This is a genomic window from Fodinicurvata sediminis DSM 21159, assembly GCF_000420625.1.
GTDB classification, from domain to species: domain Bacteria; phylum Pseudomonadota; class Alphaproteobacteria; order Kiloniellales; family DSM-21159; genus Fodinicurvata; species Fodinicurvata sediminis.
This window is the reverse complement of the sequence record NZ_ATVH01000019.1, coordinates 112,204-169,874: the sequence shown is the minus strand read 5'-3', so window position 1 is coordinate 169,874 and position 57,671 is coordinate 112,204. Positions and strand designations below refer to the sequence as shown.

General features: G+C 55.1%; 53 protein-coding genes (2 of these 53 only partly in view). 11 read left to right on the top strand and 42 right to left on the bottom strand.

Features of this window, described 5'->3' with window-relative positions; translation table 11 throughout:
* Window positions 1–1,010, bottom strand: partial view of a TRAP transporter large permease gene (locus G502_RS0116980; RefSeq protein WP_026989617.1) — the 5' portion only. The gene continues 316 nt to the left of window position 1, outside the view; only the first 1,010 of its 1,326 coding nucleotides appear in the window; the start codon lies at window positions 1,008–1,010; its stop codon lies off the left edge, out of view.
* A gap of 4 nt (window positions 1,011–1,014) precedes the next feature.
* Window positions 1,015–1,431, bottom strand: coding sequence for a TRAP transporter small permease subunit (locus G502_RS22900; RefSeq protein WP_367401678.1), 417 nt, complete (start codon window positions 1,429–1,431; stop codon window positions 1,015–1,017).
* Between the two features lie 307 nt (window positions 1,432–1,738).
* Here G502_RS22900 and panB point away from each other — a divergent pair, with 307 nt between their 5' ends.
* On the top strand, window positions 1,739–2,560 hold the full coding sequence (panB, locus tag G502_RS0116970; RefSeq protein WP_022729881.1) for a 3-methyl-2-oxobutanoate hydroxymethyltransferase: 822 nt from the start codon (window positions 1,739–1,741) through the stop codon (window positions 2,558–2,560).
* Window positions 2,561–2,732: 172 nt separating this feature from the next.
* Here panB and G502_RS21705 read toward each other — a convergent pair whose 3' ends face one another.
* Both G502_RS21705 and G502_RS20955 read right to left on the bottom strand, forming a co-directional pair.
* On the bottom strand, window positions 2,733–3,269 hold the full coding sequence (locus tag G502_RS21705; RefSeq protein WP_022729880.1) for an RES domain-containing protein: 537 nt from the start codon (window positions 3,267–3,269) through the stop codon (window positions 2,733–2,735).
* Window positions 3,266–3,967: a hypothetical protein gene (locus tag G502_RS20955; protein ID WP_022729879.1), complete on the bottom strand. Its 702-nt coding sequence runs from the start codon at window positions 3,965–3,967 to the stop codon at window positions 3,266–3,268. Before G502_RS20955 ends, G502_RS21705 begins: the two co-directional genes overlap by 4 nt.
* A gap of 555 nt (window positions 3,968–4,522) precedes the next feature.
* Here G502_RS20955 and soxC point away from each other — a divergent pair.
* Together soxC and G502_RS0116945 are read left to right on the top strand one after the other, a co-directional pair.
* Window positions 4,523–5,905: a sulfite dehydrogenase gene (gene soxC, locus G502_RS0116950; RefSeq protein WP_022729877.1), complete on the top strand. Its 1,383-nt coding sequence runs from the start codon at window positions 4,523–4,525 to the stop codon at window positions 5,903–5,905.
* Window positions 5,892–6,581, top strand: a complete 690-nt coding sequence (locus G502_RS0116945) for a c-type cytochrome (protein ID WP_022729876.1) — start codon at window positions 5,892–5,894, stop codon at window positions 6,579–6,581. The genes soxC and G502_RS0116945 overlap by 14 nt, the downstream gene beginning before the upstream one ends.
* A gap of 247 nt (window positions 6,582–6,828) precedes the next feature.
* On the opposite strand, the gene G502_RS0116940 is transcribed toward G502_RS0116945, so the two are convergent.
* From G502_RS0116940 to G502_RS0116900, 9 genes are all read right to left on the bottom strand, one after another.
* The gene (locus G502_RS0116940) at window positions 6,829–7,764 is read right to left on the bottom strand and encodes a choline kinase family protein (RefSeq protein WP_022729875.1); all 936 of its coding nucleotides are present in this window, start codon (window positions 7,762–7,764) and stop codon (window positions 6,829–6,831) included.
* Between the two features lie 32 nt (window positions 7,765–7,796).
* Entirely contained in the window at window positions 7,797–8,756 is a 960-nt protein-coding gene (locus G502_RS0116935) for a phosphotransferase (RefSeq protein ID WP_022729874.1), read from the bottom strand.
* A gap of 45 nt (window positions 8,757–8,801) precedes the next feature.
* A complete protein-coding gene (locus G502_RS20945; RefSeq protein ID WP_022729873.1) occupies window positions 8,802–10,058 on the bottom strand; it encodes a Zn-dependent hydrolase in 1,257 nt (418 codons plus the stop codon).
* Entirely contained in the window at window positions 10,051–10,809 is a 759-nt protein-coding gene (locus tag G502_RS0116925; RefSeq protein ID WP_022729872.1) for a DeoR/GlpR family DNA-binding transcription regulator, read from the bottom strand. The genes G502_RS20945 and G502_RS0116925 overlap by 8 nt, the downstream gene beginning before the upstream one ends.
* A gap of 29 nt (window positions 10,810–10,838) precedes the next feature.
* Complete coding sequence (locus G502_RS0116920) at window positions 10,839–12,659, bottom strand: dipeptide ABC transporter ATP-binding protein (protein WP_026989614.1); 1,821 nt, start codon at window positions 12,657–12,659, stop codon at window positions 10,839–10,841.
* Between the two features lie 17 nt (window positions 12,660–12,676).
* Entirely contained in the window at window positions 12,677–13,597 is a 921-nt protein-coding gene (locus tag G502_RS0116915) for an ABC transporter permease (RefSeq protein WP_022729870.1), read from the bottom strand.
* Between the two features lies 1 nt (window position 13,598).
* Window positions 13,599–14,579 carry an ABC transporter permease gene (locus G502_RS22140; protein ID WP_081649866.1) on the bottom strand — a complete coding sequence of 327 codons (981 nt, stop codon included), beginning with the start codon at window positions 14,577–14,579 and terminating at the stop codon, window positions 13,599–13,601.
* 76 nt (window positions 14,580–14,655) lie between these two features.
* Entirely contained in the window at window positions 14,656–16,218 is a 1,563-nt protein-coding gene (locus G502_RS0116905; RefSeq protein ID WP_022729868.1) for an ABC transporter substrate-binding protein, read from the bottom strand.
* Between the two features lie 60 nt (window positions 16,219–16,278).
* Window positions 16,279–17,781: an amidase gene (locus tag G502_RS0116900; RefSeq protein ID WP_211217855.1), complete on the bottom strand. Its 1,503-nt coding sequence runs from the start codon at window positions 17,779–17,781 to the stop codon at window positions 16,279–16,281.
* An 85-nt stretch (window positions 17,782–17,866) separates the two neighbouring features.
* On the opposite strand from G502_RS0116900, the gene hisN reads away from it, so the two are divergent.
* Window positions 17,867–18,706: a histidinol-phosphatase gene (gene hisN / locus G502_RS22135; RefSeq protein WP_322098927.1), complete on the top strand. Its 840-nt coding sequence runs from the start codon at window positions 17,867–17,869 to the stop codon at window positions 18,704–18,706.
* Window positions 18,707–18,742: 36 nt separating this feature from the next.
* Here hisN and G502_RS0116895 read toward each other — a convergent pair whose 3' ends face one another.
* The 12 genes from G502_RS0116895 to G502_RS0116835 all read right to left on the bottom strand — a co-directional run bounded on the left by G502_RS0116895 (window position 18,743) and on the right by G502_RS0116835 (window position 31,968).
* On the bottom strand, window positions 18,743–19,552 hold the full coding sequence (locus tag G502_RS0116895; RefSeq protein WP_022729866.1) for an IclR family transcriptional regulator: 810 nt from the start codon (window positions 19,550–19,552) through the stop codon (window positions 18,743–18,745).
* Window positions 19,553–19,585: 33 nt separating this feature from the next.
* Window positions 19,586–20,923: an NAD(P)/FAD-dependent oxidoreductase gene (locus tag G502_RS0116890; RefSeq protein WP_022729865.1), complete on the bottom strand. Its 1,338-nt coding sequence runs from the start codon at window positions 20,921–20,923 to the stop codon at window positions 19,586–19,588.
* A gap of 3 nt (window positions 20,924–20,926) precedes the next feature.
* The gene (locus G502_RS20940; protein WP_022729864.1) at window positions 20,927–21,928 is read right to left on the bottom strand and encodes an ABC transporter ATP-binding protein; all 1,002 of its coding nucleotides are present in this window, start codon (window positions 21,926–21,928) and stop codon (window positions 20,927–20,929) included.
* A complete protein-coding gene (locus tag G502_RS0116880; protein WP_155957890.1) occupies window positions 21,928–22,938 on the bottom strand; it encodes an ABC transporter ATP-binding protein in 1,011 nt (336 codons plus the stop codon). Before G502_RS0116880 ends, G502_RS20940 begins: the two co-directional genes overlap by 1 nt.
* A complete protein-coding gene (locus tag G502_RS0116875; protein WP_081649865.1) occupies window positions 22,938–23,831 on the bottom strand; it encodes an ABC transporter permease in 894 nt (297 codons plus the stop codon). Before G502_RS0116875 ends, G502_RS0116880 begins: the two co-directional genes overlap by 1 nt.
* Window positions 23,828–24,769, bottom strand: coding sequence for an ABC transporter permease (locus G502_RS0116870; RefSeq protein WP_022729861.1), 942 nt, complete (start codon window positions 24,767–24,769; stop codon window positions 23,828–23,830). Before G502_RS0116870 ends, G502_RS0116875 begins: the two co-directional genes overlap by 4 nt.
* Before the next feature lie 76 nt (window positions 24,770–24,845).
* Window positions 24,846–26,420 carry an ABC transporter substrate-binding protein gene (locus G502_RS0116865; RefSeq protein WP_026989609.1) on the bottom strand — a complete coding sequence of 525 codons (1,575 nt, stop codon included), beginning with the start codon at window positions 26,418–26,420 and terminating at the stop codon, window positions 24,846–24,848.
* 3 nt (window positions 26,421–26,423) lie between these two features.
* Window positions 26,424–27,608, bottom strand: coding sequence for an NAD(P)/FAD-dependent oxidoreductase (locus G502_RS20935; protein WP_051152346.1), 1,185 nt, complete (start codon window positions 27,606–27,608; stop codon window positions 26,424–26,426).
* Window positions 27,609–27,613: 5 nt separating this feature from the next.
* Window positions 27,614–29,035 carry an FAD/NAD(P)-dependent oxidoreductase gene (locus tag G502_RS20930; protein ID WP_022729858.1) on the bottom strand — a complete coding sequence of 474 codons (1,422 nt, stop codon included), beginning with the start codon at window positions 29,033–29,035 and terminating at the stop codon, window positions 27,614–27,616.
* A complete protein-coding gene (locus tag G502_RS0116850; RefSeq protein WP_022729857.1) occupies window positions 29,032–29,325 on the bottom strand; it encodes a (2Fe-2S)-binding protein in 294 nt (97 codons plus the stop codon). Before G502_RS0116850 ends, G502_RS20930 begins: the two co-directional genes overlap by 4 nt.
* A complete protein-coding gene (locus G502_RS0116845) occupies window positions 29,325–30,032 on the bottom strand; it encodes an SDR family NAD(P)-dependent oxidoreductase (RefSeq protein WP_022729856.1) in 708 nt (235 codons plus the stop codon). Before G502_RS0116845 ends, G502_RS0116850 begins: the two co-directional genes overlap by 1 nt.
* A gap of 508 nt (window positions 30,033–30,540) precedes the next feature.
* Window positions 30,541–31,968, bottom strand: a complete 1,428-nt coding sequence (locus G502_RS0116835; RefSeq protein WP_155957889.1) for a hypothetical protein — start codon at window positions 31,966–31,968, stop codon at window positions 30,541–30,543.
* 338 nt (window positions 31,969–32,306) lie between these two features.
* Here G502_RS0116835 and G502_RS0116830 point away from each other — a divergent pair, with 338 nt between their 5' ends.
* Window positions 32,307–33,137, top strand: a complete 831-nt coding sequence (locus G502_RS0116830) for a Fic family protein (RefSeq protein WP_022729854.1) — start codon at window positions 32,307–32,309, stop codon at window positions 33,135–33,137.
* Window positions 33,138–33,467: 330 nt separating this feature from the next.
* Here G502_RS0116830 and G502_RS0116825 read toward each other — a convergent pair whose 3' ends face one another.
* The 13 genes from G502_RS0116825 to G502_RS22120 all read right to left on the bottom strand — a co-directional run bounded on the left by G502_RS0116825 (window position 33,468) and on the right by G502_RS22120 (window position 48,681).
* Window positions 33,468–34,406, bottom strand: a complete 939-nt coding sequence (locus tag G502_RS0116825; RefSeq protein ID WP_022729853.1) for a LysR family transcriptional regulator — start codon at window positions 34,404–34,406, stop codon at window positions 33,468–33,470.
* Between the two features lie 24 nt (window positions 34,407–34,430).
* Window positions 34,431–35,324: an HpcH/HpaI aldolase/citrate lyase family protein gene (locus G502_RS0116820; RefSeq protein ID WP_022729852.1), complete on the bottom strand. Its 894-nt coding sequence runs from the start codon at window positions 35,322–35,324 to the stop codon at window positions 34,431–34,433.
* Complete coding sequence (locus tag G502_RS20925) at window positions 35,321–36,520, bottom strand: CaiB/BaiF CoA transferase family protein (RefSeq protein ID WP_022729851.1); 1,200 nt, start codon at window positions 36,518–36,520, stop codon at window positions 35,321–35,323. Before G502_RS20925 ends, G502_RS0116820 begins: the two co-directional genes overlap by 4 nt.
* Window positions 36,521–36,537: 17 nt before the next feature.
* Window positions 36,538–37,650: a zinc-binding dehydrogenase gene (locus G502_RS0116810; RefSeq protein WP_022729850.1), complete on the bottom strand. Its 1,113-nt coding sequence runs from the start codon at window positions 37,648–37,650 to the stop codon at window positions 36,538–36,540.
* Window positions 37,651–37,664: 14 nt separating this feature from the next.
* Window positions 37,665–38,942 (bottom strand): TRAP transporter large permease, encoded by a 1,278-nt coding sequence (locus tag G502_RS0116805; RefSeq protein ID WP_022729849.1) that lies wholly within the window; start codon window positions 38,940–38,942, stop codon window positions 37,665–37,667.
* Entirely contained in the window at window positions 38,939–39,493 is a 555-nt protein-coding gene (locus G502_RS0116800; protein ID WP_022729848.1) for a TRAP transporter small permease, read from the bottom strand. The genes G502_RS0116805 and G502_RS0116800 overlap by 4 nt, the downstream gene beginning before the upstream one ends.
* Window positions 39,486–40,496 carry a TRAP transporter substrate-binding protein gene (locus G502_RS0116795; RefSeq protein WP_022729847.1) on the bottom strand — a complete coding sequence of 337 codons (1,011 nt, stop codon included), beginning with the start codon at window positions 40,494–40,496 and terminating at the stop codon, window positions 39,486–39,488. Before G502_RS0116795 ends, G502_RS0116800 begins: the two co-directional genes overlap by 8 nt.
* A gap of 45 nt (window positions 40,497–40,541) precedes the next feature.
* On the bottom strand, window positions 40,542–41,981 hold the full coding sequence (locus G502_RS0116790) for an aldehyde dehydrogenase family protein (protein WP_022729846.1): 1,440 nt from the start codon (window positions 41,979–41,981) through the stop codon (window positions 40,542–40,544).
* A 789-nt stretch (window positions 41,982–42,770) separates the two neighbouring features.
* Entirely contained in the window at window positions 42,771–44,150 is a 1,380-nt protein-coding gene (locus tag G502_RS0116785) for an aspartate aminotransferase family protein (protein ID WP_022729845.1), read from the bottom strand.
* Between the two features lie 29 nt (window positions 44,151–44,179).
* Window positions 44,180–45,457 carry a TRAP transporter large permease gene (locus G502_RS0116780; protein ID WP_022729844.1) on the bottom strand — a complete coding sequence of 426 codons (1,278 nt, stop codon included), beginning with the start codon at window positions 45,455–45,457 and terminating at the stop codon, window positions 44,180–44,182.
* Entirely contained in the window at window positions 45,457–45,999 is a 543-nt protein-coding gene (locus tag G502_RS0116775) for a TRAP transporter small permease (protein WP_022729843.1), read from the bottom strand. The genes G502_RS0116780 and G502_RS0116775 overlap by 1 nt, the downstream gene beginning before the upstream one ends.
* Before the next feature lie 123 nt (window positions 46,000–46,122).
* Window positions 46,123–47,199 (bottom strand): TRAP transporter substrate-binding protein DctP, encoded by a 1,077-nt coding sequence (gene dctP, locus G502_RS0116770; RefSeq protein ID WP_022729842.1) that lies wholly within the window; start codon window positions 47,197–47,199, stop codon window positions 46,123–46,125.
* A gap of 264 nt (window positions 47,200–47,463) precedes the next feature.
* The gene (locus G502_RS22120) at window positions 47,464–48,681 is read right to left on the bottom strand and encodes a DSD1 family PLP-dependent enzyme (protein WP_162141002.1); all 1,218 of its coding nucleotides are present in this window, start codon (window positions 48,679–48,681) and stop codon (window positions 47,464–47,466) included.
* 231 nt (window positions 48,682–48,912) lie between these two features.
* Between G502_RS22120 and G502_RS0116760 the strand changes: the two genes are divergently transcribed.
* Entirely contained in the window at window positions 48,913–49,761 is an 849-nt protein-coding gene (locus G502_RS0116760) for an aldo/keto reductase (protein ID WP_022729840.1), read from the top strand.
* Window positions 49,762–49,797: 36 nt separating this feature from the next.
* On the opposite strand, the gene G502_RS0116755 is transcribed toward G502_RS0116760, so the two are convergent.
* The 3 genes from G502_RS0116755 to G502_RS0116745 all read right to left on the bottom strand — a co-directional run bounded on the left by G502_RS0116755 (window position 49,798) and on the right by G502_RS0116745 (window position 52,685).
* Window positions 49,798–51,072 (bottom strand): TRAP transporter large permease, encoded by a 1,275-nt coding sequence (locus tag G502_RS0116755; RefSeq protein WP_022729839.1) that lies wholly within the window; start codon window positions 51,070–51,072, stop codon window positions 49,798–49,800.
* The gene (locus G502_RS20915) at window positions 51,069–51,617 is read right to left on the bottom strand and encodes a TRAP transporter small permease (protein ID WP_022729838.1); all 549 of its coding nucleotides are present in this window, start codon (window positions 51,615–51,617) and stop codon (window positions 51,069–51,071) included. The genes G502_RS0116755 and G502_RS20915 overlap by 4 nt, the downstream gene beginning before the upstream one ends.
* Before the next feature lie 66 nt (window positions 51,618–51,683).
* Entirely contained in the window at window positions 51,684–52,685 is a 1,002-nt protein-coding gene (locus tag G502_RS0116745; RefSeq protein WP_026989605.1) for a TRAP transporter substrate-binding protein, read from the bottom strand.
* A 246-nt stretch (window positions 52,686–52,931) separates the two neighbouring features.
* Between G502_RS0116745 and G502_RS0116740 the strand changes: the two genes are divergently transcribed.
* Window positions 52,932–53,423 carry a methyltransferase family protein gene (locus G502_RS0116740; RefSeq protein ID WP_022729836.1) on the top strand — a complete coding sequence of 164 codons (492 nt, stop codon included), beginning with the start codon at window positions 52,932–52,934 and terminating at the stop codon, window positions 53,421–53,423.
* A gap of 105 nt (window positions 53,424–53,528) precedes the next feature.
* On the opposite strand, the gene G502_RS20910 is transcribed toward G502_RS0116740, so the two are convergent.
* The gene (locus tag G502_RS20910) at window positions 53,529–54,023 is read right to left on the bottom strand and encodes a MarR family winged helix-turn-helix transcriptional regulator (protein ID WP_022729835.1); all 495 of its coding nucleotides are present in this window, start codon (window positions 54,021–54,023) and stop codon (window positions 53,529–53,531) included.
* A gap of 267 nt (window positions 54,024–54,290) precedes the next feature.
* Here G502_RS20910 and ectA point away from each other — a divergent pair, with 267 nt between their 5' ends.
* The 4 genes from ectA to G502_RS0116715 form a co-directional block, all read left to right on the top strand.
* Window positions 54,291–54,821, top strand: coding sequence for a diaminobutyrate acetyltransferase (gene ectA / locus G502_RS0116730; protein ID WP_022729834.1), 531 nt, complete (start codon window positions 54,291–54,293; stop codon window positions 54,819–54,821).
* Between the two features lie 61 nt (window positions 54,822–54,882).
* Window positions 54,883–56,172: a diaminobutyrate--2-oxoglutarate transaminase gene (gene ectB / locus G502_RS0116725; RefSeq protein ID WP_022729833.1), complete on the top strand. Its 1,290-nt coding sequence runs from the start codon at window positions 54,883–54,885 to the stop codon at window positions 56,170–56,172.
* 8 nt (window positions 56,173–56,180) lie between these two features.
* Window positions 56,181–56,567, top strand: a complete 387-nt coding sequence (locus G502_RS0116720) for an ectoine synthase (RefSeq protein WP_022729832.1) — start codon at window positions 56,181–56,183, stop codon at window positions 56,565–56,567.
* Window positions 56,568–56,599: 32 nt separating this feature from the next.
* A protein-coding gene (locus G502_RS0116715; RefSeq protein WP_022729831.1) for an aspartate kinase crosses the window boundary here: on the top strand, window positions 56,600–57,671 show its 5' portion. The gene runs 392 nt beyond the window's last position; only the first 1,072 of its 1,464 coding nucleotides appear in the window; its start codon is at window positions 56,600–56,602; its stop codon lies off the right edge, out of view.

The window sequence follows — 57,671 nt, the reverse complement described above, 5'->3', positions numbered from 1 at the left end:
AACATGATTACTAACATGACGACAATAATTGCCCACACCGGCAGTTCGTTACCAAGCAACATCTCGCGAACAACATCCAAGCCGCCTCCAGCAGTAAAGACACCTGTAAAGGCAGTGGCGCCAACAACAACAAAAAGCACCATCGAGGTAACCTTGCCAGTGTCACGAAGGCATGCAAAGAAGTCTGCGCGGTCAAAAGACCCATAAATGATCATGAAACAGAACGCCAGGAATGCACCAATGGCTGCTGCCTCCGTAGCGGTGGCTATGCCCCCGAAGATTGAACCTAATACGCCGAGAATTAGCACCAGGGGCGGAACCACATCTTTCAGCAGGTCCAGTAAAAGTTTACGCGGCTCAATAAGAGCACGCTGTTCAGCCGTGAGTGGCGGTCCTAGTGACGGAAATAGGTAGCTCGCACCAAGCACATATGTACCGTACAGCACAGCTAAGACGAGGCCAGGGATAAGCGCCCCGGCAAAGAGTTCACCGACCGAGACTGGCGCATAACTAGCCATAATGATCAGCATAATGCTGGGGGGGATAAGCACACCTAGGCTTCCGCCGGCAGCAATCGCACCACAACAGATGTCCTTACGGTAACCATTCTCCAGCATCGGGCGTAACGCAAGCATGCCCATGACTGTGATAGAAGCACCGATAATCCCAGTTGTAGCAGCAAGTAGAACCGAAATGATTATCACGCTAAGCGTCAAACCGCCACGTAGGCCACCCATGAGTTGGCGCAATGTCTCGAACATTCGGTCAGTAACGCCAGAACTGCTAAGGAAGCGAGCCATCAGAATAAAAAGAGGGACTGCGACAAGGATATAGCTATCCATCACGCCGCCATATATTCGGCTAATAATAAGCCCAAATACTTGAGACCCCGGACCCATGAATGCAGCCAAAACGGCTACACCACCAAGTACAAATGCTAATGGATGCCCAAGAAACAAGCCAAGCAGCAAACCACCGAACATGAATAGCGTTAAAGCTTCCGCGCCCATATTTTTATTTCCCTCTGAGCGCACGCAGCGTCCGGGTGAATTGGACTATTCCTTGAAGGAAGAGTAAGCATCCAGTAACGAATATTACCGATTTAATTGGATAAACGGGGATAGCGACGACCCCCCATGTCGTTTCTCCGGATGCCCAGGAACGGTGGGCAAATCTGTACCCAAAATAAATAAGCACGGAAACGAATGGGAAGAAAAATACGAGATAAGTAATGGTATCAATTAACGCCCGGGTGCGCCCCGATAATTTTGCGACTAGTATATCAACGTTGACGTGAGCATTATGTAATAAGGTGTAGGCGCCCAATATCATGAAAAGGAGCGCGTAAAGCTGGGTTGAAACCGCAAAAGCCCAGTCTATTGGCCGCTCAAAAAAGGCCCGCGCAGAAACATCACATATCACTATTATCATTATAATAAATGTACATACGGAGAATATCCTCCCTATGTATTCATTCATGACATCAATTTGCTTACCCATTAATGCAGACGCCCCCATCTTATTTATTATTCATAAAATATATTTTTTTATTATATCTTGCCTTTGAACTCTATACTTATAGAGCGAACAAAAGAATCCTTTTTTCGTCACTAATAGGCTAAATTCAAGGCTTTATCATTTTTCCTTAGTGTGCGAATTGTATGGTACGTGCCAGAATGATGCAACCCTATCAGGCAAGCCTTGGCCCTCGCTATCGAATCAACTACGGAGAAACAGCATGAGCGTTCATGGACGCAACAAGCGTATGACCACCCAAACTATTCGGGACTGCAAGTCGGCAACTCCCTTGGTTGGCCTGACTGCTTACACAGCTCCGATCGCGAAGATAATGGACGAGCATGTCGACCTCATTCTTGTTGGCGACTCGCTTGCCATGACCATATATGGGCTCGACAGTACCCTGGGAATATCTCTGGATACCATGATCCAGCATGGTCGTGCAGTTGCGCACAGCTGTTCACACGCCTGTGTTGTCGTGGATCTTCCGTTTGGGAGCTATCAGGAGTCGCCAGAGCAGGCCTTCCGTAGCGCGTCACGTGTACTGCAAGAAACTGGCTGCCAAGCGATTAAGCTTGAAGGTGGACAGGAAATGGCAGAAACGGTGGCCTTTTTAGCTGCACGCGGTGTCCCTGTGCTTGGTCACATCGGCTTGACACCGCAGTCCATGAATACGCTCGGAGGGTTCAAGACCCAAGGACGAGATGAAGAGAGTGCAAAGAAGCTTCTGGCGGATGGCAAGGCGATGGATGAAGCTGGCGCATTCGCGACGGTAATCGAGGGGGTTGTCGAACCCATTGCACGATCGGTTACGGAGAGTATTTCCATTCCCACAATCGGCATAGGAGCATCGCAGGCTTGCGATGGCCAAATTCTGGTTGTTGACGATGTTTTGGGTGTATTCAACGAATTCCAGCCCAAGTTTGTGAAACGCTATGCCAACCTTCGTGCGGACATGGAAAACGCAATCAAGACATTTGCGGGTGAGGTTCGTACTGGAGCCTTTCCTAGCGAAGACCATGTTTTTAAGCCCAAGGCGTAATACTGAGCAGTTCTATATAAACGCTTTGAGGGGGCCGGGGTTTGATGGTGCAGCTTTAAATTGAATCGTTCGTGCCCTGCCCCCAAAGCTTTATCCATTTGGGCTGGAAGCGATGGTTGATGATTGCGCTTGTGCGCAGACGGGGCAAGGGTCATCTCCGCCGAGCCTTCGGCTAAACGCCGCGGTGATGACCCTTGCCGGTTCCAATTGGCTGCAGCGGCAGCCGGTGATTGGTAGTTGAGGGCCGAGTGCGAGCGTACCGTGTTGTAGTCTTTTCCACCCACTTCACAATGATCGCGCGGGCACGAGGCACTAGTGAAAGCGCTTGGGTGCGCGCCTGGAGCTGCTGCTGGCCGAAAGCCTGCCGGTGTCCAAGCCGTTCGAAGCCAAGCCCGACGAGAAGAACAAGGCGCAAGGGTTTACGTGTAATGAGACGCACATAGGCCTTGCTTCGCAGCAAAGTCTCATCGATCAATGTTCGACCGGGCTTGCGCAGAAAGGTCTCGGCAAAGACGCCGGCGACGTTCTGCGCAGTGTAGAGGACACCGTAGGAGGAATCCGGAGCGTTGAAACGGCCGAGATCCGAGGCATCAAAATAGATCGGATCGCGGTGTGCCGGATAGAAACGATGGAAGATCGTTCCTATCGGGATGTCCTCCAGATCCGGCTTGCGCTCATGCAGATCCGGCGGCGGGAGCGGTACACTCACACCCCCTGCTCACCATGTCGTCTGGCGGCTTCGACAACCAGATCCACGTGACCGTTTCTCAGAAGATCGATGGGCTTCTTGCCATTCAACCGGTCATCGGGGTGAATCAGGAAGTTGAGAACCATCCATGGATTCGTCATCTGCAGCGCCTGCTGCACAGACTTGAGTCCGGGGACGACGCTTCCGTCTCGCATGAACTGCACGGTTGGATAGCTGCGGCGGTTGCTCGGACCCGGGACAGCCAGCAACGAGCCCTCCTTCACGCGCTTGTCGATCGCCTGCCTTGATATACCGCGCATCAACGTGCGGACCTCTTCGAGGTCATAGGCCCCTCCTGCTTCACGCAGGTCCTCTTGCGCGATCCGCACGCCTTCGAGCAGTGCCTGACTGCGCGCATCAGGCTCGAACGCTGTCTTGTCGACGGCAGGCATTTTTGTCTTTGCCTGTCCAGAAGCCGAACTCCGCTCCACCACCTCGGCGACACGTGCGGCCCGGCTGCCGAAGGTCTTCTTGAGCTGGCGCACAGACTCCGGCTTCGACGAAACGATGGCCACTTCGCTATCGTCCGGCAGGGTGAAACCCGCAAGAGCCTTGCTCGGGTCGCCCTTCATCGTAAACAGGGTCACGACATCCTTTGACGCGCTGCGGCGTGTCTTTGACGACCCTGTAGACTGCTTGCGCTGTTCGTTGTTGGGCATTTCGGCACCTCCGGCTCATTCCAATATATTGTGAAACGCAACTTTGTCAACTAACGCAACTTAAACAACCAGCGGAATGGCGCAATCAGCGCTTCAAAGACACTCCTGCATAAGGCAGATCGTGGTTCCCAGTTCCTTACGCGCAATATGGGTGAACAGTCATAGTCTTGCCCAGTGACTTCCAGCTTCGGGAGCCCTGTTGCATCCTGGAATGAGCACATTTGGATAGGTCTTGTTGGGATATCCTGACGCTATATCAGTGTATCACCCGAAAAGTTGATTGAAGCTTGTCCCACCATGGGATCGAGAGGATTCCCCCCCTTCCACTCAATCATCATTGCCTTCTCGGCAATCTGGGATTTCATCTGCTCTCGCTTACTTTGCGAGAAGACGCCTCAAATCACTGTGTCGGCCACACTGACAATGATTCTCCAAGCCCCAGAGAAGAAGCAAACTTGGGTCATCTATTTACAAGCAAGCGAATGAGAGAGCATGCTTCTCGTTGTATGAGAAAGAAAGCTTGCCTTACGAATGCAAGCAACTAGGGAGGGAAAAATGCCCAAAGATGAAAAATTTCCTGCATCGAGGTATGGACCCGCCGAACGCCACATGGCCGAGAGCCTGGTCGAAATCGAACGCCAGATGTTGGCTGACCCCCAGCAAGAAGACTGCGACTGCAAAGAGGGGATGTTTAATGGCCTGACACGGCGCGGATTGCTGGCGGGCGGCCTCGCCCTTGGCGGTGGAGCCCTGCTGAGCGGTCGGGCAGCGGCCGAGGCACCCCCGGGCGCGGTTGAATACTACGTCCAACCCGACCCCACGAAAGAGCAGGGGCGCCTGATCCTCCAAGATGGTGGCTACGGGTCCCGTTCGCAGTTTGAAAGCGAAGTGCGCTGGCGGTATCCGACAGCGAGCATTGAGTCGAGCTGGTCCATGACGCCGCTTGCCTCGGGGCACGGCATCATTACACCCTCAGGCCTCCATTTTGAACGCCACCACGCCGGCATCCCGACGATCGACCCGCGCACCCACGAACTCATCCTGCACGGGATGGTCGATACGCCGATGCGCTTTACCATGGACGACCTGAAACGTCTTCCGGCGGTCAGCCGGTTGTATTTCATCGAATGCTCGGGCAACGGCCTGACGGAATGGGACGAGCCGACGCTGAAAACCGTACAGGGCACCCATGGCCTGACCTCGACTTCGGAATGGACAGGCGTCCGTCTATCCACTCTGTTGGAGATGGCTGGTGTCTCGGACAATGCAGCCTGGATTCTGGCTGAAGGGGCGGATGCCGCAGTCATGACCCGCTCGGTCCCGATCGACAAGGCGATGGATGACGCCATCCTCGCCTATGCCCAGAACGGCGAAGCGATCCGGCCGGAACAGGGTTATCCGCTCCGACTGCTGCTGCCGGGTTACGAGGGCAACACGCATATCAAGTGGCTCCGCCGGCTGGAGGTGAGCGACAAGCCCTTCATGACCCGCGAGGAGACGTCCAAATACACCGATCTCATGCCGGATGGTTCAGCACGGCAGTTTAGCTTTGAGATGGAAGCTAAATCTGTCATCACCTTTCCCTCAGGTGCGATGAAGTTGCCGCGGCCTGGTTTCTACGAGGTAACGGGTGTCGCCTGGTCCGGTCGAGGGAAGATAACCAAGGTCGAAGTGTCTGCCGATGGCGGAAATACCTGGCAGGAGGCATCCCTGGAAGGACCCGTTCTGCCCATATGTCACACGCGCTTCCGTCTTCCGTGGACATGGTCGGGTGAGCAGGCGGTCCTGCAAAGCCGTGCAACTGATGAGACCGGCTACGTACAACCCACCCTGTCAGAACTCGTGGACGTGCGGGGCCTGAACTCGGTGTATCACCTGAATGCCATTCAAAGCTGGCACATCGCTGAAGATGGGGAGGTGACCAATGTTCATGCGTAATTTGACTGTTGTCTGTGCCATCGCACTGGCAACAAGCCCCTTGCTTGCCGATGAGTCCGGGAACGGAGACACAACGGAGCGCACATCAGCGGCACTGCCGGAGAGGCTGGAGGAGACAGGCGAACGCGCCCCCATGGAACCACCGAAATCCAGCGCTGAGACTGTAGGTGATATAGATATTTCCTCGAATGCCTTTGGCATCGGCCAGCCCGCCACGGAAGAGCAGATTTCGGCAATTGATATTGATGTGATGCCGGACGGCCAAGGCTTACCAGAAGGCAGCGGGACCTTTGCGGATGGCAAAACGGCCTATGACCAGGCCTGCGCCGCCTGTCATGGGTCAGACATGGAGGGCGTCAGCGAGCTCGGCGCCCCTGCGCTCCTGGGTGGCCGTGGAACTTTGGCAGATGACAGCCCCGTCAAGACGGTTGAAAGCTACTGGCCTTATGCCAGCACGCTTTACGACTATGTGCACCGCGCCATGCCGCTACAGTCGCCTGGTTCCTTGTCGCCAGACGAAGTTTACGCGATCAGCGCTTATATCCTGGGACGTGCTGGCATTATTTCGGATGATCCCGAGACCACGCTCGACGCGGACTCCATGGCCGAGATCGAGATGCCGAACGCGGATGGCTTCGTTGAAGACCCGCGTCCGGATGTCGGAGACAACGAATAGGCAGGCACCACTGACCTGCAATGGCACGCACTTGAAGCCAGCGAGGGTCATCACCGTGGCGTACAGGGAATATGCTTCGGGGGTGGCCCTTGCACTACGCAGGCACTACCACGTGAAAAGACAATGATACCAGACGCTATTGGATTAAGCTTTTGAGGACAGGTCAAGCAAACGTCACGTTTCTCTGCCTCCTCTTCCAAATGGTGCAGGAATTGAGACACCGCGTCGTATAACCAAATCCAGGGTATCAGACTGTACGCAACCAGCCTTCCCAGCGAGGATCATGCATCATCTGGCGAGCGCGCATGTGCTTCCAGATTCCGTACTTGTGAAAATCAAAATCCAGCTTCGAAACCTGACTCTGTACCATAGCCCAGGTTGACCACTTAAGATCCGCCAGGGCTTTCCCAACATTCAGGCGCGCGATAATTCGATCATCTACCCTGCCGAAATACTCTTCCAGAAGCTCCATTTCGACAGTGGGCGGAAAGAACATCTCTCCGAACCATAACCCCAACTCATAGAAAGGGTCGTTGTTCGAAGCATACTCGAAATCCACCAGCATGATATTCTTGTTCTCATCGAGCATGAAATTGCCTGCAAGGGTATCATTCATGCAGGGAACCAGATCGAGGCCGGAAGCCTCCAGTGCTTCACGCGCCAATCGATACTGTTCCCGTAACCACCAAATGTCGGGGGGATTGTGCCCTCCCAAATCCTCCACCTGTTGCAGATGCTCCTCGATCATGTCGAAGACCGTCTTTGTAAGGCTCAGAGGCTTCTGTGAATTAAACGCCTTAAGAGCTTTTAGCGCGTTTGTACGAACATCCTCGTCCAGGAAATCATTGTTTGTCGATGTCCTGAATCCCTCGACAAAATGAAAAATCTCGATGCCGTCATCTTCAATGAACTGATAAACTGGCGCACCGAAACCACACTCCGCCGCTTTGACACTGCCGTCGTGCGCGGCGTTTCGATCAATAAACATTTCAGTGCCTTTTCCTGGCACTTTTACAAAATAATCTACCTCACACCCGCTGACACGAACCCGCCAGTTGGCATTGCTGATGCCCCCGTTCACCGGCTCGTAATGAACTTCCTGGACCAACCACTCCGGTATCTTTTGAACTGCCGCTTCCAGATCCTGCTCGGCTTCGTTCTGTGCGTTACCTAGTTTGCGCATGGCAAATACTCCCTGAACTTCTCCTGTTTATTTTATACCTGTCTCAACCATGCTTCGAAGCGGGAGTCGTGCAGACTATACCGTCCACGCAGCAACCTCCACTGACCATACTTGAAGAATTCAATATCTTTTCTTGGAGAACTCGTTGCCATGCAAAGCCCCCATAAACCCCATCTTATGTCATCCGCAATCGCGTAGAGACGGCAACGAGCAAGAACATCCCGCCGAGGCTTCCCCTCAACCAACTCCACAGCTTGTTCCCACTCATCATCAAACTCACAGAGTTCAACCAATGTCGTTGCCACATCGAAATAGGGATCGCTGTTACCTGCTGAATCAAAGTCCAACAACTTGATTTCACCTTCAGGAGTCCGCATGACATTCGAAGCCGCACCATCCCCATGGACAGGCGCACGATCTCGACCAGCTGCTTCAACCGCTTGTTCCGCATAACCGATGTTAAGTTTCAACCACTCGATATCTTCAGGTAATTCAACCTTCTGCCTGTTACAGCTCTCCAAGAGTTCCTGAACTTCTTTGAAAATGTCACGTTCCCTGTTCAGAGCCATTCCTTTATGGAACGCGCGTTTTGAATTAATCAGTTTGCCTATCCTGTCTATCCTCTGAAGGTCGTTGACCCGGCACCATTTCCAAGGAGAGCCGAGATACTCGAAGAGAATGACCTTTTTATCGGGATCATGTGCGAGCACTTCAGGCGCCAGATTATCCTTGGCTGCTTGAGTGCTGGCTTGCAGAGCTGTTTGAAAATCGACATGAGGGATCATGTCTTCGTAGAGAACTTTTGCCCAGACGGGTCCCGATGAGGTCTCCACTCTATACCCTGCCCAATCAGTCGCTCGTCTTATCGGGGACGCGACAGGAACGGTTTCGTTGTCGTATTGTATATCCGAAACCTCGTCTCCCTTGAATGCCTGCAAAGCACCTTCCAGACGTATGTCTTCGTTATCTGACGCCTCTCCGAACTTCCTCATGATAACCTCACTGCACTTTAATTGATTTCCTGTTCGGTTCTCGCTCTACCGTTCGTTCGTTTTATTCCCGATACACAAACCGTGAAGGAGCTCGGCCATGACATCGACACCGGCCGCGAGGTCTTCTGGACGGGTCTTTTCGCCTTCGTTGTGACTGATACCGTCATTGCTGGGAACGAACAGCAAAATTGAGTTGCAAACACTGGCAAGGGAGACTGCGTCATGACCCGCCACGGTATCGATCTCCATGCAATCATAACCAGCTGCCTTGCTGGCCTGTTTTGCAAATTGAACACCCGTTTCGTTAAAATGGAAAACTGGTCTCAAAACGGAATTGACTATATCTGACTTGCAACCAGTCATTAGGCTGATTTCTTCAACCTTCTGGTTCAATTGCTTGTTAAGTTCCCCAAGCAACCCTTCATCAAGTGAACGCAGTTCTACATATGCTTTGGTGAGAGCCGGAACTACATTCGGCGAGTTTGGTTCGACCTCCAGGCGGCCGACTGAGGTATGCAAGTTATCTTCACGCCCTTCAGCCAATTGACGCACAAAGCGGATCAACTCAGCCGAGGCATAGAGTGCATCCCGTCTCTCTGGCATACGGGTGGGCCCGGTATGTGCCTGATTACCATGAAAAGTAACTTGGGCTTTCAACGCCGCCCAATTGCGAGAGACGACACCTATGGGAATCTTGTTTTCTTCGAGTATACGGCCTTGCTCTATATGGATTTCGGCATAGGCGGCGATCTCTTCATCAAACGTGTCCTCACCCAGATATCCGATAGCTTCCAAGGCGGACTGCAGGCTTATTCCCTGGTCGTCAGTGACCGCCAGCATTTCCTGCTTGTCTAGTTTACCCACAAAGCAGCCACTTCCGATCAAACTGGGCTGAAATCGCGCTCCTTCCTCATTTGTCCAATCGACAACGGCCAGGTTGTATTCGGGCACCTGTCCTTCGGCTTCGATACGTCTTGAGACTTCCGCTGCTGCGATTGCTCCAGCGATTACCCCGTAAGTGCCATCCAAGCGCCCACCTTTGGGCTGACTGTCCAAATGTGATCCAACGAGCACCCAAGGCTTGCCCTCGTGCCATTCCTTGAGCCCAAAAATGTTCCCGACCCGATCGATCCGGAGCTCAAAGCCATTGTCTTTAAGCCAACAGCACAGACAGTCCCTGGCTTCACCATCTTCTTGGCTGGCCGCCAGACGTGTAAGTCCTCCCGCGGGCGTCGAACCGAAAACTGATATATTCTCGAAAAGATCGAAGAAATGAGAATGAAGCTTCTCAGGACTATTCATAGACTATCTCCACACCAGCATCCGAGAAGCACTTCAGGTACTCCTCTTTTGGCTTTTTGTTGGTTATGACCCGATCGACATCAGATATTGAACAGGTCCTGATGTGCGTCTTCCGGCCAAACTTGCTGTCATCTGCAAGGATTATCGACTTACCCGACTGGGCTATGACCGCCCGTCGGATTTCCGCTTCATCCTCTTCGTAATCCATGAAGCCGAGTATGGGATCAATTGCGGCGATGCCCATGAACGCAACGTCGTAAAATCGCCAAGATGCTGCCTTGACCGCACTGTAGCCAACGACGGCATTATCGTTCCGCCTAATATCACCAGGAAGTATCGTTACCTTGTTTTCGCTTTTCGAAACCAGTTCGTGAGCGATGTCTAGGGAGTTGGTTACTACCGTAAGGTTATTATATTGAATTAATCTATGCGAGAGAGCGAGTGTAGTAGTACCTGTATCAAGAAATACGGACATACCTTCATGAACACAGCCTGCTGCATACTGGGAAAGCTTTGATTTTTCACGCTGTTTGATGCGACCACGAACATCTATAGGCTGTTCTTCGGTCAACTTCGGCAGAATGGCGCCCCCATGCACACGACGCAAATCCCCTTGTTCTTCCAGATGCTTCAGGTCACGCCTTATCGTCTCGTCCGATACCTGAAGTTTTTCTACAAGATCTGACACGGAAACACGGCGATCGAGCCTGAGAAGTTTCATGATCTCATCCAAACGCGGCTGGCTCAGCATCGGTACAAATTCCAGTTACACATCCAGAGTTAGCCAACCCTCTCTTTATCCAGGAGAAAACAGGCTGCTTCACAGCCACCGCCATAGTCATACAATCCGGGATCCTCGACTTCGCACCGTTGAAACGCGTCGGGACAGCGGGTCCTGAAGCTACAGCCCACTGGCAGATCGATTGGGCTTGGTGGTTCACCCTCAAGCAGAACCTTATCGCTGTCATAGGGATGCTGTTCGAGAGTCGGAACAGCACTTAGCAATGCGCGCGTATAGGGGTGCTGTGGATCGAAAAAAAGTGTATGATTGTCAGCCAGCTCAACCACTTCACCTAGGTACATCACAGCGATGCGATTGCAGGTACGACGCACCATCGCAAGGTCATGAGAAATAAAGATATAGGTTAACTGATGGTCTTCCTGGAGCCGCTCAAAAAGCGCCAGGAGACTGCTTTGCTCGCTTTGATCCAAGGAACTCAACGTTTCATCCAAGATCATCAACTTTGGCTGCAATATGAGCGCACGGGCAATTGCAATACGTTGGCGCTGTCCCGCACTGAGTCCGATGGGTAGCTCATTGTATAGACTGGGAGACAAGCCTACCTCGTTCATGGTATTCTCAACTTCTGCACGAATATCCTTGTCTTTCTTGCTACCGTGTATCCGCAAGGACTCCTCGATGATTCGCCCAATTGCCATGCGCTGAGGAAGTGAATTGTATGGATCCTGCAACAGCAACTGGAATTCGCTCCTAAGCCTGAAGAGCTCCTTTCGACTGATATCTTCAAGGTTTTTGCCTGCAAAGGTAATGGAACCGGTGTCCGGTCTTTCAAGCCACGCCAATAGACGAGTCAATGTAGACTTGCCGCAACCGGATTCTCCAACGATCCCAAAATTTTCACCCGCACGAATATCCAGGCTTACGTTCCGCACAGCCCGAACATGATTGTATGTGGCTAGGGTGCCCTTCTTTTTCGTTTTGTAGGTTCGGCTGGCCTCCGCAACTTCCATGATCACGCCAGCATTCTCGTGATAAATTTTTGGAGGATCTTCAATCGACCAGATTTTTGGCAGCTTCTGGAGTAGATCAATCGTATAGGTATTTTGAGGCCTGGAAACCAGTGCATCTGGTGACTGCTGCTCAATAACCGCGCCCTCGTGCAAGACAATTATTTCATCCGCCACGTCCCGTGCAACCGGAAGTGAAGACGAGATAAAAATAATCGCCGTGTTGAAATCCGACCGTAGCGATTGAATCAATCTTATAATCTGCGCGCCAACTGTTACATCAAGTGGCTGTGTGATGTTATCACAGATCAAAAGCTCAGGATTGCTCAAGAGGGCATCCACGATCATTACACGCTGCATCATGCCGCCCGAAAACTGAAAGGGGTATTCATGAAAGCGTTCAGATGCACTTGGAATTTTCACTGCGGATAGAAGATCAATGACCTTCTTTTCCGCAGCTTGCTTACCCATGCCTGACTTAACCGCTCGGAGTTTTTCCACAAGTTGCGAGCCAACTGAAAGCGTTGGATCAAGCGATGATGTAGGGTTGGATCCAATATACCCGATCTTTCGCCCGCGTACCTCCTCAGCAATTCTCCTGTCATTGGTCAGCAGTTCTGAACCTTTGAACTTCACGGAACCGCCCGTAGCCTTCAAAGGGCTGCTAAGCCAATTGATCAGAGCTCTCGCCAGCACGCTCTTGCCAGAGCCACTCTCTCCGATCACACCAAGAATCTGCCCTTCCCTCACTTCGAAGGAAATATTCTTGAGAACTGGATCGATCCTGTCTGGCCGCTCCACCCCAATCGACAGATTGTCTACGGTTAGCACGTAATCGGCTTTTGGGCTCATGATTGGTCCCCCGTTCATTATTGACTGCCACCGTAGATCTTATTCCTGGCACGTTCGAGCGAGGCTCCAACCAGGTTTATGCTTGTGAGCGAAATAACGAGAAGCAGTCCAGGCATGGTGGCAATCCACCAAGCATTCATGAGGTACTTTCGGGCATCTGCAATTGTATTACCGAAAGTTGGCGTTGGAGGTTGAACCCCCAACCCAAGAAACCCGAGGATTGCTTCGAAAATGATTATCCGGGCAATATCAAGTACAGCTACAAACGCGATTGGCGGTAGCACATTCGGAGCGATCAGAAGCAACATGATCCTCAACTCTGATGCACCGATTACCCGGGCCGCTCGCACGTATTCCCGATTACGTTCGGACATGGCGATGGAGCGAGCAACGCGCGCATAAAGTGGCCAGCCCGCTAATGCTAAGACAACAATGATTGCCGGTATCGTTGGACGGGAGACCCCTAGGATCGTTATCGCCAGAATAATCATCGGGATAGACAGCTGAGCGTCAGTAAGGCGCATCAAGACGGTGTCCACCCAACCGCCCTTAAAGCCTGCTATCAAGCCGATGGCGCAACCGATCACAAACATCAATATCACGGTAGATAGGCCAATAATCATGGAATACTGCAGGCCAATCAATGATCTGACGAGGAGGTCCCGACCCATCTGATCGGTTCCGAATGGATGCAACCAGCTGGATCCCTCCATGGGGATGGGGGGCGTGAATCGCATCTGTATGTTCATGGTTGTGCCATCGTCACCAATGACCCACGGATAAAAAATCGCAATAACTAAAAGAGAGGTAATTATAAAAAGACCGACACGACACTCATATGATTTAAGCGCTGTCTCTATTATTCGGAAAAAAATAGAATCTCTTTTTTTTGAGATGTAATTTTCACCTGATACGTTTCTTTCTTTAATTGCAGACATTTCAGTTACCTAACCTTGGGTCAATCGCAGCCGCAACTATATCTACAAAAACATTAATTAAAACGAAAATAGCAGAAGTAAGAATTGCTATACCTTGAATTATTGGAAAATCTCTTTGTAATACTGACTGTATTGTGAGAAGTCCAATACCAGGGTAATCAAAAATAAATTCTACAACAACTACACCGCCCAATAATGTTGAAAGTTGTATTCCGAGAAGATTAAGGAGTGGGACTGCAGCATTTGGTAATGCATGACGGTAAATAATCTGATTTCTGGGGAGCCCTCTTGCAGGCCCAACTGTCACAAATTGTTCTTGCATAACTTGGCTTACGGAGACGGAAACCGTACGAATGATGAACGGAATAATTTCTACCGAAAGGACCAAAGCAGGCAGAATCGAATAGGCAAAGCCCTTATAACCAATCGCCGGAAGCAGACCTAATTGTACTGAAACTACTAGTATAAGAACAATTCCAAGCCAAAAATTTGGAATAGATACAAATAATGATCCCGTATAGAATGCAATCTTATCTTGCCATTTTCCTGGATTTAACCCAGCCATAATCCCTAGAGGCAATGAAATTATTAATGCAAATATCAATGCTAGGGCTGCCAACTGAAGGGTCAGAGGCAACCTTTCCATAATAATGTCAAAAACCTCTGCACGGTCACTCCGTGTCGCATCATCGAAAGCGGATCCGCCCATGCTTCCGCCACTTGCAGGACGGATAAACGATTGCCCCAGATCGCCCTGAATCAGATTGCCCATATATCGTACATACTGGACAGGTATCGGATCGCGGAGACCCATATCCTCAGCCATCTGTTCGACCAGGTGATCAGGGGCCATACCTCCAACAATGAGCCGAGCTGGGTCACCTGGGACCACCCTTAACAAGGTAAAGATGATAAATGAGGTGATCAGGACAATTACTATACCCTGACCAAGCCGCTTAATAAGCAACCACAAAAGATGCACTTTGAGGGCTCCGAGTAATCTGGATCTGAAGGAGACATCCGACTCGAGGTCTTCCCCCGAGCCGGATTAATTGCTCTCAGGTAAATTCAGCTTCACTAGCGTCCATCTGACCATTGGGGTAGATGAACAGGCCCTCCAGATCATCACGCATTGCGTGAATGAACACAGATGTGAAAAGCGAAAGTGCTGGAGCCTTCTCGGCGATCAGAGGCAGCGTCTCCTCTTTCAGGATCTGCTCGCGGTCCTCCACCGTTTCGGCATTTCTTTCCTTATCCAAGCTTGCATCGAGTTCCTCATCTTCAATACCAGTGATGCGTTTGGAACTTGAATGGAAATGGGTGCGAAGAACCAAGTCAGGTTCAGGAGAACCGGTTGACCACCCACAATCGATCATGTGTCCTGGTCCACCCCCAGGACGATGATAGAGCCGCTCATTCCAAGCGGCGACTTCCATGACATTCAGACGCACGGGAAACCCTTGTGCCTGAAGCATAGTGGTTATGATTTCCCCATATTCCTTCGTTTTGGGATAAAATCCCACCGACGTAATGTACTCAATCTCAGGCAAACCCTCACCATTGGGGTAACCAGCTTCAGCCAAAAGCTGCTGACAGCGCTCAGGGTCAAACTTGGGGTAATTTTCGACCTCGGTATATCCGAACTTCACTGGCGAAATATGCGAATAGGATGCGTGGCCAGCATCACCCAGGATTTCAACCAGAATACTCCGGTCGATTGCATGACAGGCAGCCTTCCGCAGCAATTCATTATCAAACGGCGGTTTGGAACAACGGAACCAGAGGTATTTGTTCTCGACGGAGATGGCTTTATGTAACTTGATACCATCTTCTTGTTCCAGTGTCTGAACCTGCTCCGGCTCCAGACGTTCTATTAGATCCGCTTCGCCATTCATAAGGGCAAGGGCTCGGGTTGTTCCATCCCCCACAAAGCTGAAGGTAATCTGTGGCAGTTTGGGTGCGCCCTTGAAGTAGTCAGGGAACGCCTCAAGGATTGAATCGTCACCTTCCTGCCTGGCAAACATGAAGGGTCCTGTTCCGTTCGGCTTTTCAGAGATTCTACCGCTTTCGATGTCCTTTGCCGACATTATAGGCAAGAAGGATGATAGCAGGACAAACAGGCTCGCCGGGTAATCGTACTCCTCGGTCTTGATATGACAGGTATAATCATCGATTACCTCGACCTTGCACTGACCAGGATACCAGGCAGCGGGCCGGTCTGGCTGAGATGCATACTCATAGGTCGCCTTTACATCACGAGCAGTAAATGGCTCTCCGTCATGGAAGGTCACATCGTCCCGAAGCTTCACTTCAAGTGTATAGTTGTCTAAAGGATTAAGCTCAGTTGCCAATTCCATCTTGAGCTCAGAGGGATCTTCCGGATCCATAGGTGCCCGCGTCAGGGTGCCAAATACAAAGCCCTCCAGGTTGATCTGGGCAAGTGTTGTGTGGGACGAAGGATCCCAGTTTCCAGTCAAGTTCTCAGCAGAGTAAAAAACCAGCGGCTCTCCACTCTGTGCACGGGCGGACGTAAAAAACCAGTCCGGATTGATTTGCATAGCTGCAGCACCGGCACCAAAGTAAGCTGATTTCTTTAAGAAGCCACGTCGATCAATTGTCATTTATTATCTCCCTCCGCAGCTGGGACGATCCCAGCTGCCTCCTTTGCTGTTGATGGATTTTTATTTTTTATTTTCATGTCCACTCATTGGCGGAACACGATTGCGCCAGGGTCGAGCCGCTTCGAATGTGGCGCTGAAACGAAGCACACCAGCATCATCAAAACGCCGACCAACGACCTGCAGGCCGACTGGCAAGTTCCCGTTCCAGCCACATGGAAGGCTGGCTGCCGGGTTTCCAGTTAGATTAAAGGGATAGCTAAATGGTGCCCAACGCGCCCAAGCAACAGGACTTTTGCTTTCAATATAGGGGCCTGTATCCGGACCATTCAGCTCCGCAGAAAATGGTGCTATGGGAACTGATGGCATCACTAGGAAATCATAGACCTCGAACAAGCCCTGCACGAGGTTGGAGAAGAGGGCACGAGACTTTAATGCCGCAATAAAATCCTTCGCGCCAATTTTCTGAGCTTGCTCGACCAGAAAGCGGAAACCGGGATCCAAATCCTCCCGCCTGTCCTTAACCAGATCGCCATAGGCAATGCCACGCCCCCCGACCCAGATTGTCTCAAAAGCCGTAAATGGGTCAGCCCAATCAAGATCCAACTCATCGACCGAGCAATTTAGATCATGCTCGATTGTGCGCACTGCTTCCTTTACGCGCGCCTCAACCTGAGGATCCACCACCGCACCAAACAAACTCGGGATATACGCAACCCGCGCCCCCTCAGTTGGGCGCTCTATCTCCTTGGCATAGGACAGGCCATCATCGGGTAGGCAGCCGTGATCCAGTGCGTGCGGCCCCTTGAGAACATCAAACAACAGTGCACTGTCCTTGACAGATACTGTCATGGGACCTGCATGGCTGAGCGTTTCTGTGGCACTCCAAGGCCAGACTGGAATCCGACCCAATGTCCCCTTCATCGAATAGATGCCGCAGAACGAGGCTGGAACACGTACAGACCCCCCACCATCTGATCCAATTGCTGCTGGTACCATCCTGGCAGAGACTGCAGCGGCAGAGCCACTGGATGACCCTCCTGATGTTAGCCGCTTATCCCACGGATTGCGCGTGGGGCCAAATAGGGAGGATACACTGGAGGCCGTCCAACCAAACTCCGTTGTTGTAGTCTTTCCAACGGTGATTGCTCCCGCGGAGATAAGGCGCTCCACAATTGGCGCGTCCTTATCTGGCACAAAATCTTGGAACACTTTGGAACCACGGCTGGTTCTCACACCTTTGGTGTACAAAAGATCCTTTAGGGCAATTGGAACTCCATGCAATGCACCTACTGGCTCTTTCCTCGCAATTGCCCTTTCGGCTTCTTTTGCCTGGGACAATGCCTGTTCGGCAAATACAGCAGCAAACGCATTGATTTCCGCATCACCCGACTCAATGCGCTCCAAGCACATGGCCACAAGATCAACAGGGGAAACTTCCTTGCTCCTGACCATATCGATAGATTCGGCCAAGGATGGAAACTGTGGTATTTTTGTATTTTTTGACGATGCCACTATATCGCCTCCCTTTTTATAAAAGGCTACGCATTTAGTTTTTGCGGTCAAGAATTTTTTTGGATATTGTGGAATTTATGGATTTTATATGTGTTTCCACAATCTCACTCTCTTGAGAAACACGGAACACATCATCATGCCCATAGCAGCGGGCATTAAGACGTTAGGAATTCGGGGGTCTTTTATGGGTGTATTTAAAAACAGTGAATTGCTTCATGCGTATACAAAATTCTCTAATGAAATATCTGATAAATCTAGAAATATAATTATGCCGTATTTTCGAAATGAATTGAAAATTGAAAACAAAAAAGATAGCTCACCTGTGACGCAGGCAGATAAGAAAGCTGAGTTATTTTTAAGAAATGAAATAAAACAAAAATTTCCACAAGATGGAGTATACGGAGAAGAATACGGGTATGATGAAGGATCTTCTGATTTCACATGGGTAATAGATCCAATTGATGGAACAAAAAGCTTCATAAGTGGAATGCCATTATTTGGAACTCTCATTGCTCTCCTTCATAAAGACACACCCGTTCTTGGGATCATAGATATCCCTGCCCTTGATGAGCGTTGGTTTGCTGCACAAGGGGAAGGTACACTCTTCAATGGTAATCCTGTGAAAACGCGCGCTTGTTCTTCCCTATCTGACGCGGGTTGCCTCACAACTACGCCATTTAACTTCACAGGGCATGATAGTGAGAAATATGAGAAAGTGGCGGGTACCGTTTCCTGGATGCGCTTTGGTGGGGATTGTTACATGTATGGTCTACTGGCTTCTGGATTTGCGGACTTAGTCTTTGAAGCCACACTACAACCCTATGACTATCTCGCACTTGCTCCCATTATCCAGGAGGCTGGCGGCAGTATCACTGATTGGCAGGGTAAGCCGCTGTCTCTTAATTCATCAGGTCACGTCATAGCATCTGGTGACAAATGCGTTCATGAAGAAGCCCTAACAATACTGAGAACATGATGAAGAAATTAATCTTCATCGCGCTTGAATCAGGGCTCAAGTGAGCATACTGCTTGCTAAGTTAATAGAGGCCCGTCCGATCATTGGGTCCAGCGGATTTGCGCCACGCTCAATGATCAGTGCTTCTTCTGAAAGCTGCGATTTCATTTGCTCTCGTTTACTTTCTGATAGGCGACTGCTCAGAACACAACAGCTTATGGCGGCTACGGCCCTGTTATTTCTATCCATAACCGCTTTTCCCAAACCCGTATATTCCGGCAGAACACGACTACCAGTTCCTCGCGCAAAGCCACTGTTAATCACCTGCCGCAACTCATTCAACAGTCGCTCCCTTTCGATGCCGTACTCCTTTTCCAGTACAGGGAGATTGTGAGAGATGATCTCATCCTGCTCGGCCCTCGACATGCGCGCCAGAATCGCGATCGAGGCCTGGCCAAGGCCCAGGGGAACCCGTCCGCCAATGCCACGGGTATAGCTTCTGACGGGGTAATCTCCATCGCATATATCCAGGCAAACCACATCATAACCATCCGGCACAAACAGGAAGAAACTGTCCCCGAACTGACCGGCAAGCCTTAATAAGCTCGGCCGCGCGAGCTCCCGCAGATGGGATCGGTTGCTGGCGGTCGCCCCCAATGTCAGGAAAGTCAGTCCCAGATAGTAGCTGCGTTTGTCCTGCCCCATGGCCAACAAGCCCTGATCAACCAGTGTGCGCACTATCCGGTAGGCGGTCGCCCGATTAAGACCAGTCCTCAGAACGATCTCACGCAAGCGGCATGGCGCCCCTTCAGCCGCAGCGACGGCATCCAGAATTGCAACAGCACGCTCTATGACCTGAACCGACACTCTATTCTTCCTGTGCTACTCTGACCAAGTGAACTACCGAAAAGCTTCGCCGCCATGCAGGCGATCTGCAAGCCAGTCCTTTGTGCGGTTCCAGGTCATCACCACGGGGTGCAGGGATGCAAGGCGGCCGGAAATCTTGTTTACACCCTGGCGCACCGGCAATGCGATCTCATCCGACGACGCTCCCTCCAGAAGCCGCGCCAGTTCGACACCGGCCGCGCTTGCCGTCGGAACGCCGCGCCCGGAAAAACCAACGCACGCCCAGAGTCCTTCTTCCAGGTTATGTACCTGGGGAAGTGTCAGGGGCTGGACGTCCAAACGCCCGGACCAAGGATGACGGAATGTGACCGTCTCAATCTGCGGGAACATCCATTTCGTGCGCGCTTCCAGCCACCTCGCTGTGGGCTCCGGCTCTCGACCCACCCGGCCGGCGGGATAAACCGTGGTGACCAATCGATGGTCATCTGTCCACTTGTAGAGGATCGGATCCTTATGCGTATCGACGAGTGTCTGGTCGTCAGGAAGGATCGACTGCCGGAGCTCGGAAGGCAGAGGCTCGCTTGCAAATCCCATGATCGGCACCGGATGAGTGGCACCCTTCAGAAGTGCGCTGGCCGGTCCAACGGCATACGCACCAGTGGCAAGAAGGGCCTGATTGGCCCGAACCCGACCCTGCGGTGTGCGCAGTTCCCAGGATTTGCCAGTCCGATTCAATTCCAGAAGAGGTGTCTCCTGATAGAGACGGGCTCCCTCCTGTATGGCTGCCCGTGCCAGGCCTCGTGCATAGGCCGTCGGGTTAAGGTGTCCGCCCTGCTTCAGAAGCCATCCACCATACGCCCGGGGGGAGCCGGACAAATCCTGTGCGGATTTGGCATCCAGAAGCTCTCCTTCCAGGCCAAAACCTTCATAAAGTGACTTTTTCTGCCTGAGCTCATCGAGTCTATGTGGTCCGTGCGCAATGCGCAGATAGCCGTTGCGCTTTGCTTCACAGGAAATCTGGTATTTTTCGATCAGCGAAAAGACGCGGTCGGCCCCTGAGACTTGTAGCCGGGTCAGCTGGTCCGCCTTCTCGCGTCCCAATCGCTGGCGCAACTTGTCGGGTGAAGTCAGATGGAAGGTCGGTGTACAGTGCCCTGCATTGCGACCGGAGGCCCCAAATCCGATGAAGCGCGCCTCGAGAACCACGCAGTCGATCCCTTTACGGGCAAGCTCAATGGCCGTGCTGAGGCCTGTATAGCCGCCCCCGACGATCGCTACGTCGCATTCGATATCTTCTTCCAGGGGCACCGCCTCGGGACCAGGCGGTGCTGATTTCCACCAGATACAGTCTTCCTGGTCTTCAGGGATATGGCCCAATTGTTCCTTTGGCATGATCTAACTGACCTCGGCCTTCTCTCCCGTGACCGCCGGATCATGAAGGTGACAGGCAACATGCCGCCCTGACATCACCTCCCTCATTTCCGGGTAGACTTCCCGACAATGCGGCATTGCCTTTGGGCAGCGGGGATGGAAATGGCAGCCTTTCGGCGGATCCAATGGTGAGGGAACTTCGCCCGCAACCTTGACCGTTCCACGCGCAGTTTCAGGATCCGGTGATGGTGAGGCTTCTCTGAGCATCTGTGTGTAAGGATGCAGCGGTTCATCCAGCATCTCGCGCGTCGGCCCGCTTTCCACGAGCCGGCCCAGATACATGACGCTTCCACGCTGACAGAAATAGCGCAGGACGCCCAGGTCATGGGTAATGAATAGGAAACTCAGGTTGCGCTCGGCCTGGAGCTTCTGCAGCAGAAGCAGGATCTGCGCCTGAATGGAAACATCCAGAGCCGATACGGCCTCGTCAGCGACCAGAAATTCCGGCTCCAATGCCAGGGCACGTGCAATACCAATGCGCTGGCGCTGCCCTCCACTGAATTCATGGGAATACTTTGTGGCCGCTTCCGTTGGCAGGCCGACACTGGTCAAGAGACTAACGACCCTCTCAGGAATCTCTGCGTCCGGGACAATGCGGTGAACCCTCAACGGCTCCGCCAGCAGGTCACCCACAAGCTGTTTCGGATTGAGCGATGCATAGGGATCCTGGAAGATGATCTGTATGTGGCGGCGCAGCTCGCGCAATCGCTGCTTGGAGGCAGAGGTCACGGACTCGCCCTTGAACTCAACCTCTCCGGAATCAGGCTCGATCAGGCGCAGCAAAGCACGACCGGCCGTCGACTTTCCACAACCTGACTCCCCCACGAGCCCGTAGGCTTCACCTTCCTGCACATCAAAGGAAATACCATCCAATGCATGCAGCTTGGCCTTACGCCCGAGAAAACCGCTGCGAGAGGCAAAAGCTTTCCTGAGTTGGTTGACCTTGAGAAGAGTCTTTCCGCTCATCACTGCACCTCCCCCAGCGCATTATCCTCATAAAGCCAGCAGCGCACCTCAGTGGAGCCCACCTGGAAAGCAGGGGGCGCATCCTGCCGGCACCGCGGCATGACATGGGGGCAGCGATCGGCAAAGCGACAGGCTTCAGGGAAATTCGTAATCGATGGCACCTGACCGGGAATAACCTGAAGCTCTTCCTTGTCACTTCCGACGGAAGGAATGCTGTGCAGCAAGGCCTGGGTATAGGGGTGGCGTGGTTCCTTGAAGACGGTTTCCACCTGAGCAATCTCGACGACTTCGCCGGCATACATCACCGCTACACGATCGGCCACGGCCGCCACGACTCCCATGCTGTGGGTTATGAAGATAACCGACATCTGATTGCGCTCGCGAAGCTCCCGAAGCTCAGAGAGCACCTGGGCCTGGATCGTCACATCAAGCGCTGTTGTGGGTTCGTCTGCCAACAACACACTGGGTTGGCATGCCAGAGCCATGGCAATGACAACGCGCTGACGCATGCCACCACTGAATTGATGGGGGTAATCTCGATAGCGTTGTTCCGGTGCGGGAATTCGGACGGCCTCCATCAGCTCCAGGGTCCTGCGCTTGGCCTCGGAACCAGAGACCTGCATATGGCTGGTGATGGCCTCGGATATCTGGTCACCAACCCGCATGACGGGGTTCAATGCCGTCATCGGTTCCTGGAATATCATCGCGATGTCTTCACCGCGGATCTTCTGGAACTTGCGATCAGGCAACCCGACAAGTTCCTGCTCCTTGAACTTGATGGACCCTTTGGTGCGTGCCCCCGGCCCATCGACTAGGCCCAGGATGGATCGACAGGTGATCGATTTTCCGCAGCCGGACTCTCCGACCAGGGCCAGTGTTTCATCGGCCTTGAGTTCAAAGTTGATGTTCCGTGTTGCCGCCCGCCACTGGCCGGCAAGACGGAATTCAATACGGAGATCCTCGACTTTCAGGAGCGTATCATCAGCAGCAGAAGTCTTGCTCTCAGCCATCATTTCTCTCCCTTCAGTCGGGGATCGACGGTATCGCGCAGACCATCCCCAAGCATATTCAAGGCGAAGACGAGAACGAGGATGGCAAGGCTCGGAAAGACCACGAGCCAGGGAGAGTCGAGAATATTCTTGAACCCATCCCGGATCATGCCGCCCCAGGTTGGCGTTGGCGGGCGCACACCCAGACCAATGAATGCAAGGGACGCTTCTACGCGAATGGCTGTTGCCAGCCACAGAGACCCCATCACGAGAACCTCCGGAAAGATGTTCGGCAGGACGTGGTGATACATAATTCGCAGATCGGAGTAACCGAGTGCTCTGCCTGCCTGGATGAAGTCCCTTTCCCGCAGGGACAACGTGGGCGCGCGCGCAATCCTTGCGAACTGGGGGATCGTGGTCAGCGCAATGGCTATGATGAGATTCGGCATGGTCGGACCGAGAATGGCCACGATCATGAGCCCCAGAATGAGTGACGGGAAGGCCAGCAGCACATCCGTAATCTGGGTTACCAGCTGGTCGACTTTGCCACCATAGTAGCCCGCAAGCACCCCCATGGCGGTTCCAACAATCATCGCAAGACCGACCGACACCAGGCCGATAATCAGCGAGATCCGCGCTCCATAGAGAATGCGCGAGAAAATATCCCGGCCTGCGGCATCCGTTCCCATCCAATGCTCAGCGGATGGTCCCTGGAGGCGAAACAGAATGTCCTGCTGAACCGGGTCATGCGTAGCAAAGACAGGGGCCAGCAAGGCCGCAACAAGAATGAGAAGAAAAACGCTCATGCCGATCAGGGAATTGGTGTTTCCCATGATGGCCGACAGCACGCTTTGCGCTGCATGACGCATCCGCGCTGACCGGCTTACTGCCGGATTGTAGGATGTTGTACTCATTGGTATTTCACCCTGGGATCAAGCAGCCCGTAAACCAGGTCCGTTGCCAGGTTCACCAGGATCACGAGCAGGGTATAGAGAACCATCAGGCCCTGGAGCATGGGGTAGTCACGCTGGTTCATGGAACCAACAATCAACTTTCCGATCCCAGGACGGTTGAAAACGATCTCGGTCAGAACCGAATTGCCGATTAGAATCCCGATATAAAGGCCTATCACGGTCACAACGGGAATAATGGCGTTGCGCAAGGCATGGCGCCGGATGATCAGATGCCGTGCAACGCCCTTTGCACGGGCCGTCTGAACATAATCTTCTCCCAGAACCGCCAGCATCGAAGAGCGAGTCATGCGCGCGATATAGGCCGCCATCAGGATGCCAAGGTTCACTGTGGGTAGCGCGAGGCTTAGTAGCCGTTCTTCCAGACTTCCATCACGCGCGGTGCTCAAGACCGGAAACCAACCCAGCCAGATAGCAAAAACCAGCAGCAGCATGATGCCCGAGACGAAAGCCGGAAATGACAAACCCAACAACGAGCCAACGCGTGTTGCGTAATCAATAAAACGATTTCTATGAAGCGCCGCCCAAATACCGAACGGAATGCCAAAAACAGCACCGAACAGCAAAGAGGCCGCTGTCAGCTCCAGTGTATAGGGCAAGACTTCTAGAATGGAGTTCAGCACAGGCTCACGCGTATAGAGCGATGTTCCCCAGTCCCCTTGGGCCAGCCCTGACAGGAAATCCAGAAACTGCTGATAGAGGGGTTGGTTGAGACCAAGCCTGTCTCGCAAGGCATCAATGGCATCCTGACTTGCCTGATCACCCAGCATCAACTGAGCGGGATCGCCGGGAATAACCCGGGCAAGCATGAAGACAAGCAGCATGACAGCGAACAGCGTCACCATCGCATAGGAAAGCTTGATGGCTACGTATCGAAGCATATCCGGAATCCTCCAGAATGGCCCGGACACCCGCTCTTAGAGACGGGTGTCCGGGACCTGCACAAGTGCACCTGGCTTAGTTGACTTGACTGTTCTCAGTCAGCGTCGGACCCAGGCTGAGGGATCCCTGTAGTTCTTCATATCCAAGGTCCACACGGTCGTTGATGACCCACATCTGCAGGGCTTCGTAAACGGGAACCGAACAGACTTCATCGGCGATCAGTTCCTGAGCTTCTTCCCAGAGTTCGATCTGGCGCTCCGGATCCGTTTCGACCCGTGCCTGCTCGATCTGTTCGTCGGCAACATCACAGTGAGAGAAGTTGGTCACGGCCCCTTCCGTCCCGACGATGCTGTCTGAATGATAGAACTGCGTCAGATAGACATCGGAGATCGGAAAACGCGCTGCCGCATAGAGGACAACCTGGCTGCGATCATCGCGGATCTGGCTGTGGAAGGTCGCATGCTCAACGATATCGAGCTCCAGATTGATATTGGATTCCGCAAGCTGGCCCTGAATGACTTCCATGGCTTCCTGCATGGTTCCCAGGGATGTCTGGATCGCCGTCAATTCGATGCCATCCGGATGGCCAGCTTCCTCAAGAAGCTCACGGGCCCGCTCGGGGTCATAGCTGTATTTGTCATCCAGATTCTTGTGCCCGAGGTAGCCCTGCGGCACAGGAGAAACGCCTGCACGCACGACTTCCTCACCACGGAATTCGACCATCAACTCACGGGGTATGGCATGCATGACAGCCTGTCGAACCTTCGGATCATCGAGAGGCGGCTTGGTCATGTTCAAGTGAATGGTATAGAGTTCAGCCGGTTCCATGGCGATTACCGAAGTCTCCGGCAATTCGTTCATCCGGTGATACCATTTCTGATCCGAACTGCCGTATGCCATATCCAGTTCGCCGGCTTCATAGGCCAGATCCCTGGCTGAGGTTTCCGGTATGAAACGATAGTCGATACGGTCGATCTTGGGTTCCCCTCGGAAGTAATCCGGGTTCGCAACCAGAGTTACCGATTCCTGTTCGGCATAGTCCGAGAACATGAAGGGGCCCGTGCCGATCGGATTCAGGGCAAAGTCTTCACCCATCTCTTCCGCTGCGTCCTTGCACACCATGTTGCCCGCATGAACATTGATGAGCATGCCCAGAAGACTGGGAACCGGCTCGCTCAGATTGATTTCCAGGGTGTAATCATCAAGAGCTTCCACGCTTTCGAAAGCATCAAGGTCCGAAGCGAAAGCCGAAATATCGGGATCCTGGGCACGGCGTAGCGAATAGACCGCATCCTCTGCCGTGAACTCGCCGTATTCGCCGTGGCACTGGACGCCTTCACGCAGGTTGAAGGTCCATGTCAGTCCATCTTCTGAACTCTCCCAGCTCTCAGCCAGATCTGGTTCGATGAACTCCGGATTTGCCTTCCCTGGTTCAATCCGGACGAGTCCGTTGAAAATCCAGCCAAAGAGCGCTTTCTCCGGTGTGCCCGTTGAGACATGGGGATCGAGACGACCGGCATCTGCAGTTGCCATGCCAATTCGCAGGACCTGTTCATCGTCCTGCGCCTGGGCTGGCAAGGCAGTCCCGACACCAGCTGCTAATAGCGCCGCAAGAGATGCGGACTTCATGTATCTGTTGGTTTGTTTCATTCCTTACTCTCCCTGTTGTGAGGATTGCTCTGATTGGGATGTCTTCCCACCGCTCGCCTCATCCTGGACAAAGCGGGTGATGGATAGCTCCTTGATGGCCGTATCCGTTCGTCCATCAAGGATCAGGTCGCCGAGTACGGCGCCTACCGCGGGTCCTAACTGGAACCCGTGACCGGAAAAACCGAAAGCATGGAAAAGCCCCGGTGTCGTGCTGCTCGGACCCAACACAGGGATGCGGTCCGGCATCAAACCGTCTATGCCGCTCCAACTGCGAATGATCCTGGCATCAGCCAGGAACGGCATGGCCTTTATCAGATTTCGCGAAGCCAATTGACTGGATGAAGTTCGGGGCCGTGTTCGAACCCCTTCGAAATCCACGATGCCGCGTGTTCCGCCCCCGAAGATGACATTGCCTCTTGGAATCTGCCGGGCATAGATATCACCGCCGCACATTCCGAAGCTGACCGTAATTCGATAAGGCAAGGGCTCGGTGACCTGCATGTTCGGGGCAAGTGGCGTCTCTTCCACGTACTCCCCGAAATGCGAAGCGATCTCTGCACCCCAGGCTCCTGCCGTATTGACCAGAACGTCGGAATGCACGCTCTGCCCGTCCGCGAGATCGATACGGAACCTGGAGGCTTCCTTCTCCGTCGATATCACTTCGGCTTCTTCAAGGATATCGGCACCAGCCGCCTCAGCCGCGCGAGCAAAATAAGGCGCAACCAACCTTGGATTGGCCTGCCCGTCCTGTGGCATAATCGAAGCGCCATAAAGCGAGGAATTCAGATAGTCATAGCGATCATGCAGCTGGTTTCCGCTGATCAGTTCGACATCCAGTCCAAAGTCTCGCGCTGTGCTTGCCCAGGCCTCCAAGTCCTCCATATCTTCCGGGGTTCTCGCGAGCTTCACATGACCACTGGCCTCAAATTCGCAGTCATGCCCTACCAGGCTTGGAAGCTCATCCCATATCTTCCGAGCCCGTATCGACAAGGGGATTTCTGCTGGGTGACGACCCTGTTGTCGGACACCGCCATAGTTGACACCGGAGGCCTGACTGCCGCACTGCCGCCTTTCAAAGAGAACGACCGAGAGCCCTGAACGCGCGAGGAAGAACGCTGTCGAACAGCCTGCGGTTCCTCCACCGATTACCGCAACGTCATAGGCTGGCTTGAGCGCGGGCTCAGACATAGCGATCATTCCCGCCACCCCTCTGGATCAGGCTCATAAGCCTCGGCCATGGCATTCATGGGCACCGGCTTGATGGGGGGTTGGCTTCGCTGCCAGCCGATCGTCTTGGGTCCCTGCCCCCGCTCCATCTCGACAATGGCCTGGACATTCAGTGCGCACATGCGTCCCTGGCAACGTCCCATACCGGCGCGCGAAAAGGCCTTGGCGCGATTAACGTCACCGGCACCCGGGGTCTGGACAGCAGCCCTGACCTCTCCGGCCGTCACAACCTCACACCGGCAGACGACAGTAGAATCAGCCACATTCTTGAGCAGATGTACCGGTACGGGATACATGCGGTCCAGCGCTGCGCGCAGGTGCCATTGTCGGTTCAGGCTTCTTCTCAGACTTGACCGCCGTGCGGCATCTATTTCCAGGCCACGATCTTCCAGTGCGGCCAGAGCCGCAAGTTCACCGCGTATTTCAGCGGCATCCGCGCCGCAAATGCCAGCGCCATCACCTGCAAGATAAAGCCCTTCAACGAAGGTCCGGACTTCATCCTGGAGATCAGGGACCCACTGCTGTTGCCGATCCGACCATTCGAGCTTCGCCCCGGCCAGCTCCGCCAACTGCCATTCAGAACGGACGCCGAACCCCATGCCTGCAGCCTTACAGGGAATGCGATGGCTGGTCCCGCCGGCAACAAAACGAACCACAGTCAGTCCGCTCTCAGGATCCCCCTCAAAGCCAATGTCATGAGCGCCGCGGTAGATAGGAATATTCTGACGGTAAAGTGACAGGATGAAACCGAGGCCTCTAAACACAAAGGAGGGCTCGCGTATCAAGCCGCCGACATTCCGGAACTGCGTGCTCCAGGAAGACGTCTCGATCACCGCCTTCACGTCTGCGCCTGCCTTGGCATATTGCGACGCAACCAGGTACAGTAGTGGTCCGGCTCCTACAAAGACCACGTCCTTCCCGATCAGACTGTTATGGGCTTTGAGCGCGATCTGCGCTCCACCGAGAGAAAAGACACCCGGCAGGTTCCAGCCCTGAAGCGGGAGCGTGCGATCCGTCGCACCCGTGGCCAGAATCAGCTGGGACGCTGTCAGACGCCCTGCAGTGCCATTTGCCTCATTATAATAGTCGAGCGCTTGTCCTACGACATTCCAGACCAGGGTTTGTGGGCGATAGTCGATATCTCCGGCGATATGATCGAAGGCCTCGTGCACAGCCCGAGCCTTTGCGGCCTCGCTGCCATAGAGGTCTTCATGACTGCGGCCATCTTGGGCAAAAGGCTGTCTGTATATCTGCCCACCCGGCTTGAGGCCCTCATCCAGAACAATCGGCCGGAGACCTGCCTTCACAAATGTTTCCGCCGCACGGACACCGGCCGGCCCGGCCCCAACGATGACGGGTTGCGTCTCGGCCTGGGAGGAGGTGCTCATTCCGCCTCCTCCGGGATCTTGACGTGAACGCCGTCCTTAAGCGGGGTCGTACAGGCCCGAACCTTCCGGCCATCCTCCAGAGCTACCCAGCAATCCTGGCAGGCTCCCATCAAGCAGAACCCCGCACGCAACCCATCACCGAATTCCGATCTCCTGAGTACGGGGGCGTTAGTCAGGACAGCTGTCAGGAGGCTGTCCCCTTCTCGCCCTTCGACCTTCTTGCCGTTGATCTGAAAGTTCACCTTCCGGCTCGGGACCGTTGCGTCGAGGTGGAGCAGCCGTGCGGGCATCAGTAGAGGTCCTCGCAACGGCAATTCACGATAAGCTCGGCGACGTTCGCCTCGTTCGGCAGGCGCAGGACTGTACCAACCAACTCCGCCAGGTCTTCCGGAGAGGTCATGTCATCCTGAGCGATCTTGGTGACCTCGGAGGTCAAGTCTGTCCTGACGAAACTCGGGCAGATTACGCTCGCGCGCACACCGTCGTCCCAACCAGCCTTCCTGAGTGCATGGGTCATGGCCACGACGGCATGCTTGGACATGGCATAGGCCACATTGTCGTTCTTGACCCGTTTTCCCGAAAGCGAGGAAATATTGATGATGCGCCCTGCACTGGAATTACGGAGATGAGGCAAGGCCAAGCGAGCCAGGCGAAGCGGTGCCTTGACGTTTATCTCGAAGGTGCGATCGAGATTGGCTTCGTCCGCATCCTCGACTGTAAAAGGCAGTACAACGCCGGCATTGTTCACCACGGCATCGATACGTCCCCACTGCGAAAGCGTCTCTTCAATCCACGCCTGGTCACTGCCCGCAGCTTCTGCGTCATATCGTGAATGGAGAACTGTCTCGCTGGCCTGAGCGACCTGATCGAGATCCGTCGGGGTTCTGGCGCCAAGGCTGACCCGCCATCCATCACTGAGCAGCTTGCGCGCAATGGCCGCACCAATTCCTCGCGACGCACCTGAAATCAGCGCAACCGCCCCCGCACGTTCCAGCATATCCCTCACTGCCTCCTTTTTTTGGGAAGCCTGAGCATTTGTTTCGAGGGAGTCAGCGAAAGTGGAAATTCAGTTCACATTATGAGCGAATTATATTTTTCGCATCATATTGTGATGCATTCTGGAGTTCTGGCGACGTCGTATTCTTAAGATCGGGTGGAGATCCTGCTCACGCACTGCAGGAAACCTATCGTTAACGGTCGAAATACCCGAGCCAGCAAACTGATTGAAACTGATCTCACTGCCCACAACCGTTAGCTTGAATTCCAAACCCCTGAACAAGAAAATAGTTATAAATAATTGTAATATATACTTAATTTTCAAAAGTCCCGAAACTTTGGCGGCGCGCGTCGGCTTTTGCAGGCAAAAGGGGAACGGCTTCGCCGTTTTGTGCGGAGTTCAGGGGGTTCAGCACTGCTCAAAGAGAAGTGCACAAGTCCAAGTTTTTCACCCTTGCCCCTTCAGGGGTAGACAAGGGCTTCGCCTTATCCAAGCGTGACAGACCTGTCTACGCCACTTTCCGGGTTTGTTCCTCTCTGATCGAGATCGCGGTTTCCTCCGCTTCCACAGGACGCTTGTGAAGCCCATTCTTGTACCACGTGCTGCGCGACATCCCATGAGCTTCCCAAGGCTTCTGCCTGCTCGCCGAATTGGCTTCATAGTCCGCTCGTGAACGCTGGCCACGCTTTCTGCGGTGACGCTCCTGTCTTTGCCGATTCACCTCCCGCCGGTGACGCTGGCATTGTTCGGGATCCGGATTGAGGTGTACCAGACCCAGGCTTTGCGCCTCCTCAGCGGTAATCCCCAACCCCTGAAGGATCCACGCCTTGGACAGCTTGTACCGCCCCTGCCCTTCGGCTGGGTTGTTCATGCCATTTGTAGCTTCACTGTATGCTCGCTCCGCCACAGTCTGAGTGACCTTCCGGACACGATCACGTGTCCAGCCCGCTATATCGAGGAGACCGCTTTCCGTGGCAAAAACAAAGATGGAATTCGCGAGAAGTGAGGGTTCAACCAGCCAGGCAAGCGAGCAAGCTGCGCAGAAGAGAAAATGATCTCGCTTGCCGTCCGGGATCTCACCCTGGCTCAAGGCCCACCGCTTCAATTCCTGAAGACGCTCACTGTGGAGATTACGGTGCGTGCGTTCGGATTTGAGCTCTCCAGTCTTTGCTGTCTTCGATTTCCGGGGTTTCCGTGACCGCCTTGGAGGCAAAACATCCTGCGCAATGTCATCCAGGCTGCGGTCTTCAATTCCGTTTGGGTGGCACCAGAGCAACCTCACCTTCCGGCGGCGTTTTCTATTCTTTGTACCCGGAACTCGACAGACGGCAGCCGCATGTTTCTGGCTATAATCTGAACCGAGTGGGTAAAGGGCTTTATGCAGCCTGTCCTGCACCTGTCGCCAGCGCGTGATGGCACCATCTCGGTGCTTTTCCGCGCGCGCCGGAACCGGGTTGATCATCCAGACGGCAAGCAGGCCTTTGCCGCTGCACATGATGAAAGACGGCGCCGGGAGGTTCTTGTCCTGCAACCTCTCGAGCACAGCTTGTGCTGCGTCTTCTGGCTTCAGACGCGGGCGCTTCTTGTAGTAATCGATATCAACGTGAAACGCCTGTATTTGGCTAACAAACCGCTCCTGGCGTTTCCATCCCCAAAATCGATGCAAACAGACATAGATATCGCTCTCCCTCTTGAACTCCGAGAATGCTGCTTCAACCTCGTGGAATTCTCCTGGGTTATGGTTCTCGAAGGAGTCCGGGTACTTGCGCGCCCAGGCCACCTTTCCCCTGACATCCTCGTGTCCATGGATCAAACGCAGGAAGTCAACAGGGGATTTGAAGCACATGCGCAATGAAGCTGCAGTATGATGATGCGGCTTACGATATGAGGGTCTGTCATTAACCTTGCGCTGTTTTCCGCTGGATCCGGTCTTCATCTCGAGTCCCTCTGATTGCTGGTGAAAGACTCGATAGAATGCGGAGCGTTAAATTTCTGTATGATGTTCCGAAAATTTTATGCATTGATGGCATTGAAAGCAGGTTTGCTTCAAAAGGACCGATAAACAGTGCATGGAAGTGGCTGGTCCCAATATCTCCTGATCGTTCCGGATAACCAGCACATTAGAGTGCGCCACACATTCCTGGTCCTATCTTGTGCCGAGCTCTTTTGACTTGCCTGCGTTCGCTTACCTGTAATCCCGCAACCCGAGGTGATTGCATTTCATTGGTTCATGCACCCATCATGAAATGGGCCTGCCTTTCGCCGGGAGATCTCATGAGTACGTCCTTCAGCCTGCACGACGACCGTCGTCTTCAGCTATTCCGTGACACACTGTGGACTCTGAGAACCACGCCCGACCAGCATTCGCAGCCCAACCTTCTTGATGCGAGCTCCGCGCGGACCTTTGCATTCTTCGAAGCCCTGTTCATCAATGCACTGGAGGGGATTGCGTTTCCCGTCGAAGATGCAAGAGCCCTTCTGGATGGATCGCGCAAGAGCAAGCAGTCACCAGAGGAGATGGGGCTGTGCGGGACCTTCGCGTTCGCCTGCAAACAGCTGGAGGACTTTCGCTGGCCGAAAGAGGATCAGGCTGGGCTCAATCTCATCCGCAGCTGTCACGGTCAGGTGGAACAGGGCAATCCCGAGGAAACCCCCGGCGACTTCCGAACCGTGACAACCCGCTTCGGCAGCACGGTGTTTACCCCACCCGAGGCGATCGAGGGCACCCTTCTGGAGGGGATGGTGGAGGCATTCTGTCTGGAAATGCCGATATCCCGCGCAGCCGCCATGCTCATGGTCATCACGGAAGTGCAGCCCTTCTTTCATGGATCAGGCAAAGTGGCCCTTCTGATGATGAACCGACTCTTGCTCGAGGCGGGGGAATTTCCGCTCATCCTGCCGCCTGCCTTGACATACTACTACTTGGTTGCCCTGAAGCGACTGTCCCAGAAGCAGGATATCAGCCCACTTCTTCGGGTACTCGGCCATGCCCGCATCCTGAGCGCCCGGTTGCCCTGGCAGGACTTCGACAGCGTCCATGACCAACTCAGAAAAATCGGAGCCCTGGAGCGCAGTTACGAGGCTCGTTTGGTCCTGCCGGAGTGACGGTATGAAAGCTCAGATTACACTGGACTGTGTCACCAAGGTATGACACAAATTGATCAATGATTTCGGCGTCTTATTGAAATCACTGACCTTTGCGGCTTAAGCTGGGGGTCCTGGTCCCCCAGCCAACCTTTTCAGTTTTTCCTTTGAAAACAAGATAATAATAGACTGTTCACAACTCTGCAAACCCGTGAGCCGTAGCTGGCACCAAGGGTTTCATTTGTTTGAGTCACATAGAACTCTGGCCGTGTGTTCCGTCATAGCGCAGTAGCCGTCCCCTACCTTTTGCCGGTAAGGTGTTGCCGATAGGATCCAGAAGCTGCCAGAGGCTCATTCGATGATCGCGCTGGCAAACCAGTCTTCACCCTGTGATTTCTGTTGCACGGTCTCCCTTATACGAAGAGCAACCTCCTTGGCAGCGCGCGGCAAGGTGCGTGAGGAAAGGGAAGCCAAATTCACGACCCGCGAGACCGTTGGACGTCGAATCGTTGCTGCGCCCAGAGACCACTCCATGCCGTCATTGTAGGCCGCCGACGACATGATAGTGAAGCCAAGCCCCTTGGCAACCAGCCTTTTGATTTCACTGAAGGCATCAATTTCGATCGCGACATTGATCGGCACGGCCTGTTGCCTGGCTTGCGTATCAATAAGACTGCGCAGGCCATGTTCGGGCCCAGGCAAGATCAGATTGACCTCCGATAGCCGAGACATGGGCATGGATCCGTCTTCATCCAGATAAGCTGCGATATCCCTGCCGCTTCTCCCCACCAGCAGCAGATCCTCTCTGGCCAGAGGCTCCACTTCGATATCTGGGGGCGGGTTCGATCCGAACGTGACCGAAAGATCCAATGTTCCATCTCGCAGCCATTGGGTGAGATAACCGGACATACTCTCAACCAGGCGCAACTTGACGTTCGGCATATCGCTCATACAGCGCTCCAGGAGGGGTACCGCGAGCATTGCCGTCAACGAGGTTGGGAGCCCAACCCGCACCAATCCAACCGGTGTGCTTCGGTAGGAAACCATGTCGGCTTCCGCTTCGGAAACTTGCCGAAGGATCACCTTTGCGTGCTGAAGCAGCTCCTGTCCTTCCTGGGTAATCCGAACGCCCCGGGTCTCGCGTTCAAACAGATACAGCCCAAGGTTCGCCTCGAGAATGCGAATTCGCGCACTGACCGACGGCTGGGACATGTTGAGCTTTTCGGACGCACGGATAAAGGAACCGGTTTCCGCGATTGCGACAACACACTTGAGATCCTTCAGATCCATCTTCTCACCAGCGCGGAGTCGCGTTCAAGCGCTCGCCTTTACGCGCACCTTCCTGTCCGCTTCCAGAATAGCCCTGGCCTGTTCCACGACAGGCAGGTCAATCATCTTGCCTTCAAACTGAGCCGCGCCCCGTCCCTCAGCCATGGCCTCCTCAAAGGCCGCCACAAGCGCACGAGCTTGCTCGACTTCTGCAGGCGAAGGCGCAAACTCCTCGTTAAGTATAGCTACCTGGTTTGGGTGAATTGCAAAAGCACCCATGAAGCCCAGTTCGCGCGCCTCCCTAATGACTGACCTGTAACTCTCCAGATCCGTAAATCCTGCGATCGAACCTACAAAACCGAGCGGCATACAGCCAGCCGCTTTGGCTGCGGCCACGGCCTGTACATTCGGGGTCATCAGGGAAGTGCGTGTTGGCTTCATGCCCATTGAAACAGCGAGATCTTCCGGGCCGACGATGATTCCGATGACACGGGGATGCGCCGCAGCAATCTCGTTAATCCGAAGCAAACCTTCAGCCGTCTCGATCATGGCAATCAGTTTCGTATGCCCACTCTCGAGTCCCTGTTCGCGCTCCACTTCCTCGATGACTTCGACAAGGCCGTGAACATGCTCGGGAGACGGGACTTTCGGCAGGGTCACCGCACAAACGGACTCACGCACGGCAGCCTCAAGATCAGGAATCGCCATTCTCAAAGGGCGGTTTATTCGAACGATCACCTCACAGCCCCGACCCGCCAGTGCATCTGAAACACCAGGGAGGGCATGCCGTGCATCCTGCTTTTGATCCGGAGGTATTGCATCCTCCAGGTCAAGTTGAATGCAGTCCGCCCCTCGCCCTGGGGCGCCTCGGACGAATTTCTCGTTCAGCACGGGGACAAAAAGTATCGAACGCCAGAACGGCAGGGATCTTTCCTTCATGTCTCATCCTTTGGTGTAGTGCCGCTTCGACGCCGCTGTTCAAGTTCATCCGCGATTTCCTCGTTGTGTTCACCCAGTCTAGGTGCCGGGCGCTTGAACACCCCTGGCGTACCACTCATGCGCGGGACAATGTTGTGCATGGGCACCTTGCCTACGTCCTCGTCGGGAAGGTCAACCAAAACCTCGCGTTCCAGTACATAAGGGTGGGTCATGAGATCGGCTATCGAGCACACAGGCCCAACGGTGACGCCTGCCGCTTCAAACAATTCCAAGTTTTCGGCTTGTGAACGTTCCTTGATGAAGGAACCGATGATTTCATCAAGCTCATCCCTGTTCTCAACACGTGCATCGTTCGTTGCGAAACGCGGGTCGTCCTTGAGCTCGGGCCTGCCGACCGTATCCAGAATCTTCATCGCCATCGACTGCATTGATCCCGACATGGCGACATAACCACCATCGGCACAGACATAGACATTGCGCGGTGCCGTGTGCGTGGATTGATTTCCTGCGCGTTCTGTGGGGACACCAGTAAGCTGATACTTCAGTGCCTCCGAGGATATGATCGAGAGAATGGGCTCAAAGAGCGACAAGTCGATAACCTGGCCACCCTTCTGCCCAACTTCGACAGCGCGCAAGGCCGTCAAGACCGCACTTACCCCATAGAGACCGGCAACCATATCCGCCATCGCGAGTGGAGGAAGCGTTGGCGGCTTGTCCGGATGGCCATTGAGATAAGCCCAGCCTGACATCGCCTCCACGAGGGTGCCAAAACCCGGGCGATTCTTATAAGGCCCGGTTTGGCCCCACCCTGAGACCCTGAGAATGATCAGATCCGGATTCCTGCGATGAAGATCCTCCGGCCCCATGCCCCATTTTTCCAATGTCCCGGGCAAGAAGTTTTCGACAAGAACCTGGGCGGTATCGATCAAATCGAGGAGGTCGCGTTTTCCTTCCTCGGACTTTATATCGACGGCAAAACTACGTTTGTTTCGGGCATAAACCTTCCAGTAAATATCGGTGTCTTCGCAGCGCCAGTTCCGCAGATCATCGCCGCTTCCCGGACGTTCGATCTTGATGACATCGGCACCGTAATCCGCCAGCACATGCGTGCTCATATTGCCCGCTACAAGGCGCGACATATCCAGCACCCGAACCCCTTCGAGGGGTCCAGTGGCCTGCGCATCATAGGAATGCATCGCCTGTTCTCTCATTGTCATGCGAACTCGATTACGGGTTTGACTTCCTGGAAGGCTTTCATGCGCTGAAGAGCCGTATTCACGTCATCCAGTGCGTATCTGTTGCTCAGGATTTTCGACATGGGGATCTGGGAAGCATATTGAGCCGTAAACTCCAGAGCTTGCCAATAACTGCGCGAATCCCCGGAGAACGCACCGATAACATTGATATTCTTCTTCACAATCGTGGAGGGTTTGATCGTGGTGTCCTTGTCGCCAAGCTGGCCAACGATGCAGTACCGCCCCCCCTTTCGGGTGATATCAAGCCCCTCATTGAAGGCCGCCGGGTGCCCGGTGAATTCCATTACGATATCAGCGCCTCGGCCTTCAGTCAGACTATGGATCTTTTCCAGGCGCTCTTCGTGAGTGGTACCCTCGATCGAGAGCGTATGCTCCGCTCCCAATTCTCCAGCCAAATCGAGACGTACTTCTGGAGCACCGATTGCAATGACACTGCGTGCCCCCCGCGCGCGGGCGACTGCAGTGGCGAGCAGACCAAGAGGGCCGACACCTTGAATAACGACATGCTCATGCGCCTCGATTTCGCCAAGATTGTTCATCGCGTTCATGACCGAGCGGAACGCGCAGGAACAAAGGCTGGCAAGGTCATCGCTTACAGCTTCGGGGACCTTGATGCGGCCCGACTGCGGCATGACGTAACCGTATTCTGAAAATCCGCCGAGCAGGTAGGGGTACTCGGCCATCGTCTCGTACATGTAGGCACGGCGATTCTCGCAAAGTGTAGGCTGCTTGGCGACGGTACAGTAATAGCAGGATCCGCAAGATGTATGTGTCCAGAGGATCCGATCTCCAATTTTCAAATCCCGTCCAACGCTGTCACGGCTGGCATTCTCTCCCATGGCCACAATACGTCCGGTCATTTCATGACCAATGATGACAGGCAGGTTAACCGGAAGCGCAAGCGATCCACTCGCAAGATGCACGTCTGTTCCACAGATCGAGCAGGCCGAGGTTTTCACCAGAAGCGAGGAAGACTCCAGTTTATCAGGAATGGGAACATCTTCGATTGCCAGAGGATCTCCAAAGGCTCTCAGAACCGCAGCGCGGGAGGTTTCAGGGATAGTCGTCATAAAGAGTTTCCTTCTCAGAAGAGACGGTACCAGAGCGAAAGGCCCGGAATGAAAGTGAGGAGTGCAAGCGCGACAATGGCCGCCCCGATAAACCAACCGAAATGCCTTAACATCTGGACAATGTGCACATTGTTGGTTCTGGCGGCGACGTAGAGATTCGCGGCCAATGGCGGAGTCAGCAGGCCGATCTCAATGTTCGTTACAACGATGATCGCAAAGTGGACCGGGTCGATGCCGAACTGGACGGCCGAGGGCGCAAGCAGCGGCCCCATCAGGAGCACTGCAGCATTCGTCTCCATGAACATGCCCACAGCAAAGAGCAGCAGGTTCACGGCAATGAGAAACAGGATGGGATCAGCGAACAACCCGGTCATGTACACAGCCAGGTCCTGAGGAACCTGATTCAGGATCAGCGCCCTGTTGAGTACGCCTGTCATTGCGATAATCAAGAGTATCGCACCTGCCGGTAAGACGGCTGCATAGAAGGTTTGAACCAGGCCTTCCAGGTTCAGTGCGCGTTGCAGGAGCACGACTGCAATGGCGTAGATACATGCTGCGGCCGCGGCTTCGGTAGGCGTGAAAATGCCACCGTAGATCCCACCAAGAACGATGACCGGCAGGAAAAGAGATGCCACAGCCCGTGATCTTGTTTTCCGCTTACTCAGGTTTTCGAGAACTCCGGCATCAGCCTTTGTTTCATGACCGCCGGACAGGACTGCTTTCGAGCGAAACCAGTGAACAGTCGAAAATGTGAGCACCAGAAGTGCTCCCGGCACAATCGTGGCCACGAATAGCTCTGTGATCGAGACACCGACTGTAGCGCCATAGATAATCAAAGGGATGGACGGCGGTATCAGAACGCCAAGAAGTCCCGAGGCTGCATTCAGGGACGCGGTATATCCCTTGGGATAACCACGTGCGTCCATCTCCGGGCCGAGTGTTGAACCAATCGCCGCAACGGTGGCAACAGATGACCCCGTGATAGCACCCAAGAAGGCACTGGCTGCGATCATCACGTAGCCAAACGACGCTCTTATTCGCCGTAACAGCTTGTCGGCAAGAGCGGATAACGAAGCAGCGATCCCGCCTCGGTTTATGATTTCACCCAGCAGGATGAAGAGTGGGATGGCAACCAGCGCGAAACTCGAGACGCTGTCGTAAGGAATATTGCTCAGGGAATCCAGCCAGACATTCAGACGCTCATCGTTCAAGAAAACGACAAGAGCAAATGCTGCGGCAATAGGTGTGCCGATCAGGAGCAGGCCGAATAATCCAATGATGACCAGGCTCATGCCTCACCTCCCGTGCGCGGCATTCCCGTGCAAAGCCGGATAACGTCAAAGGCAGCATGAATGAACATGAAAGCTGCTCCCAGGACCATGAAGCCCATCGGGATCCAGACAGGAGTACCGAGGTCAATCAGGCTCTCACCCGAGGAATAGGCGTAAATTAGCAGGTCCCAGGCAAGCCATGTGAAAATGGCCGCAAATGTTGCCATTGCAACCGAAGCTGCACCCCTGAGAATGGTCTTGAGTAACCTGTTCTTAAGCAGTTCAGCTACGTCGATCGTGATGTGGTGATGCATGTAACTGCAGAAGGCAGCACCTACAAATGCCATGGGTGACATGGCGACAAGCGCATATTCCCCGAGGCTTGGTATGGGAAGGTTGAAGAACCTCGCCAAAATCGTCACCAGGATCGCAAATATCATCACGACTAGGGAAACCGCCGCCACGCGTTTTTCCAAAGCTGCGAGGCTGTCTTCCAGTTTGTCAAAGGCCCCCAGCAGAGACCGCCCCTTTTTCGGGGCGGTCTCCTTGGTGCCGTTCGCGGCGTTACTCATCGGTGGCGCCGACTTCCTCTTTCAGTGCCTGGATGCGTTCTGCGCCGTAGGTATCCTCCAGCTCGGTCCATAGAGAGCGCCCGATTTCAACGAACTTTTCCATTTCCTCAGCGGACAGTTCATGAACTTCAACGCCGCCTTCCTGGATACCCTCCAGATACTGGGCATTCTTTGCACGATTGTCTTCGATCTGATTGGTTGCCGCTTCTGTAGCACAAGCACTGATGATGTCCTTGTTCTCATCTGAAAGCTGCTGCCAGAAGTGGTCACTGGCTGTGATCGTGCCCATGGCGTAGACGTGATTCGTCAGAGTCATATACTCCTGTGCCTCGAAAAGCCGGGAGTTGTACGTGATGCTCGCGCCGTTGTCCTGACCATCGACAGTGCCCTGTTGCAGGGCCACGAAAAGTTCAGGAAAGGGAAGGGTCACGGTCTGAACGCCTGCAGCGTCAAAGAAGGAGCGAATGGAGATCGACCCGGGAACGCGCAGCTTGAGTCCTTCCAGGTCGGAAACGGATTCCACTGCCCTTTCCGAATTCGTAACGGCCCGGAATTCCAGCTCAAAGAAATCCAGAGACTTCATGCCGTGTTCGGCAAGCGTCTCCCGGATCGTTGTCTGGAGCACCCCATCCGGATTGTAGAAGACTTCGTCGGCTTCCTCGAAGGAGCTCACGATGTAGGGCAGATAGTGAATGTCGAGGAGCGGATCCAACCCGGTCAAGGACCCTGGGTTCAGAAACGCAAGCTCCAGTCCACCCCGCGAAAGATCCCGCCCAAGTGATTCGTCGCCACCAAGCTGGCTATCCGGGAATACGGTGACGGATATGTCACCTCCGGTATCGTCGGTAACGCACTGCGCGAAGGCCTTGCTGGCGTTGTCTACCGGGCTGTCCGTGGCGAAGACATGGCCCAGACGGACATCCTGCCCTTGAGCCATAGCTCCAGGTGCAACGCTTGCCGCCAACATCGCGGACAGAGACACAACAATAGCTGTTCGTTTCATCAGTTTTCCTCCCTAGTGTTTTTACTGAGAATTGTAGATTCGGATTCACCCGTGGTTGATCACCACTGTCTTGGTGACGGTGAATTCCTTCAGGGCTTCAAAGCCCTTCTCGCGTCCGTGGCCGCTTTTCTTGAAGCCACCGAACGGAAGCTCGATCCCACCACCGGCACCATAGCCGTTGATGTAGACCTGTCCGACTCGCACACCTTTGGCGAGACGCATTTGCCGAGCGCCGGAGTTGGTCCAGATTCCTGCGATTAATCCATAATCCGTACTGTTTGCCAGACGGATGGCGTCCGCTTCGTCGTCGAATGGGATGGCCGACAGGACCGGCCCAAACACCTCTTCCTTGGCGAGCTCATGATCACGTGGAACGACACGATAGAGGGTTGGAGGGACGTAGTAGCCGCCTTCAGGCGCCTTTTCGTGGATCTTGCCCTGAGCGGCCACTTCAATGCCGTCTTTCTCCGCACGCTCCAGGAAACCCAGAACACGCTCTTGCTGCGCCTTCGAAATAACCGGACCACAGTTGAGATCGAGATCATGAGGGCCCGCCTGAAGCTGCTTGAAGCGTTTGGTCAGAGCATTCATGAAGTCGTCGTAGATCGAACGTTCGATCAGGACCCGGGTTCCGGCCGAGCAGGTCTGTCCCGTATTCTGAACGAGTGCGCCAACGATAGATTCGATGGCTTTTTCCTGATCCGCGTCCGGAAAAACGATCTGAGGGGATTTGCCACCCAACTCGAGCACACAGGGAACATGATTGTCCGCAGCTGTCTTCTGGATGATTGTTCCAACCTCGGGAGACCCCGTGAAGGAAATGAGGTCCAGGTCGGGATGCGCGCTCAGCGCGGCACCGGCCTCCTCTCCAACACCTGGCACGATATTGATGGCACCTTCCGGGAAACCGACATCCGCTGCGAGTTCAGTAAGCCGGATTACGCTCAGGCAAGCCTCCTCGGCTGGCTTCATCACGGTGGCATTGCCGCCAGCCAGGGCCGCTCCTAGCGCTCTGCCGAACATCTGAGCGGGATAGTTCCAGGGAATGATGTGGCCGGTCACCCCGCGAGGCTCCCTCAGGATCATAACCTGATAGCCTGAGAGGAATGGAATGGTTTCGCCGTGAAGCTTGTCGGCGGCTCCACCGTAGTATTCAAAGTAACGTGCGGCCGCCTTTATGTCTCCGCGTGCCAGCTTGAGCGGTTTACCGGTATCGAGCGCTTCCAGATCCGTCAGTTCATCCTCATGATCGAGGATGGCTTGTCCGAGTTTCGAAAGCAGTCGTCCGCGCTCCACGGCGGGCATCTGCCCCCAGACCCCCTCGAAGGCCTTTCTCGCAGCGGCAACCGCAGCATTGATATCCTCGGCCGTGCCGCGCGCTATGACACCAATCTTTTCCCCGGTTGACGGTGCAACCATGTCCAAGGTCTGACCGTTGGAAGACTTCCTCCAAGATCCATCGATAAAAACCGACTCAGCCTTCATGTTTCCTCCCAAATGAAGTTTGGAGGAAAGCCTTTCACCAACCTCATTGGTAGGCAAATTTTAAAATTGCGTTGTTTCTATAGATATTGCCTATAGCAATACAGGTTTGCCCTTAAAACAATGGGTTGGGCGAAATTATCGATCTAAAAGTGATTTTTTTGCGGTTGAAAATTTCATCCAGACTGTACTGATGAACCCGTTCAAATACGTACGTACGCCCAAGTTTTGACCTTACTGAAGTCCTTCTCGCGAAGTTTGACCGCTGTCCCCATGGCATTTCCCTTCGTGTCGGAAAGAATCACGCATTAGGCCGCAGACTCATAAGACTTCAACCTGATGTGCAGTACAGCCAACTTGAGTGAGGTTAGATGGTTTTTCCGGTTTGCGGTCATAACGTGTTGCGATGCCTCTGAACTGCTTGATCTTTCCGAAGAAGCGCTCAACCAAGCTACGGTATATGTAGAGATATTGGCTGAAGGTGAAACTTTCCCTCCTGTTCTTCCTGGCCGGGATGTTGGCCCAGGAAACGCGTTCGGCCGCCAGACTGCGAATGCTGCTGCTGTCATATCACTTGCAACGGGGCGGACCATACGTTGTCACCGCGGCCCGCTGATGGACCCGCACGCAGTAAGAGTCGTTGATGACATCACCGCTTTAGGCTTGCGCGATCTCTTGTAACAGCCGGTCGCAAACCCCGGCCCGCCGCCAGCGTGCAACGCGCTTGTGGCAGGTGATTGGGGGACCGTAGCGCTCGGGAATAGCGTCAGCTAAGATAATTCCAAACGCGTGCTAAGCTGCAGAAACCTTGAGCATATCCTCGGCTCTCAGGCGATCGAGGGCACGCGAAAAAGCTTGGAGGGTCTTCTCGATATCGTCCTCACTGTGCGCGGCTGAGGTCAGCCCGCCCGGCCATCCGCCGATGTCCACACCCTCAAGCAGGAACGCGAGGCGAAGCGCATTGGCGGGTTCTGCCGGTTTGGTCTTCAACTCCGTCCAGGGCACACTCAAGGGGTCGAAACTTATCGGGTCAATCGTGCGCCCCTGTGGATTCATGAAGACATGAAAGCCTGAGAAGGTACCGTAGATCGACCAGCCCAGTCCCTTGTCCGCCAGGACCTCGTTCATGCGACGGCGCAGCGTCTCGGCCGTATGGTTGGCGCGCGCGCAGGCATCCGTCGTCTCAATGATCCGCAACATCGCGATGGCCGCCGCGGCGGAGACCGGATTGCCGTTGAAAGTCCCCGGATGCAGAATCTTCTGCCGTCCGGCCGCCTCGCTCGCCGCGAAATCGAGCCAGTCGAGAATGTCCTTGCGTCCGGCAACAGCACCGCCTGGCAGGCCGCCGGCCACGATCTTGGCCAGGGTGGTCAGATCCGGCTGGATGCCGTAGGCCTGCTGCGCGCCACCCGGCGAACAGCGGAACCCCGAGATCACCTCGTCGAAGATCAGGAGCGACCCATTCGCCTGCGTGAGGCGGCGCAATTCGTGAAGCGTGGTTTCCGCAACCGGGATCATCCCGAAGGAACCGCCCGTCGGCTCCAGGAAGACGGCGGCGATGTCGTCGCGGCCAAGCGCGGCCTCGATACCTTCCGGGTCGTCGGACTCGACAAGCACCGTCTTCTCCGCAACCTCACGCAGCACACCGGGCGTGGGCGCGCCGTCGAAATGCGAGACATAGCCCGAGGTCATGTGATCGTGCCAACCATGGAAGTGGCCCTTGAACCGCACGATCTTGTCCCGCCCAGTGAAGGCGCGCGCAAGACGCAGGGCGAGCAGCGTGGCCTCCGTGCCCGAAGCAGTGAACCTGACCCGCTCGGCGCTTGGAAGCATGCGCAGCACCGCCTCACCCCAGATCACTTCGGGTTCGTGGCTTGCCGCATACTGTGTGCCGCGCGTCAGTGCCGCCTGCGCCGCCTCGGTTACCTCGGGATGCGAGTGCCCAAGTAGCAGCGCGCCATGCCCACCGAAATAGTCGATATAGTCGTTGCCGTCGACGTCGCGCTTGTGCGCGCCTTCGGCCTGCTCGACATAGATCGGATAGGGCTTCATATGCCGGGAATCATGAGTGATGCCGCTCGGGAAGACCTGATTGGCCCGTTCGTAGAGTTGCGCCGAGCCTGGCGTGAGCTGTCGGTATTCGGTCATGACATGCGAATTGCTGAGCGACATGGATAACATGCTCCTGCTGCCGGGACCGTCTATCGGATCAGGCTGGGGATCCAGGTCGAAAGTGCCGGGAACAACGCCAGCAGGACGATCACCGTGATGAACGAAAGATAGAACGGCAGTGAGGCGACGATCGCGCGTTCATAGGGCACTTTCGCAATCTGGGCAGCCGTCATCAAGGTCATCCCGACGGGCGGTGTCACATTCGCGATGTTGAGCGTGACAATCATCAGAATCGCGAAGTGGAGCGGATCGAAGCCGAGGTTGATCATGGCCGGAACCAGCACCGGACCAACGACCACAAGCGCCGGCAGGACGTCGATGACCGTACCGACCAGGATCAGCAGCACGCACACCATCATGAGCTGGATGAACCCGACATCGGAGACGGTGGTGATCAGCTCAGCGGCATCGCGGGCTATGCCTGAGCGGGTGACAAACCAGCTCAGCACCGCCGAAGCCGCCAGCAGAAAGAAGACGACGCCCGAGAAACGCACCGTGGTGACCAGTGCTGCCCAAACCTTACGCCAGGTCAGGTTGCGATAGAAGAGGAAGCCGATTGCCAGTGCATAGACTGCCGCGAAACCGGACGCTTCGGTCACCGTCGTCATGCCCGTCAGGATGCCGCCGAGTATGATGACGGGCACGATCAGCGCTGGCAGTGCCGAGAAAAAGGCTATCACCGCAACCCGGATCGGTGTCGGGTCCTGTTTGGGATAGCCGCGCATCCAGGATAGCACGAAGCTCATAACCAGAAGCGACATGGCCATCAGCAGACCGGGAATGATACCGCCGGCAAAGAGATCGATGACCGAGGTATCGCGCAAGATCGTCGCATAGACCACCATCACCACGCTTGGCGGGATAATCGGTCCGATGATGGACGAACACGCTGTGATCGCTGCTGCATACTCGGCATCGTAGCCCTGCTTCTTCATGGCCGGGATCAGGATCTTGCCAAGCGCCACCGTGTCCGTGATCGCGGCCCCGGTGAGGCCGGCGAAGAAGATTGACACCGTCACGTTGACATGACTGAGCGCCCCCCGTATGCGGCCGAGAAGTGCGTTGTTGAAGGTGATCAGCTTCTGGGTCAGCCCACCCTGATTCATGAGTTCGGCCGTAAAGATGAAATACGGCACCGCGATCAGCATATAGCCGGAAACCCCCGCGAACATGCGATCGGCGATGATGCTGATCATCTGCTCGCCACCGATGGAATAACTGCCGGCGACCCCCGCCATGGCCATGACGACGGCGACAGGTGTACCGACTGCCAGAAGGAGAACGAATACGATTAGAGCGGGGGCCATCACACGTCCTCCGCCTGCTGCTCGCGGATCGCCTGCTGGGTGACGTCTTCAACGGTGACGAAGTGCTCGAGCAGGTCGAAGCCGCGCACAAGGTGGATAAGGGTGACAATCCCGGTGAGAGGAACCGCGATGGCTGTGAAATATTGGGGAATCTGGATCATGTGGGAGACCATGTAGGTCTGCCGCGCGTTGATGAAGAATTGCCAGCCATACCAGATCATCATCAAGGCAAAGATGGCGATGACCACCAGACAGATGATCGCGGCCACCTTGACCAGAGGTTCGGGAAGCAGCCTGACGAACAGGGTCATCGCTACGTGCTCTCCCCAGTACAAGGCGATCGTTGTCGATATCAGGCCGATCCAGGGCAGGAAGATGCGCGCGAGCGAATAGGTCCAGCTCAATGCGCCACCGGTAAAGACGGTGTAGAGGAAGCCGATAAAGGAAATCGCCAGCATGGCAAGAACGCAGAGAATACAGACAACGACGGCGGCGTGATTGACACAATCGCTGACTCGCCGGGCGACACTGAGAACCGACATGGGCAAGAACCCCGGATCAGGCTTTGAAGGAGGCTAGCCGGATGCGCGATCCATAACGCGCATCCGGCCCGGCACTTTGTGCCGTCGCATGGAAGTTCAAGTGCAAGGAGACCGACACACGGATTATTGTCCGTAACGTTGGTAGTCCTGCTCCTTCAGTTCTTCGCCGACACGATCGACCTCGGCCCAAAGCTCGTCAATGAGCGACTCCTCGAGACCGAAATCGTTGACGATCCACTCTTTCCAGGCGGGACGTGCCATATCCGCCATCTTTTGCCGCTCCTCGGCGGGCATGACGTAGCATTCCTCGAAAATCTCGCAGGATTCCTGCCAGCTCGCCGTCGCCAGGGCGCCGGAGGTGCCGTGTGCGAGTTGGATCGCCTCCTGGGCCGCATGGGTGATGATCCGCTGATACTCCTCGGGCAGGCTCTGATACCAGGTCTCGCTGACCATCCAGGTCTGCGTGTTGTACACATGACCGGTCAGCGTCGTGTAGTCCGTCACGTCATCGAGGTTAAAAGCCGTGTTGACGACCGGTGCATTGAACTGACCATCGGCCAGTCCGGTCTCCAAGGCGGTCTGGACCTCGCCCCAGGGCAATGGTGTCGCAGAGGCTCCCATGGCATCCATCGTGGCGATGTGTGCAGGATTCTCCTCGACGCGGATGTTGAGGCCCTCGAGATCCTCAACCGTCTTGATCAGGCGCTCGTTGTTGGTGAAGGCGACGAAACCGCCGCCATCATCGAATGTGCCGAGATAGCGCATATCAGCGGCCTCGATGGCCCCTTCCATGAAGTCGGCAAACCATTCACCATCGAAGAAAGTCCAGGCTTGGCGCCAGTTCTCGAACAGGAAGGGCGTGGTAACTGCCTGATATTTGTCGTAGAAGGAAGACATGGCACCCGAGGACATCACCGTCGACTGAAGCGCCTGACCGCCCGACTGGACCTGGGAGCCGGTCTCGACCTCTGAGCCGAGCTGGGAACCGCCGAAGACCTCCACGGCGACATCACCTCCGGTGCGTGTTTCCACCAGGTTCTTGAAATGGATGAGGCCAGGATAGATCTCGTTATTAGTCAGATCTTCGGGCACGATTGTCGCGATCGCCATTTCATATTCTTGCGCCTGGGCGGATCCGGCCATCGTCATTGCCGTGGCGGCGATTGCACCCGTAAGAATCCGTGTTGACCAGTATTTCATTTCTGCTCCCCCTGTTTGGTGAGATGGGTTCATATCGTTTTCGTTTGTTTTCCGTATGCTAGCACCATCAGATGGATTTGTCACAATCCTGTCTTTCCGGTTTTGCCACCATAGGGGTTTTCGGAACCATCGAGGCGCGCGATCACTACACCGGACGCTGCTTCTATAGGAGCAAAGACCAATGAAGGGATGTCCCTGCATTGTGTCCATTAAGTCAGCTTGGACTTCAGCCGCGGCAGCAGAACCCCTTCTCGAACCTTGTCTTTAGATGTTTCTGCCCCTTGCATCTATGTCCCATATGTCGCTCACAGCATCATTATTTATAATCAAATATCTGTCGTAGAGATTGCAAGTCGGGTCGCAATGACCGGGTATCAACAAAATCCTGTCGTTTATATTCAATGAATTGCTCTCATCCTTTACGACACAATGATTGTCCGACACGCCGATTACTGTCAGCCCCGTATCACCATGCACAAGTGGATAGCCGCTATCCACCGAGTGAGACTTAAGACCCGCATCACAAACAGCGATCTCCGGACTTGGCTTGCTGATCACGCTCGTGATTACGAATAGGGAATTATCAAATCCCCCTACCCCTTTTTCCGAATCACCGGCTACGCGCGCATAATCCATATCCATGAAGAGGTATGACCCAGCCTGGGTTTCCGTAAAGAGCCCACTCTCAATATCGAATTCGAGCGTTCCCGTTCCCCCTCCGCTGATTTCTATATCTTCATGGTTCTCTTTATCGAGACACCTCAGATATTCTCTTATCATACTGTAAGTCCTCTCGGACTCCCTATGACGCTCCTCTCTTTCATAAACATGCTGGCTTGAACCATTGTATGCTTGGACCCCTTTGAAATTCACATGTTCCATTTCTTCAATAAGTTTATATTGACCATGAAACTCATCGTAGGAGTTCACTCCACACCGACCTCCGCCGCAATTTATCTCGATCATCAAGTCAATTCTAATTCCTTTATTTTTGGAAATCTCATTTATATCTTTTATGTTATTGGCATTATCCACACATATTTTTATATAACTGTATTTATTTAATTCAGAAAGTATATTTATTTTATTTTTATTAACTATTTGATTTGTTATGAAAATATCTTTTATACCATTCTCCGAAAGAACTTCAGCTTCTGACAGTGTCTGGCAGCAAACCCCCTTTGAATTTCCTTCCTTTAATTGCTTCTGTGCAATTATGGAGGACTTGTGCATCTTACAGTGCGGCCTATGAGATATCCTGTTGGATACTATACTCCTAAAATGAGCCATATTCTTATTGAATGCTTCCTCCATGACTACAAGATCAGGAGTAAGAATATCTAAAATGGAACGCCCTGTAATATTATTTTTATAATTATCGGTATGATACATCCTTGAATCTCCCGCTGCTCCCAAATGTGCTCTTGGGCCTCCAAGGCTCTGCTTTCGATTTCTAACTCCAAACCAATAAAATTCCGTCATACGACTGAAAGTCGGGCCCTGGTGAAAAGTCATCAAAATGCAGTGCACTCCCTATATGGAAGCTATCATCTTTCCGCTCTGGAGAACTACGTTCAGAGCCAGAAATCATTATTGTGCGCTGTGGGAAATGTTTGGGCTGATGCAGCAGCATCGTAGTCTTGGCACATCTGAAGGCTGCAGATAGCCTCGAGCTGACCTCGCTCCATATGCAATGCCTGAAGGAGAACTGCCGTGCCCAACTCCGCTATCCGAACCCGCACCCTCCCCTCCGGTGAAATGGTCCCGGCCCTGGGTCAGGGCACCTGGTACATGGGTGATGGCTTACGTTCACGCGAGGAGGAAATTGGGGCCCTGCGCCGTGGCATTGACCTGGGCCTCACCCTGATCGACACAGCGGAGATGTATGGCAACGGGGCTTCCGAGCAGCTTGTCGGCGAGGCGGTCGCCGGGCAGCGCGACGAGGTTTTCCTAGTCAGCAAGGTATTGCCGAGCAATGCCAGCAAGCAAGGCACCATCAAGGCCTGCGAACGCAGCCTGGAGCGACTGGGAACGGATCGCCTCGACCTCTACCTGCTCCACTGGCGCGGCGGAACGCCCCTGCGGGAAACCATCGAGGCCTTCGAGGAACTGGTCACGGCCGGCAAGATCCGCCACTGGGGTGTGAGCAATTTCGACGTTTCGGACATGGAGGAGTTGATGGCACTGCGCGACGACACCGCGGTGCAGACAAACCAGGTCCTCTACAACCTGACCCGCCGCGGCATAGAATGGGATTTGCAGCCCTGGTGCCGCGAGCGACAGATCCCGATCATGGCCTATTCCCCCATCGAGCAAGGGCGCATGCTGGACAACCCGGGCCTGCAAGGGGTGGCCGCACGGCAGGACGCAAACCCGGCCCAAGTGGCGATCGCCTGGCTGCTGCGCCAAGAGGACGTGATTGCCATTCCAAAGGCCGGAACGGCCGCCCATGTCGAGGAAAACCGGGCCGCGCTTGACCTGCAGTTGAGCGAGGACGATTTGAGCGAACTGGACCAGGCTTTTCCGCCGCCACGTCGCAAGCAACCCCTGGACATCCTGTGAATCCACGGAAGCTCCGAGTTCCTTGCACGCAGAAACTCAGTAGAGCAGGTCCACCAGCCCCAGAGAGATCCAGGGCAGATAGGTGATCGCCATCAGGCAGGCCAGAACCACCAGGACGAAGCGCATCAGCCAGGGGATCAGCTTGTCGATGGACAGGTTGGCCACGGCACAGGCGGCGAAAAGATTGACGCCCAAGGGCGGCGTGAACATGCCCAGCGCCAGGTTCACCACGACGATCAGGCCGAAGTGTACCGGATCGATGCCGTACTGAACCGCAATCGGCGTGAAGATCGGCGCCAATACCAGAATCGCCGCTGACGTTTCCACGAACATGCCGATGATCAACAGCATGACGTTGACCGCCAACAGGAAGGTGACCGGGCTGTCGAAGACCTCCGTCACCCAGCCGGCAACCTCGGACGGCAGTCCGGAGCGGCTGATGAGGAAGCTGAACAGCGCCGCCGCTGCAATGATCAGCATCACCGTTGCCGTTGAAATGACGCTCTTGCGCAGAACCGGCCAGAGATCACGCCAGCCCAGCTCGCGATACACCAGCCCGCCGACAATCAAGGCATAGACCACCGCCACGGCCGAAGCTTCGGTCGGCGTGAAGACGCCGCCGTAGATGCCGCCGATGACCACCACCGGCATCAGCAGGGCCGCCCAGGCCCGGCGGAAGGCGCGCGGGAAGGAGGAGCGGTCCTCGCGGTCGCGCAGGCCATAGCCGCGGATTCGGCAGAAGATATAGAGAAAGGTCAGCAAGGCCCCGCCGATCAGCAAGCCCGGTCCGATTCCGGCGATGAACAGCCGTCCGATCGAGGTATCGGTGCTGACGCCATAGAGAATCAGCGGGATCGAAGGCGGGATCAGGACTCCCAGTTCCGAGGACGATGCCTGGATCGAGGCCGCCAGCGGCCTGGGGTAGTCATGGCGCACCATGGCCGGAATCAGGATCGAGCCAATGGCGAAGGTGGTCGCCACGCTTGAACCCGAAACCGCGGCAAACATCATGCAGGTCAGGACACAGGCCATGGCCAGCCCGCCCTGCAGCCCCCCCACCACGGACTTGGCCACGTCCACCAGGCGTTCCGACACACCCCCGGCCGCCATCAGATTGCCCGCCAGGATGAAGAAGGGAATGGCCATCAGGGGAAAACTGTCGACCCCTACCAGCATGCGCTGAGGCACCATCAACAGTGGCAGGCGCGAGAAGAACTCGATGCCGATGACCGAGGCCAGGACAATGGAAACCGCCACGGGCACACCCAAGGCGAACAGCAGGATCAGGGAAATGGCAATCGCCAGGTTCATGCGCGCTTGCCTTCCTGTTCACTCCTGGTTTCCGCCTCATCCAAGGTTTCGTCCCGTGTGCGGCCCAATGGCTCACGTCCGGTCAATTGGGCCAACAGACGCGCCATGACGGCCAGAATGGAAAAGGCCGCGCCCACGGGAATGGCGGCATAGATCCAGGCAATCGAGATATAGAGGCCCGACAGGGTCTGGCTGCTGACACGCAGGGTCATGGCGATGCCGTAATACAGCAGGATCCAGAGCACTAGCAGGCAGGCCACGGCGACCAGAATCTCGACCAGCAGCAGCAATCGCCGGGACACTAGCTGGTAAATCACCTCGACCGCCATCATGTAACCCCAGCGGAAACAGGCCGCCATGGCCAGGAAGACGCACCAGATCATGGCCGAGCGCGTCAGGACCTCGGACCAGGTCGAGGGCGCATTAAAGACGAAACGGGTCAGCACCTGATAGAATCCGCTGGCAGCCGCGACAACCAGCATGGCCACTGCCACCACCAACGCCAGGCGTGTGGTGAAGTCCGCAACACGCAGGAATCGTTCCATGAAGTCATGTTTCCCGGACTAGCCCACCCCGGAACAGGATCCGGGGTGGGCTGTGTGAGACAGAGCTTAGCAATCGCTGTTGCGAATCCGGTTCAGCATCTCGCTGCCGTGCTCGTCGGTATAGACGGAATAGGAAGGCTCAACGGCCTCCTGGAACACGCTGGTGTCGACATCCTCGACCACCGTCATGCCCTTTTCCTTCAACTCCTCGACCCCTTCGGTCTCAAGACGGGACACCATGCTGCGCGTGGCTTCGGCCCCGGCCTGGGCGGCCTCGATGAACCAGCCACGCTCTTCCTCGCTCAAGCCGTCCCATAGCACCGGCGATGCCAGCATAATCGCCGGGGAGTAGACATGACCGGTCAGCGACAGGTGATCCTGAACCTCCCACATGTTGCTGGTCAGGATCACGGAAATGGGGTTTTCCTGACCGTCGACCGTACCCTGCTGCAGGGCCGTGAAGAGCTCGGGGAAGGCCATGGGTGTGGGCTGCACGTCGATTTCCTCAAACGCCGCCATGTGCATTTCGTTCTCCATGGTGCGGACCTTCAGGCCGGCGGCATCTTCCGGAGTGTGAATTTCGCGCTGGTTGTTCGTCATGTGGCGAAAGCCGTTCTCGGTCCAGGCCAGGCCCACCAAGTCATTCTCCCCGACCTTGTCGAGGAGGTTCTGACCAATCTCGCCATCCAGGACACAGCGAGCATGGTCGTAGTCGCGGAACAAGAAGGGCAGGTCCAGGACATAGGTCTCGGGCACGAAATTGCCCAGGGGACCGGTCGAGTTAATGACCGCATCCAGCGTGCCGATCTGCAGGCCTTCGATCATGTCGCGCTCGCCACCCAGCGCACCCGAAGGCTGTTCGTCCACAGTAAAGGCGCCGTCGCTCAATTCGGCCAACTTCTCGGCAAAGGCATCCACGCCAACGGAATAGTGTGAATCGTCGGAGATGGCGTGACCAACGGTGATGGTCTGTTGCGCCTGGGCGCTGAGGGAAAGGCCGGTCAGCGCAACCAGCGAAACGCCGGCAAGCCCAAGACGGTGTGTCGTACGGGCAAATGCTGTTTTCATGATATATCCTCCCATTTTATATGACTTCTTGATGGTCTGCCGCGGATCCAACGCCATGCGGGAACGGCGCCCTGGCCGCGTGGAAGGAGGCACTATAACAACCCTTCATGAACACTTCATCAGGTAAGCTTTGCCAGACTGCGCAAGGGCCAGCCGACTTTATAAAAGACCTGCCGGCAGGCCTTGTGAACCCGGACAGCACAACCCATTCTTGAAGGAACCACACAGCTGTAAGGAGTTTCTTCCATGTCCCGGTCGACGAACAGTTCCCAACACCGGGATACGGCCGGCGTGATCGCCCCTCCTCCCCTGATCTTCGCAGTGGCGCTTGGCCTCGGGTTTGGGTTTGAGAGTCTGGTTCTACCGCTTGCCACGGGCCTGCCACCCCTGCCCCGCTATCTGGCAGGAGCCCTGCTTGCCGTCATTGCCTGTCTCGTCATCGCTATGGGCCTGTTGAGGTTCCGGCGAGCCGGCACCCCGGTGGAGCCCTGGCACAGCTCGACCGCAATCGTCACCGACGGCATCTATGGCTACACACGCAATCCCATGTACCTGGGCATGACAGGGCTATACCTTGCCATTGCACTGCTGTTCGACAGCCTGTGGAACCTGATTCTTTTGGTGCCGCTACTTGCCGTGATGCATTACGGCGTCATTCGTCGCGAGGAACGCTACCTGGAAGGAAAGTTCGGCGACGCCTACCTTGCATACAGAAGCCGCGTGCGCCGTTGGCTGTAACCCTCGGCCCTGAATATAACTCAGCACCTCTCGCGTGAGCCCCCTGGTACGAAACCAGAAGCAAGGTTGGCGCTGCCTCTCTTCGGCCGTTTCCGGGCTCAATACCTACCGCGCACGGGAGCGGGGTTCGCGGGATCCGAACTCGCCCACATCGAGGACAGGCGAAGCATCGATCTCCTCGGCATCCAGCATGGATGCCACGCGCTCCAGGGAGGCCACGATCATGGCCTGCTCCCAATCCTCCAGGGCGGTAAACTGCTTCACATAGCGTTGCTGCAGGGGATCGGGCGCTTTCTTCACGGCCGCGCGTCCAGCTTCGCTAATGAAGATATTGGTTTGCCGCCGGTCGGCTTCCGAACGCCTGCGCTCGACCATTCCCTTGGCCACCAGACGATCGATCAGGGACGTCATCGTGGCCTGGGCCACCCCCATGCGTTGTGAAATTTCCTTCGAAGTGGCCTGGCCATTTTCATCGACGATCTGCAGCACACGAATCTGCACGGCTGTCAGGCCCGCCGCCTTGGCAAGCTCCCGACCGTAAATCTCCGTCGCACGGAAAATCCGTCGAATTGCAATCAGGCTCTGATCCGTTCTGTCCATGGTTTGACCTCATCTCTGAGCGGACCCTTCCCCGAGAGAATCGGGTCCTGCAACCTGCGCACCATCACGATTCGCATCCCATATAGTTTGTATCACTTAAGGACCCGCTTTATCGAGCTTATATATAGTAAGCCTTTCTAACTGAAGATGAAACCGGAACCCACTGGAAATGGGGAATTTTCTCATGGGATTCCAAGCCTCTTGATTTTTGATTCGCGATAATATATTTAGTATGGCTAACAAATTAAGAGCATGAGGATAGCCACCATGCAAGACAGACCCAAGATCGTCCCGCGCAAGACCATCAAATTGCGCAAACCCGAGGACGCTGACGGTTCCGCCGTCTGGTCGCTGATCAGGGAGTGCAAACCGCTCGACGAGAACTCGATGTATTGCAACCTGATCCAGTGCGATCACTTTCGCGACACCTGTGTTCTGGCCGAACTCGATGGTGAGGCCGTAGGGTGGGTGTCCGGATATCTTCTGCCCGACGACGCGCAGACACTTTTCGTCTGGCAGGTCGCCGTTTCCGAACAGGCCCGCGGACAGGGCCTAGGCCAGCGCATGCTGGCGGAACTTCTGGACCGTGATATCTGCGCGGACGTGCAGCGCATCCAGACCACGATCACCCGGGATAATGATGCCTCCTGGGGACTTTTCACCCGATTCGCCGGCAAGGCCGACGCCGAGGTGGATAGCGAAGCCCACTTCAAGAGCGAAGAGCATTTCGACGGGAAGCACGACACCGAATACATGGTGACGATCTCCCTGCGCGAGGCACTGCGCAGCGCTGCCTGAGCGCCCAGCGGTATTGAACGCACCGCATCTACTCTAAACAGACTCCACCAAGGAAATTCCCATGTCGACTGTAACAACAGCCGAAACCGATATCTTTGCCCGCCGCGAATCCGAAGTGCGCAGCTATTGCCGCTCTTTCGACACGGTCTTCGTGCGCGCCAGCGGCAGCACCATGATCGATCGCGAAGGTCGCGAGTACATCGACTTTCTTGGCGGCTGTTCATCACTCAACTACGGTCACAATGACCCGGACATGAAGCAGGCGCTGATGGAGCATATTGCCGGTGACGGCATTGCCCACGGGCTGGACATGTACACCGACAGCAAGCAGGCCTTCCTGGAAACCTTCGAAAGCCTGATCCTGGAGCCGCGTGGCATGCCCCACCGCCTGATGATGACCGGCCCAACCGGCACCAATGCGGTTGAAGCGGCCATGAAACTGGCACGCAAGGTCACGGGGCGCCGCAACATCATTGCCTTCACCAACGGCTTTCACGGCATGTCACTGGGCGCATTGGCGGCCACGGGCAATCTTGGCAAACGTGAAGGCGGCGGTGGCGTCTCCCTGAACGACGTCACCCGCATGCCCTACGAAGGCGCCTTCGGCGAGGACGTGGATACCCTGTCCCAGATCGAGATGCTGCTCGACAACACCTCCAGTGGCATCGACGCGCCGGCAGCCTTCATCGTCGAACTGATCCAGGGCGAAGGTGGCTTGAATGCGGCCTCGACCGAATGGGTCCAGGGCATCGCCCGCCTGGCGAAGAAGTATGGCGCTCTCTTGATCGTCGACGACATCCAGGCCGGCATTGGCCGTTCGGGCAGCTTCTTCAGCTTCGACGAAATGGGCATCGAGCCTGACCTGATCCCGCTGGCCAAGTCGCTTTCGGGCTTTGGCCTGCCCTTCGCCGCCCTGCTGGTGCGTCCGGAACATGACATCTGGAAACCGGCGGAACACAACGGCACCTTCCGCGGCAACACCCACGCCTTTGTGACGGCGCGCGTTGCACTGGAGAAATTCTGGTCCGACGACCGCTTCGTGAAGGAAATTGCCGAGAAGGCCGAGGTGCTCACCGAACGCCTCCAGCGCATTGCCGACGGTATCCCTGGCGCACGCCTGAAAGGCCGTGGCATGATGCAAGGCGTCGATGTCGGTTCCGGGGAACTGGCCGAAGCCATCTGCGCCGAGGCCTTCCAGCATGGCCTGATCATCGAAACATCGGGTTCCGATGACGAGGTCGTGAAGGTCCTGGCACCGCTGACCACGCCGATGGAGCAATTCAAGGCGGGTCTGGATATACTGGAACAGGCTGCATTGAGTTGCACCGGCCTGAAACACGCAGCGGAGTAAGAAAAAGAATGATCGTTCGCGATTTCAATGAACTGAAGAACGGCCCGCGCGCCGTGTCGGATGCACACTGGACTTCGGTCCGCATGCTTCTGGCCGACGACAACATGGGCTTTTCCTTCCACATCACGATCCTGGAAGCCGGATCCGAGCATACCTTCCACTACAAGCACCACTTCGAGAGTGTGTACTGCATGCAGGGAAAGGGCTCGATCACCGACCTGGCCACCGGCGAGACCCACGAGATCAAGCCGGGTGTGATGTACGCGTTGGATCAGCACGACAAACACACGCTGCGCGCCGACGAGGAACTTGTCATGGCCTGCTGCTTCAATCCACCGGTCACCGGCAATGAAGTGCACCAGGCCGATGGGTCCTACGCGCCAGCCGACAGCTGACACAGAAATTTGCCCCAAGGGGCAGGAAAGCAATGACTGACAGATCCATTGAAGCTGGCCATTCGGCCGGAGAGCATACCGTTGAGAAGATCGGCGGCACATCCATGTCGCATGTCAACGAGCTGGCAGACAGCCTGATTGTCGGCAAGCGCACGGGCAGCGAGCTCTATAACAGGATCTTCGTGGTCTCCGCCTTCGGCGGGATCACGGACCTGTTGCTGGAGCACAAGAAGTCCGGCGAGCCGGGTGTCTATGCACTCTTCTCAAGCTCTGACAGCGACCATGGCTGGTCGGATGCGCTGAGCCGTGTCGCCGAAGCCATGTGCGCGGCGCACGAAAAGGTCCTGGAGCATCCTGCCGACCGCAGCTTTGCCGACGACTTCGTGCGCGAACGCATCGAGGGCGCGCGCAGTTGCCTGATCGACCTGCAGCGGCTGTGTTCCTACGGGCACTTCCGCCTGTCACAGCACATGCTGGTGATCCGCGAGCTGCTCTCGGGCCTGGGCGAGGCCCATTCGGCCTTCGTCACCTCCATGCTGTTGCGTCGCATGGACGTGAACGCACGCTTCGTGGACCTGAGCGGCTGGCGCGACGACGCTGAGCACAGCCTGCGTGAACGGATCGAATCGGCCTTCGCCGACATTGATCTCGAGAACGAGCTGCCCATCGTCACGGGTTATGCCCAGTGCTCCGAAGGCCTGATGAAGGAATTCGACCGTGGGTATTCCGAGGTGACCTTTTCGCAGATCGCCGCCCTGACGTCTGCACGTGAGGCCATCATCCACAAGGAATTCCACCTCTCGTCCGCCGACCCGAGAATCGTGGGCGCGGATGCGGTCTGCAAGCTGGGCCACACCAACTACGATGTGGCCGACCAGTTGTCGAACATGGGCATGGAGGCCATCCATCCGAAGGCGGCCAAGACCCTGCGGCAGGCCAGCGTCCCGCTGCGCGTGACCAATGCCTTCGAGCCCGAGGATCCGGGCACCCTGATCGATGAAAGCACGACCGAGACCGGTTCGGCAGAAATCGTGACCGGCCTGGACATCTACTCCATCGAGCTGTTCGAACAGGACATGGTGGGCGTCAAGGGCTACGACGCTG

Excerpts from the sequence above, each read along its gene's own strand:
- G502_RS0116880 (WP_155957890.1), bottom strand. The coding sequence starts at position 22,938 with ATGGCTGAGAGCAAGACTTCTGCTGCTGATGATACGCTCCTGAAAGTC.
- G502_RS0116935 (WP_022729874.1), bottom strand. The coding sequence starts at position 8,756 with ATGAGGAAGTTCGGAGAGGCGTCAGATAACGAAGACATACGTCTGGAA.
- ectA (WP_022729834.1), top strand. The coding sequence starts at position 54,291 with ATGCAAGACAGACCCAAGATCGTCCCGCGCAAGACCATCAAATTGCGC.
- G502_RS20925 (WP_022729851.1), bottom strand. The coding sequence starts at position 36,520 with ATGCATTCCTATGATGCGCAGGCCACTGGACCCCTCGAAGGGGTTCGG.
- G502_RS0116780 (WP_022729844.1), bottom strand. The coding sequence starts at position 45,457 with ATGGCCCCCGCTCTAATCGTATTCGTTCTCCTTCTGGCAGTCGGTACA.
- G502_RS20915 (WP_022729838.1), bottom strand. The coding sequence starts at position 51,617 with ATGGAACGATTCCTGCGTGTTGCGGACTTCACCACACGCCTGGCGTTG.
- G502_RS20955 (WP_022729879.1), bottom strand. The coding sequence starts at position 3,967 with ATGCCCAACAACGAACAGCGCAAGCAGTCTACAGGGTCGTCAAAGACA.
- soxC (WP_022729877.1), top strand. The coding sequence starts at position 4,523 with ATGCCCAAAGATGAAAAATTTCCTGCATCGAGGTATGGACCCGCCGAA.
- G502_RS20940 (WP_022729864.1), bottom strand. The coding sequence starts at position 21,928 with ATGAGCGGAAAGACTCTTCTCAAGGTCAACCAACTCAGGAAAGCTTTT.
- G502_RS0116890 (WP_022729865.1), bottom strand. The coding sequence starts at position 20,923 with ATGCCAAAGGAACAATTGGGCCATATCCCTGAAGACCAGGAAGACTGT.
- G502_RS0116825 (WP_022729853.1), bottom strand. The coding sequence starts at position 34,406 with ATGGATCTGAAGGATCTCAAGTGTGTTGTCGCAATCGCGGAAACCGGT.
- G502_RS20930 (WP_022729858.1), bottom strand. The coding sequence starts at position 29,035 with ATGAGCACCTCCTCCCAGGCCGAGACGCAACCCGTCATCGTTGGGGCC.
- G502_RS0116820 (WP_022729852.1), bottom strand. The coding sequence starts at position 35,324 with ATGAAGGAAAGATCCCTGCCGTTCTGGCGTTCGATACTTTTTGTCCCC.
- G502_RS0116940 (WP_022729875.1), bottom strand. The coding sequence starts at position 7,764 with ATGCGCAAACTAGGTAACGCACAGAACGAAGCCGAGCAGGATCTGGAA.
- G502_RS0116835 (WP_155957889.1), bottom strand. The coding sequence starts at position 31,968 with ATGAAGACCGGATCCAGCGGAAAACAGCGCAAGGTTAATGACAGACCC.
- G502_RS20935 (WP_051152346.1), bottom strand. The coding sequence starts at position 27,608 with ATGTCTGAGCCCGCGCTCAAGCCAGCCTATGACGTTGCGGTAATCGGT.
- G502_RS0116920 (WP_026989614.1), bottom strand. The coding sequence starts at position 12,659 with ATGAGCCCAAAAGCCGATTACGTGCTAACCGTAGACAATCTGTCGATT.
- G502_RS22900 (WP_367401678.1), bottom strand. The coding sequence starts at position 1,431 with ATGATAATAGTGATATGTGATGTTTCTGCGCGGGCCTTTTTTGAGCGG.
- G502_RS0116775 (WP_022729843.1), bottom strand. The coding sequence starts at position 45,999 with ATGTCGGTTCTCAGTGTCGCCCGGCGAGTCAGCGATTGTGTCAATCAC.
- G502_RS0116850 (WP_022729857.1), bottom strand. The coding sequence starts at position 29,325 with ATGCCCGCACGGCTGCTCCACCTCGACGCAACGGTCCCGAGCCGGAAG.
- G502_RS20910 (WP_022729835.1), bottom strand. The coding sequence starts at position 54,023 with ATGGACAGAACGGATCAGAGCCTGATTGCAATTCGACGGATTTTCCGT.
- G502_RS0116790 (WP_022729846.1), bottom strand. The coding sequence starts at position 41,981 with ATGAAGGCTGAGTCGGTTTTTATCGATGGATCTTGGAGGAAGTCTTCC.
- G502_RS0116795 (WP_022729847.1), bottom strand. The coding sequence starts at position 40,496 with ATGAAACGAACAGCTATTGTTGTGTCTCTGTCCGCGATGTTGGCGGCA.
- G502_RS0116905 (WP_022729868.1), bottom strand. The coding sequence starts at position 16,218 with ATGACAATTGATCGACGTGGCTTCTTAAAGAAATCAGCTTACTTTGGT.
- G502_RS0116865 (WP_026989609.1), bottom strand. The coding sequence starts at position 26,420 with ATGAAACAAACCAACAGATACATGAAGTCCGCATCTCTTGCGGCGCTA.
- dctP (WP_022729842.1), bottom strand. The coding sequence starts at position 47,199 with ATGAAATACTGGTCAACACGGATTCTTACGGGTGCAATCGCCGCCACG.
- panB (WP_022729881.1), top strand. The coding sequence starts at position 1,739 with ATGAGCGTTCATGGACGCAACAAGCGTATGACCACCCAAACTATTCGG.
- G502_RS0116800 (WP_022729848.1), bottom strand. The coding sequence starts at position 39,493 with ATGAGTAACGCCGCGAACGGCACCAAGGAGACCGCCCCGAAAAAGGGG.
- G502_RS0116810 (WP_022729850.1), bottom strand. The coding sequence starts at position 37,650 with ATGACGACTATCCCTGAAACCTCCCGCGCTGCGGTTCTGAGAGCCTTT.
- G502_RS20945 (WP_022729873.1), bottom strand. The coding sequence starts at position 10,058 with ATGAATAGTCCTGAGAAGCTTCATTCTCATTTCTTCGATCTTTTCGAG.
- G502_RS0116740 (WP_022729836.1), top strand. The coding sequence starts at position 52,932 with ATGTCCCGGTCGACGAACAGTTCCCAACACCGGGATACGGCCGGCGTG.
- G502_RS0116745 (WP_026989605.1), bottom strand. The coding sequence starts at position 52,685 with ATGAAAACAGCATTTGCCCGTACGACACACCGTCTTGGGCTTGCCGGC.
- hisN (WP_322098927.1), top strand. The coding sequence starts at position 17,867 with ATGCCCATAGCAGCGGGCATTAAGACGTTAGGAATTCGGGGGTCTTTT.
- G502_RS0116805 (WP_022729849.1), bottom strand. The coding sequence starts at position 38,942 with ATGAGCCTGGTCATCATTGGATTATTCGGCCTGCTCCTGATCGGCACA.
- G502_RS22120 (WP_162141002.1), bottom strand. The coding sequence starts at position 48,681 with ATGACGGAATTTTATTGGTTTGGAGTTAGAAATCGAAAGCAGAGCCTT.
- G502_RS0116945 (WP_022729876.1), top strand. The coding sequence starts at position 5,892 with ATGTTCATGCGTAATTTGACTGTTGTCTGTGCCATCGCACTGGCAACA.
- G502_RS0116755 (WP_022729839.1), bottom strand. The coding sequence starts at position 51,072 with ATGAACCTGGCGATTGCCATTTCCCTGATCCTGCTGTTCGCCTTGGGT.
- G502_RS0116875 (WP_081649865.1), bottom strand. The coding sequence starts at position 23,831 with ATGAGTACAACATCCTACAATCCGGCAGTAAGCCGGTCAGCGCGGATG.
- G502_RS0116915 (WP_022729870.1), bottom strand. The coding sequence starts at position 13,597 with ATGTCTGCAATTAAAGAAAGAAACGTATCAGGTGAAAATTACATCTCA.
- G502_RS0116785 (WP_022729845.1), bottom strand. The coding sequence starts at position 44,150 with ATGTCGCTCAGCAATTCGCATGTCATGACCGAATACCGACAGCTCACG.
- G502_RS0116830 (WP_022729854.1), top strand. The coding sequence starts at position 32,307 with ATGAGTACGTCCTTCAGCCTGCACGACGACCGTCGTCTTCAGCTATTC.
- G502_RS0116845 (WP_022729856.1), bottom strand. The coding sequence starts at position 30,032 with ATGCTGGAACGTGCGGGGGCGGTTGCGCTGATTTCAGGTGCGTCGCGA.
- G502_RS0116870 (WP_022729861.1), bottom strand. The coding sequence starts at position 24,769 with ATGCTTCGATACGTAGCCATCAAGCTTTCCTATGCGATGGTGACGCTG.
- G502_RS0116925 (WP_022729872.1), bottom strand. The coding sequence starts at position 10,809 with ATGCTGAGCCAGCCGCGTTTGGATGAGATCATGAAACTTCTCAGGCTC.
- ectB (WP_022729833.1), top strand. The coding sequence starts at position 54,883 with ATGTCGACTGTAACAACAGCCGAAACCGATATCTTTGCCCGCCGCGAA.
- G502_RS0116720 (WP_022729832.1), top strand. The coding sequence starts at position 56,181 with ATGATCGTTCGCGATTTCAATGAACTGAAGAACGGCCCGCGCGCCGTG.